The sequence below is a fragment of the Streptomyces sp. Q2 genome (genome assembly GCF_056820935.1).
Genome location: NZ_JBXEJE010000039.1, coordinates 1 through 55031 on the forward strand (window position 1 = coordinate 1; position 55031 = coordinate 55031).

At 71.4% G+C, this 55031-nt stretch carries 54 protein-coding genes and 3 pseudogenes; 18 read left to right on the plus strand and 39 right to left on the minus strand.

Annotation, left to right across the window (positions count from 1 at the left end; genetic code table 11):
- The coding region (locus ACWBNA_RS35480; RefSeq protein WP_482708623.1) for a hypothetical protein at positions 1-348 on the minus strand (348 nt) is incomplete at its 3' end.
- Positions 349-655: 307 nt separating this feature from the next.
- Between ACWBNA_RS35480 and ACWBNA_RS35485 the strand changes: the two genes are divergently transcribed.
- A complete protein-coding gene (locus ACWBNA_RS35485) occupies positions 656-1696 on the plus strand; it encodes a chitinase (RefSeq protein WP_482708624.1) in 1041 nt (346 codons plus the stop codon).
- Positions 1697-1743: 47 nt separating this feature from the next.
- Here ACWBNA_RS35485 and ACWBNA_RS35490 read toward each other — a convergent pair whose 3' ends face one another.
- From ACWBNA_RS35490 to ACWBNA_RS35510, 5 genes are all read right to left on the minus strand, one after another.
- Positions 1744-2400, minus strand: a complete 657-nt coding sequence (locus ACWBNA_RS35490) for an imidazolonepropionase-like domain-containing protein (RefSeq protein ID WP_482708625.1) — start codon at positions 2398-2400, stop codon at positions 1744-1746.
- Between the two features lie 7 nt (positions 2401-2407).
- Positions 2408-3607, minus strand: coding sequence for a cyclic dehypoxanthinyl futalosine synthase (mqnC, locus tag ACWBNA_RS35495; RefSeq protein WP_482708626.1), 1200 nt, complete (start codon positions 3605-3607; stop codon positions 2408-2410).
- A 72-nt stretch (positions 3608-3679) separates the two neighbouring features.
- Complete coding sequence (locus ACWBNA_RS35500) at positions 3680-4495, minus strand: prepilin peptidase (RefSeq protein WP_482708713.1); 816 nt, start codon at positions 4493-4495, stop codon at positions 3680-3682.
- A gap of 5 nt (positions 4496-4500) precedes the next feature.
- Positions 4501-6237 carry a serine/threonine-protein kinase gene (locus ACWBNA_RS35505; protein ID WP_482708627.1) on the minus strand — a complete coding sequence of 579 codons (1737 nt, stop codon included), beginning with the start codon at positions 6235-6237 and terminating at the stop codon, positions 4501-4503.
- A gap of 63 nt (positions 6238-6300) precedes the next feature.
- A complete protein-coding gene (locus ACWBNA_RS35510) occupies positions 6301-7149 on the minus strand; it encodes a menaquinone biosynthetic enzyme MqnA/MqnD family protein (RefSeq protein ID WP_482708628.1) in 849 nt (282 codons plus the stop codon).
- Positions 7150-7448: 299 nt separating this feature from the next.
- Between ACWBNA_RS35510 and ACWBNA_RS35515 the strand changes: the two genes are divergently transcribed.
- Positions 7449-7652 (plus strand): cold-shock protein, encoded by a 204-nt coding sequence (locus ACWBNA_RS35515; RefSeq protein ID WP_003992177.1) that lies wholly within the window; start codon positions 7449-7451, stop codon positions 7650-7652.
- Positions 7653-7748: 96 nt separating this feature from the next.
- On the opposite strand, the gene ACWBNA_RS35520 is transcribed toward ACWBNA_RS35515, so the two are convergent.
- Positions 7749-8321, minus strand: a complete 573-nt coding sequence (locus tag ACWBNA_RS35520; protein WP_482708629.1) for a helix-turn-helix domain-containing protein — start codon at positions 8319-8321, stop codon at positions 7749-7751.
- Between the two features lie 67 nt (positions 8322-8388).
- Between ACWBNA_RS35520 and ACWBNA_RS35525 the strand changes: the two genes are divergently transcribed.
- From ACWBNA_RS35525 to ACWBNA_RS35535, 3 genes are read left to right on the plus strand one after another with little or no spacing between them, the layout of a single operon-like run.
- Positions 8389-9081, plus strand: a complete 693-nt coding sequence (locus tag ACWBNA_RS35525; protein WP_482708630.1) for an AzlC family ABC transporter permease — start codon at positions 8389-8391, stop codon at positions 9079-9081.
- The gene (locus tag ACWBNA_RS35530; RefSeq protein ID WP_482708631.1) at positions 9078-9392 is read left to right on the plus strand and encodes an AzlD domain-containing protein; all 315 of its coding nucleotides are present in this window, start codon (positions 9078-9080) and stop codon (positions 9390-9392) included. Before ACWBNA_RS35525 ends, ACWBNA_RS35530 begins: the two co-directional genes overlap by 4 nt.
- A 47-nt stretch (positions 9393-9439) precedes the next feature.
- On the plus strand, positions 9440-10105 hold the full coding sequence (locus ACWBNA_RS35535; RefSeq protein ID WP_482708632.1) for a class I SAM-dependent methyltransferase: 666 nt from the start codon (positions 9440-9442) through the stop codon (positions 10103-10105).
- On the opposite strand, the gene kstD is transcribed toward ACWBNA_RS35535, so the two are convergent.
- From kstD to ACWBNA_RS35550, 3 genes are all read right to left on the minus strand, one after another.
- Complete coding sequence (gene kstD / locus ACWBNA_RS35540; protein WP_482708633.1) at positions 10102-11895, minus strand: 3-oxosteroid 1-dehydrogenase; 1794 nt, start codon at positions 11893-11895, stop codon at positions 10102-10104. The genes ACWBNA_RS35535 and kstD overlap by 4 nt on opposite strands.
- 154 nt (positions 11896-12049) lie before the next feature.
- A complete protein-coding gene (locus ACWBNA_RS35545; RefSeq protein ID WP_482708634.1) occupies positions 12050-13963 on the minus strand; it encodes an AMP-dependent synthetase/ligase in 1914 nt (637 codons plus the stop codon).
- Between the two features lie 208 nt (positions 13964-14171).
- Positions 14172-15467 (minus strand): acetyl-CoA C-acetyltransferase, encoded by a 1296-nt coding sequence (locus ACWBNA_RS35550; protein ID WP_482708635.1) that lies wholly within the window; start codon positions 15465-15467, stop codon positions 14172-14174.
- A gap of 85 nt (positions 15468-15552) precedes the next feature.
- On the opposite strand from ACWBNA_RS35550, the gene ACWBNA_RS35555 reads away from it, so the two are divergent.
- Positions 15553-16848 carry a 3-oxoacyl-ACP reductase gene (locus ACWBNA_RS35555; RefSeq protein ID WP_482708636.1) on the plus strand — a complete coding sequence of 432 codons (1296 nt, stop codon included), beginning with the start codon at positions 15553-15555 and terminating at the stop codon, positions 16846-16848.
- A complete protein-coding gene (locus ACWBNA_RS35560) occupies positions 16848-17687 on the plus strand; it encodes a MaoC family dehydratase (RefSeq protein WP_482708637.1) in 840 nt (279 codons plus the stop codon). Before ACWBNA_RS35555 ends, ACWBNA_RS35560 begins: the two co-directional genes overlap by 1 nt.
- On the opposite strand, the gene ACWBNA_RS35565 is transcribed toward ACWBNA_RS35560, so the two are convergent.
- The 4 genes and pseudogenes from ACWBNA_RS35565 to ACWBNA_RS35580 form a co-directional block, all read right to left on the minus strand.
- Positions 17669-18331 (minus strand): TetR/AcrR family transcriptional regulator, encoded by a 663-nt coding sequence (locus ACWBNA_RS35565; protein WP_482708638.1) that lies wholly within the window; start codon positions 18329-18331, stop codon positions 17669-17671. The genes ACWBNA_RS35560 and ACWBNA_RS35565 overlap by 19 nt on opposite strands.
- A 39-nt stretch (positions 18332-18370) precedes the next feature.
- Positions 18371-18679: a DUF4229 domain-containing protein gene (locus ACWBNA_RS35570; protein WP_482708639.1), complete on the minus strand. Its 309-nt coding sequence runs from the start codon at positions 18677-18679 to the stop codon at positions 18371-18373.
- A 120-nt stretch (positions 18680-18799) separates the two neighbouring features.
- Positions 18800-19333, minus strand: a complete 534-nt coding sequence (locus tag ACWBNA_RS35575) for a GNAT family N-acetyltransferase (RefSeq protein WP_482708640.1) — start codon at positions 19331-19333, stop codon at positions 18800-18802.
- Between the two features lie 61 nt (positions 19334-19394).
- Positions 19395-19487 (minus strand): annotated as a pseudogene (locus tag ACWBNA_RS35580) (UdgX family uracil-DNA binding protein); the annotation flags it as partial.
- Positions 19488-19701: 214 nt separating this feature from the next.
- Between ACWBNA_RS35580 and ACWBNA_RS35585 the strand changes: the two are divergent.
- Positions 19702-20241: pseudogene (locus tag ACWBNA_RS35585) on the plus strand (IS200/IS605 family accessory protein TnpB-related protein); the annotation flags it as partial.
- Between the two features lie 35 nt (positions 20242-20276).
- Here ACWBNA_RS35585 and ACWBNA_RS35590 read toward each other — a convergent pair.
- The 7 genes from ACWBNA_RS35590 to ACWBNA_RS35620 form a co-directional block, all read right to left on the minus strand.
- Positions 20277-20849 carry a UdgX family uracil-DNA binding protein gene (locus tag ACWBNA_RS35590; RefSeq protein ID WP_482708641.1) on the minus strand — a complete coding sequence of 191 codons (573 nt, stop codon included), beginning with the start codon at positions 20847-20849 and terminating at the stop codon, positions 20277-20279.
- Between the two features lie 28 nt (positions 20850-20877).
- Positions 20878-22041: an aminofutalosine synthase MqnE gene (gene mqnE, locus ACWBNA_RS35595; protein WP_482708642.1), complete on the minus strand. Its 1164-nt coding sequence runs from the start codon at positions 22039-22041 to the stop codon at positions 20878-20880.
- 50 nt (positions 22042-22091) lie between these two features.
- Positions 22092-22547, minus strand: a complete 456-nt coding sequence (locus ACWBNA_RS35600) for an Lrp/AsnC family transcriptional regulator (protein WP_482708643.1) — start codon at positions 22545-22547, stop codon at positions 22092-22094.
- An 85-nt stretch (positions 22548-22632) separates the two neighbouring features.
- Positions 22633-23310 (minus strand): UbiX family flavin prenyltransferase, encoded by a 678-nt coding sequence (locus tag ACWBNA_RS35605; RefSeq protein WP_482708644.1) that lies wholly within the window; start codon positions 23308-23310, stop codon positions 22633-22635.
- Positions 23311-23341: 31 nt separating this feature from the next.
- Complete coding sequence (locus tag ACWBNA_RS35610) at positions 23342-23914, minus strand: Uma2 family endonuclease (protein WP_482708645.1); 573 nt, start codon at positions 23912-23914, stop codon at positions 23342-23344.
- Between the two features lie 46 nt (positions 23915-23960).
- Positions 23961-24866: a menaquinone biosynthesis prenyltransferase MqnP gene (gene mqnP, locus ACWBNA_RS35615; protein WP_482708646.1), complete on the minus strand. Its 906-nt coding sequence runs from the start codon at positions 24864-24866 to the stop codon at positions 23961-23963.
- The gene (locus tag ACWBNA_RS35620; protein WP_482708647.1) at positions 24863-26320 is read right to left on the minus strand and encodes a menaquinone biosynthesis decarboxylase; all 1458 of its coding nucleotides are present in this window, start codon (positions 26318-26320) and stop codon (positions 24863-24865) included. Before ACWBNA_RS35620 ends, mqnP begins: the two co-directional genes overlap by 4 nt.
- Before the next feature lie 89 nt (positions 26321-26409).
- On the opposite strand from ACWBNA_RS35620, the gene ACWBNA_RS35625 reads away from it, so the two are divergent.
- Both ACWBNA_RS35625 and ACWBNA_RS35630 read left to right on the plus strand, forming a co-directional pair.
- Complete coding sequence (locus ACWBNA_RS35625; protein ID WP_482708648.1) at positions 26410-26775, plus strand: PLD nuclease N-terminal domain-containing protein; 366 nt, start codon at positions 26410-26412, stop codon at positions 26773-26775.
- 146 nt (positions 26776-26921) lie between these two features.
- Positions 26922-28310, plus strand: a complete 1389-nt coding sequence (locus ACWBNA_RS35630; protein WP_482708649.1) for a purine-cytosine permease family protein — start codon at positions 26922-26924, stop codon at positions 28308-28310.
- A 555-nt stretch (positions 28311-28865) separates the two neighbouring features.
- On the opposite strand, the gene ACWBNA_RS35635 is transcribed toward ACWBNA_RS35630, so the two are convergent.
- Positions 28866-29213 carry a hypothetical protein gene (locus tag ACWBNA_RS35635; RefSeq protein ID WP_482708650.1) on the minus strand — a complete coding sequence of 116 codons (348 nt, stop codon included), beginning with the start codon at positions 29211-29213 and terminating at the stop codon, positions 28866-28868.
- Between the two features lie 64 nt (positions 29214-29277).
- Positions 29278-30045 carry a CDP-alcohol phosphatidyltransferase family protein gene (locus ACWBNA_RS35640; protein ID WP_482708651.1) on the minus strand — a complete coding sequence of 256 codons (768 nt, stop codon included), beginning with the start codon at positions 30043-30045 and terminating at the stop codon, positions 29278-29280.
- Between the two features lie 109 nt (positions 30046-30154).
- On the opposite strand from ACWBNA_RS35640, the gene ACWBNA_RS35645 reads away from it, so the two are divergent.
- Complete coding sequence (locus tag ACWBNA_RS35645; protein ID WP_482708652.1) at positions 30155-31075, plus strand: transglutaminase-like domain-containing protein; 921 nt, start codon at positions 30155-30157, stop codon at positions 31073-31075.
- Between the two features lie 9 nt (positions 31076-31084).
- Here the strand turns inward: ACWBNA_RS35645 and ACWBNA_RS35650 are convergent, their stop codons facing one another.
- A complete protein-coding gene (locus ACWBNA_RS35650; RefSeq protein WP_482708653.1) occupies positions 31085-32344 on the minus strand; it encodes a PucR family transcriptional regulator in 1260 nt (419 codons plus the stop codon).
- Positions 32345-32443: 99 nt separating this feature from the next.
- Here ACWBNA_RS35650 and ACWBNA_RS35655 point away from each other — a divergent pair, with 99 nt between their 5' ends.
- The 4 genes from ACWBNA_RS35655 to ACWBNA_RS35670 all read left to right on the plus strand — a co-directional run bounded on the left by ACWBNA_RS35655 (position 32444) and on the right by ACWBNA_RS35670 (position 37652).
- Positions 32444-32902 carry a nucleoside deaminase gene (locus ACWBNA_RS35655; RefSeq protein ID WP_482708654.1) on the plus strand — a complete coding sequence of 153 codons (459 nt, stop codon included), beginning with the start codon at positions 32444-32446 and terminating at the stop codon, positions 32900-32902.
- The gene (locus tag ACWBNA_RS35660) at positions 32895-33869 is read left to right on the plus strand and encodes an isopenicillin N synthase family dioxygenase (RefSeq protein WP_482708655.1); all 975 of its coding nucleotides are present in this window, start codon (positions 32895-32897) and stop codon (positions 33867-33869) included. Before ACWBNA_RS35655 ends, ACWBNA_RS35660 begins: the two co-directional genes overlap by 8 nt.
- A 100-nt stretch (positions 33870-33969) precedes the next feature.
- A complete protein-coding gene (locus ACWBNA_RS35665; RefSeq protein ID WP_482708656.1) occupies positions 33970-36081 on the plus strand; it encodes a hypothetical protein in 2112 nt (703 codons plus the stop codon).
- Positions 36081-37652 carry a hypothetical protein gene (locus ACWBNA_RS35670; protein WP_482708657.1) on the plus strand — a complete coding sequence of 524 codons (1572 nt, stop codon included), beginning with the start codon at positions 36081-36083 and terminating at the stop codon, positions 37650-37652. The genes ACWBNA_RS35665 and ACWBNA_RS35670 overlap by 1 nt, the downstream gene beginning before the upstream one ends.
- A 67-nt stretch (positions 37653-37719) precedes the next feature.
- Here ACWBNA_RS35670 and ccsB read toward each other — a convergent pair whose 3' ends face one another.
- From ccsB to hemL, 7 genes are all read right to left on the minus strand, one after another.
- Positions 37720-38832 carry a c-type cytochrome biogenesis protein CcsB gene (gene ccsB / locus ACWBNA_RS35675; protein ID WP_482708658.1) on the minus strand — a complete coding sequence of 371 codons (1113 nt, stop codon included), beginning with the start codon at positions 38830-38832 and terminating at the stop codon, positions 37720-37722.
- Entirely contained in the window at positions 38829-40550 is a 1722-nt protein-coding gene (gene resB, locus ACWBNA_RS35680; protein WP_482708659.1) for a cytochrome c biogenesis protein ResB, read from the minus strand. Before resB ends, ccsB begins: the two co-directional genes overlap by 4 nt.
- Positions 40551-40553: 3 nt before the next feature.
- Positions 40554-41327, minus strand: a complete 774-nt coding sequence (locus tag ACWBNA_RS35685; RefSeq protein WP_482708660.1) for a cytochrome c biogenesis CcdA family protein — start codon at positions 41325-41327, stop codon at positions 40554-40556.
- A 1-nt stretch (position 41328) separates the two neighbouring features.
- Positions 41329-41937: a TlpA family protein disulfide reductase gene (locus ACWBNA_RS35690; RefSeq protein WP_482708661.1), complete on the minus strand. Its 609-nt coding sequence runs from the start codon at positions 41935-41937 to the stop codon at positions 41329-41331.
- 66 nt (positions 41938-42003) lie between these two features.
- A complete protein-coding gene (locus ACWBNA_RS35695; protein ID WP_482708662.1) occupies positions 42004-43296 on the minus strand; it encodes a polysaccharide deacetylase family protein in 1293 nt (430 codons plus the stop codon).
- Positions 43297-43406: 110 nt separating this feature from the next.
- Positions 43407-44096 (minus strand): histidine phosphatase family protein, encoded by a 690-nt coding sequence (locus tag ACWBNA_RS35700; protein ID WP_482708663.1) that lies wholly within the window; start codon positions 44094-44096, stop codon positions 43407-43409.
- A complete protein-coding gene (gene hemL / locus ACWBNA_RS35705) occupies positions 44093-45412 on the minus strand; it encodes a glutamate-1-semialdehyde 2,1-aminomutase (RefSeq protein WP_482708664.1) in 1320 nt (439 codons plus the stop codon). Before hemL ends, ACWBNA_RS35700 begins: the two co-directional genes overlap by 4 nt.
- Before the next feature lie 639 nt (positions 45413-46051).
- Between hemL and ACWBNA_RS35710 the strand changes: the two genes are divergently transcribed.
- Positions 46052-46489: a hypothetical protein gene (locus tag ACWBNA_RS35710; protein ID WP_003974483.1), complete on the plus strand. Its 438-nt coding sequence runs from the start codon at positions 46052-46054 to the stop codon at positions 46487-46489.
- An 83-nt stretch (positions 46490-46572) separates the two neighbouring features.
- Here the strand turns inward: ACWBNA_RS35710 and ACWBNA_RS35715 are convergent, their stop codons facing one another.
- Positions 46573-47562, minus strand: coding sequence for a M20/M25/M40 family metallo-hydrolase (locus tag ACWBNA_RS35715; RefSeq protein WP_482708665.1), 990 nt, complete (start codon positions 47560-47562; stop codon positions 46573-46575).
- Here ACWBNA_RS35715 and ACWBNA_RS35720 point away from each other — a divergent pair.
- Both ACWBNA_RS35720 and ACWBNA_RS35725 read left to right on the plus strand, forming a co-directional pair.
- Positions 47561-48498, plus strand: a pseudogene (locus ACWBNA_RS35720) (Lrp/AsnC family transcriptional regulator); the annotation flags it as partial. The gene ACWBNA_RS35715 and the pseudogene ACWBNA_RS35720 overlap by 2 nt on opposite strands.
- Before the next feature lie 28 nt (positions 48499-48526).
- On the plus strand, positions 48527-48895 hold the full coding sequence (locus tag ACWBNA_RS35725) for an ArsR/SmtB family transcription factor (RefSeq protein ID WP_482708666.1): 369 nt from the start codon (positions 48527-48529) through the stop codon (positions 48893-48895).
- Positions 48896-48958: 63 nt separating this feature from the next.
- Here ACWBNA_RS35725 and ACWBNA_RS35730 read toward each other — a convergent pair whose 3' ends face one another.
- The 7 genes from ACWBNA_RS35730 to ACWBNA_RS35760 all read right to left on the minus strand — a co-directional run bounded on the left by ACWBNA_RS35730 (position 48959) and on the right by ACWBNA_RS35760 (position 54970).
- Positions 48959-49615, minus strand: coding sequence for a hypothetical protein (locus tag ACWBNA_RS35730; RefSeq protein WP_482708667.1), 657 nt, complete (start codon positions 49613-49615; stop codon positions 48959-48961).
- 146 nt (positions 49616-49761) lie between these two features.
- Positions 49762-49977, minus strand: a complete 216-nt coding sequence (locus ACWBNA_RS35735; protein ID WP_482708668.1) for a hypothetical protein — start codon at positions 49975-49977, stop codon at positions 49762-49764.
- Positions 49978-49982: 5 nt separating this feature from the next.
- Positions 49983-50474, minus strand: coding sequence for a DUF5994 family protein (locus ACWBNA_RS35740; RefSeq protein WP_482708669.1), 492 nt, complete (start codon positions 50472-50474; stop codon positions 49983-49985).
- A gap of 561 nt (positions 50475-51035) precedes the next feature.
- A complete protein-coding gene (locus ACWBNA_RS35745) occupies positions 51036-52448 on the minus strand; it encodes a HAMP domain-containing sensor histidine kinase (protein ID WP_482708670.1) in 1413 nt (470 codons plus the stop codon).
- A gap of 3 nt (positions 52449-52451) precedes the next feature.
- A complete protein-coding gene (locus ACWBNA_RS35750) occupies positions 52452-53162 on the minus strand; it encodes a response regulator transcription factor (protein WP_482708715.1) in 711 nt (236 codons plus the stop codon).
- A gap of 129 nt (positions 53163-53291) precedes the next feature.
- Entirely contained in the window at positions 53292-53882 is a 591-nt protein-coding gene (locus tag ACWBNA_RS35755) for an FMN reductase (RefSeq protein WP_482708671.1), read from the minus strand.
- A complete protein-coding gene (locus tag ACWBNA_RS35760; protein ID WP_482708672.1) occupies positions 53879-54970 on the minus strand; it encodes an LLM class flavin-dependent oxidoreductase in 1092 nt (363 codons plus the stop codon). Before ACWBNA_RS35760 ends, ACWBNA_RS35755 begins: the two co-directional genes overlap by 4 nt.
- Between the last annotated feature and the right edge of the window lie 61 nt (positions 54971-55031).

Genomic DNA, 55031 nt, shown 5'->3' on the forward strand with positions numbered 1-55031 from the left:
GCCGGCCCCGTTGCCGAGGCCGCCCTGCGGGGCGTAGCCGGCGGGGCCGTTGCCGCCCTGGCCACCCGGCCCGGCCCCGCTGCCGCCGCCCGCGCCGAACGGCACCAGCGAGGACGGGTTGATCGAGGTGCCGATGCCCATGAAGGCCATGCCCAGCACGACGGCGTACCCGAAGCAGACGACACCGACCAGGAGGCCGATCCGGCGCAGCAGCCTGGACCGGCGTCCGGAGTTGTCAACGAACACGGGACCCTCTTCGGACCCGTTGCCGCGTTTGCGGCGGCGACCGCGCACAGCGGCGGCAGGTGCGACAGCGGCGCGGTCATCGATGGCTGGCTCGGAATGCATTCCCCGGACATTAGGGAACCTTTATGTGTCCTAAACGCGGACTTGCTTGTGAGAGAACCATGAGAAAGCTGGAAACCTGTCCTTTCCTTGAGAGATTCCCGGAAAGGCTGCGCAACTCAGAGCAGAAAGAATGGAGTTGAATGCCCGAATTACGCGCCCGTCAAGCACCTTTTGACCATCTCTGCCCGCGAAGCGCCTGTGTGGCTCCTGTCCGCCCGAAGCTCAGCTCCGTGTGAGACATTTCCACTCCGGAAACGCGCTTTGTTTCCGTCCTGAGACAGAAGTCACGAGAGCGGGAGCCTACTCAATGCGGAGTTTCCTGAAGCCGGCGGCCGGGCTCACCTGCCTGTTTGCCCTGGCCACCGCGGGGTGCTCCGCGGGGTCCGACGACACCTCGGACGCGGCTCCCGCCGCACCGCGACAGTCGGGCGCGTCCCCCATCGCTTCCCCCACCGAGGAGGCCAAGTCGAGCACGGCGTACGCCCCTTACGTGAGCGCCACGAGCGCGTCCGGCAACGACTCGGCGGGCTCCCCGACGACGTACAACCTGGCCTTCGTGATCTCCGGCGGCGATGACTGCACGCCGAAGTGGAACGGGACGGACGCCATCGGCGACTCGGCGGTGACGTCCCGGATCACCCGGCTCAAGGAGGACGGCGCGACGGTCCGCGTCTCCTTCGGCGGCGCCTCCGGCGAGGAACTGGCGGCGACCTGCGACAGCGCGTCCGAACTGGCCGAGGCTTACGGCAAGGCACTGGACGCGGCCGGCTCGGCCCAGGCCGACTTCGACATCGAGGGCGACGAACTCACCGACGCCGACTCGGTCGCCCTGCGCTCCGAGGCGATCGCGGCGTTGCAGGAGGAACGCACCGACCTCCAGGTCACCTTCACGCTCCCGGTCATGCCCTCCGGCCTCGACGACGACAGCCTCGCTCTCCTGCGGTCGGCCAACGAGCACGACGTACAGGTCTCCACCGTCAACCTCATGACGATGAACTACGGCGAGTCGTACGGCGGTGACATGGGCGACTACGCGCTCACCTCCGCGAGGGCCGCCCATGGCCAGCTCAAGGACGTGTTCGGTCTCGCGGACGCGGCCGCCTGGCAGGGCATGGCGCTGACCTCGATGATCGGCGTCAACGACGTGGCCAACGAGACGTTCACGCTCTCCGACGCAGCCCAGGTGCGGTCGTTCGCGCGGGAGAAGGGGATCGCCTGGGTGTCGATGTGGTCGACGTTCCGGGACCAGAGCTGCGAGGACGACAACGCCTCGCGCAACGACGCGTTGACCGACTGCAGTGGGGTGGAGCAGAGTTCGGGGGCGTTCGCCGAGGCGTTCGCGGGCTGAGGAGGCAGAGGACGGACGCCGAGAGGGCTGGGCTGCTGAGCGGGGCGCTATCGGCGCCGGTGCACCAGGCGTCCGCCGAGGACCGTCGCCACGCATGTGAGGGCTCCGCGTTCGGTGAGCGCGGCCTCGTCCGGGACGTCGAAGACGGCGAAGGTCGCGTCCGCCCCGGCGAGCGGTGACAGCGGCGCGAGGATCGCCTCCGTGAGTTTCCGCCCGGCCATCGGGTCGAGCGACGGCGGGCCCGAAGGTGGCGTGAAGCGCCGCTCGACGCTCAACCCGGCCCGGTGCACGGCGTCGACCACCGCGGGCCGCCGCAGGTCCCCCGCCACCGCGACGGTCCCGTGCGCGAGCATGCGCTGCACCCCGCGCCGCGCGCTCCCGCCCCGGCGGGCGTCGGTCAGGGCGCCGGTCTCGACGAGCGCCGCGAGCGCGTCCCCGGTCAGCGGCTCGGTGCCCAGCTCGCCGGCCTCGCGCGGATCGGGATGATAGGCCAGCTCCAGGAGTTCGGGCCCGTACGGATTCAGCAGTCCCGGCGTGAGCAGTCCCGGCCAGTGCCGCACCCGGGCGGTCGGACGAGCCGCCGCCAGTTCCTCGTACGGGCCGACGGCCGCGATCACCCGGCCGTCCACCAGGACCGCGCCGCCGGGCACGGAGGGCCGCCGGTCCCCGAAGACCAGGAGATCGGCGGCATGAATCGTCAGCACGGCGAGGTCAGTTGGAGGCGAGCAGCTTCAGCTCCGGATGAGCCGTGCCGCCCGCGATCGCCGTGGAGGAGATGTGGGACATCACGCGCTCGTCGACCGGGTCGTTCGCCGGGTCGTCGTGGACGACGAGGTGCTCGTACGTCGTCGCCCGCTGGGCCGGGACCCGCCCGGCCTTGCGGATCAGGTCGATGATCTCCATGCGGTTGGAGCGGTGCTTGGCGCCGGCGGAGGAGACGACGTTCTCCTCCAGCATGATCGAGCCGAGGTCGTCCGCACCGTAGTGCAGCGACAGTTGGCCGACCTCCTTGCCGGTGGTCAGCCACGAGCCCTGGATGTGGGCGATGTTGTCCATGAACAGCCGCGCGATGGCGATCATCCGCAGGTACTCGAAGAGCGTGGCCTGCGTGCGGCCCTTCAGGTGGTTGTTCTCGGGCTGGTAGGTGTACGGGATGAAGGCGCGGAAGCCGCCCGTCCGATCCTGTACGTCACGGATCATCCGCAGGTGCTCGATGCGCTCGGCGTTGGTCTCGCCGGTTCCCATGAGCATGGTGGAGGTGGACTCGACGCCCAGCCGGTGAGCCGTCTCCATGATCTCCAGCCAGCGCTCGCCGGACTCCTTCAGCGGGGCGATGGCCTTGCGGGGACGGGCGGGCAGCAGCTCGGCGCCGGCACCGGCGAAGGAGTCGAGACCGGCCGCGTGGATCCGCGTGATGGCCTCCTCCACACTCACCTTGGAGATCCGGGCCATGTGCTCGACCTCGCTCGCCCCCAGGCTGTGGATGACCAGCTGCGGGAAGGCCTGCTTGATGGCGGAGAAGTGCTTCTCGTAGTACTCGACGCCGTAGTCGGGGTGGTGACCGCCCTGGAACATGATCTGCGTCCCGCCGAGCTCCACGGTCTCCGCGCACCGCCGCAGGATGTCGTCCAGGTCGCGGGTCCAGCCCTTGGCCTCGTCCTTGGGAGCCGCGTAGAACGCGCAGAACTTGCACGCCGTGACGCACACGTTCGTGTAGTTGATGTTGCGCTCGATGATGTACGTCGCGATGTGCTCGGTCCCCGCGTACCTGCGCCGCCGTACGGTGTCGGCGGCGGCGCCCAGCGCGTGCAGCGGGGCGTCGCGGTAAAGGAGGAGCGCCTCCTCGGGGGTGATGCGCCCACCTTCGGCGGCACGGTCGAGGACGGACTGAAGGTCGGCCTTCTCGGTCACCGGGGGCGTCCCTTTCGTAAGGGGTGAGGACGGTCCGAACCAGCCTACGCCAGCCCATTTCCGCCGCGGACTTCAGGCCGCGTACGCACCCATCAGCAGCCCGAGGTACGCGCCCGCGATCAGGAACGGCCCGAACGGGATCGTCGTGCGGCGCCCGGCCCGCCGCGCCACCACGAGCGCACCGCCGTACAGCGCCCCCGACAGGAAACCCGCGAGGGTGCCGAGCAGCACGGTCCCCCAGCCGTACCACCCGAGCACGGCCCCCGCCCCGAGCGCGAGCTTCACGTCGCCGAAGCCCATGCCGCCGGGGTTGACCAGCCACAGCACGAGGTATCCGGCGCCGAGCGCGAGCGCGCCCAGTGCGGCGGACGGCCAGTCACCGGCGTGCTCGGGCACCAGCGCGACCAGCCCGAGCAGCACCAGCGCCGCGCCGGCGATCGGCAGTGTCAGCACGTCGGGCAGCCGCTGCACCCGGAAGTCGACGACGGCCAACAGCACCCCCACGGGCGCGAGCAGCAGCCAGACGGCAAGCTCGGGCCGGGTGTCGGTGGCGGCGGCGAGGCCGGCACACAGGAGGGCGGTGACGAGAGCGAGGACGGGGGTGCGGGGGCCGTACCTCGCCTGCGCGGACACCTTCGTCACGACCGTCCCGTCGCCCGCCGCCACCACGGCCCCGCCCGCGCACTCCCGGCACCGCGCCCGCCCGAGCCACCCCCGGATCGCATGCCCCCCGGGACACCGCTCCCGCCAGGACTCCTCCGGGGGCACCGAGAACCGGTAGGCGGCGCGCGGCACCAGCGCCCCCGTCACCGCGCCCCACACCGCGGCGACACCGATCAACAGGCCGGACAGGACAGGCGTACCAGACAGACCGGTCAGGCCAGGCATACCGGTCATCCCTGCTCGACCTTCGACAGCCGCGCCTGGGGCCGCCCCGACTCCTCGCTGTCCGAGTCGTACCGCAGGTCGTCGCCGACCGGCGAGATCCGGACCGTGTGGGCGGCCTGGCTGCACACGCCCCGGTTCGACTCGGCACCGACGGCGCTCGCCACGATCTGCCGGTTCGTCACCCTCTTCAGCGTCAGGACGTCGTCGCAGACACCGCCGAGCACATCGGTGTGCCGCAGTGTGCCCAACTTCTCGCCCACCTCGGCCTTTTCGACGGTCAGCCGGAAGGTCCCCATGGGCAGCGTGCCGTTGAGTGCGGCGGCCTGCCCCTCCCAGGTACCGACGTAACGGGCCGGCACGGCGGCCGCGTCGCCGTCGGCGCTCGCGCTCGGCGCCGAGGAGTGGGAGCCGCTGTCGGAGTCCCCCGCGGCACTGGGGCCGTTGTTGTCCGGCAACAAGTCGAACACCAGCACGGAACCGACGGTCACCGCCGCCAGCGCCCCCGCGACAGCGAGGGCCACCGTGCAACTGAGTCGGCGCCCTCGGCCGGCGGTCGTGGGGGCCGCCGTGGCGGACAGGGAGACGGAGAGCTTGCCGGGGCCGCGGTCGGAGGGTGCCGCGTCCTGCGGCTGAGGCTCGCGCGAGTCCCGGGGACCGGGAACGGACTCGGGCGCCCTCACCCCAGCCGGAGCCGCGTCCGGATCCGCGGCCAGAGCCGGAGTCGGAGTCACGGCCGGCGTCGGAGCCGCAGCCGGAGCCATGACCGGCGGCGGCCCGAACTCCCCGAGCGCCGGCGCCGCCTGCGAGGTTCTGCTGAACTCCACCGGCCCGGACGCCACCTCCTGTGCCGTCTCCAGGTTCAGCAGCCGTACGGCCCCCCGGCTGACCTGCTCCACCAGCGCCCCCGGCAGCCACCCGCCCGCGACCAGGCGCGCAGCGCCCTCGGGCGCCAGCTTCCGGGCCACTTCCGCGGGGGTCGGCCGCTCCTGCGGATCCTTGGCCAGGCAGGCTTCCACCAGCGGCCGCAAGTCGTCGTCGAGGGAGCCCAGTTCCGGCGGCTCGTGGACCACCCGGTAGAGCAGGGCCGCCGAGGAGTCGCCACGGAAGGGTGCCTCCCCGGTCGCCGCGTACGCCAGCACCGCGCCCAGCGAGAAGACGTCCGCCGCCCCGGTCGCCCCGTTGCCCAGGATCTGCTCGGGCGACATGTATCCGGGCGAGCCGATGGAGACGCCGCTGGAGGTCAGGGAGGCGGTACCGTCCGTGGCCCGCGCGATGCCGAAGTCGATCAGCAGCGGCCCGTCCAGCGTGAGCAGCACGTTCGACGGCTTCACGTCCCGGTGCACCAGCCCCAGTTCGTGCACCGCCGTGAGCGCTTCCGCGAGCCCCGCTCCCAGCACGCGTACCGAATGCGCGGGCAGCGCGCCCCCGTCCGCGACCGCCGCCGACAGGGACGGCCCCGCCGCGTACGCGGTCGCCACCCACGGCACCGCGGCCTGTGGGTCCGCGTCCAGGACCGGCGCGGTCCAGGCGCCGCCGACCCGGCGCGCCGCGTCGACCTCGCGGCGGAAGCGGGCGCGGAACTCCTCGTCCAGCGCGAAGTGCGGGTGCACGATCTTCACCGCGACCGTGCGGCCGCCGGCGCTGCGGCCGAGGTAGACCCGGCCCATGCCGCCGGAGCCGAGCCGGCCGAGCAGCCGGTAGGGCCCCACGACCGTGGGTTCGTCGACTCCGAGCGGCTGCATGGCGTCATTCCTCCCCCGTACGCCTCACGTCCCGGGCAGCGTAGTCCTGAAGTCGCCCCCGCCTCATGGCTGGAGCAGATCGACCTTCACGTCCGCGGGGAAACCGGTCGTCGGCCCCACCCGGCGGGCGAACTCGGCGACCGCCGCGAGCTGCGGGACGCCGAAGCGGAAGTCGAGGGTCGTGAAGTAGCGCTCCAGGACCTGTTCGTCGAAGGCCTCCCAGCGGGCCGCCTGCTCGGCGACCTTGCCGACCTCCTCCAGGGAGAGGTTGCGGGAGGCGAGGAAGGCCTCGTGCACCTTGCGGGTGATGGCCGGCTCGCGCTCCAGGTAGTCCCGGCGGGCCGCCCACACCGCGAAGACGAACGGCAGCCCCGTCCACTCCTTCCACAGCGCACCGAGGTCGTGCACTTCGAGCCCGTACCTGGGCCCGTCGAGCAGGTTCGCCCGCAGTGCCGCGTCTCCGATGAGGACGGCCGCCTCGGCCTCCTGCATCATCAGGCTGAGGTCGGGCGGGCAGGTGTAGTAGTCGGGCCGCACGCCGTAACGGTCCGACAGGAGGAGCTGGGCCAGGCGCACGGAGGTGCGCGAGGTCGAGCCGAGGGCGACCCGGGCGCCGTCGAGCTCGTCGAGCGGGACCTTCGAGACGATCACGCAGGACATCACCGGCCCGTCGCAGCCCACCGCGATGTCCGGGAAGGCGACCAGGTCGTCCGCGTTCTTCAGGAACTCGACCAGGGTGATGGGCCCTATGTCGAGGTCTCCGCGCACCAGCTGCTCGCTGAGCTTCTCCGGGGTGTCCTTGGTCAGCTCGAAGTCGAGGAGCGTGCCGGTTCTCGCGAGCCCCCAGTACAGGGGCAGGCAGTTGAGGAACTGGATGTGGCCGACGCGCGGCCGGGTGCGAGAAATGTCCACATCGCGAGACTAGACCCCATGGGGTAGCGTGCAGGGCCCAGGGTGCGGCTCGAATCTGTCAACCCCGAGAGGGCCCCTTCAAACGTCCGGGTGACGTGATCTTGACCTCTATTGCATTCGGCTGCCCACATGCTAGGCTCGCCGCAAGTTGCAGTTTGGTTTCCCTTGCAGTACAGAGCCTGCGGAGCATGTGACCGCGGGCTCTAGTCGTTTTCAGACGTATGCAGTTGTGCGGCATTCTTGTTTTCACACTTGCAGGGTTCTGGAGCAGGGCAACCCTTTGGGCCCAAGGAGGGCTTATGGCTACCGGAACCGTGAAGTGGTTCAACGCCGAAAAGGGCTTTGGCTTCATCGCCCAAGAAGGCGGCGGCCCCGACGTCTTCGTCCACTACTCCGCGATCAACGCGAGCGGCTTCCGCTCGCTGGAGGAGAACCAGCAGGTTTCCTTCGACGTGACCCAGGGCCCGAAGGGCCCGCAGGCGGAGAACGTCACCCCTGTCTGAGTTCATGAGCCCAAAGCTCTGATCCGGAATCGACCGTAGTACCCAAGGAGCCCCGCGCCGCAAGGTGACGGGGCTCCTGCCTTTGCCCACCGCCGCTCACACGTGCTGCATCACGAGGACGAACGTCGACGCCGCCGCGAGCGCCTCGTACGAGTGGGGCACGTCCCCGCGGTACGTCATGTAGTCACCGGGCTCCAGCTCCACCTCCTCGCCCCTCGGACCCGCCTTCACCCGCCCCGTGCTCACGACCAGATGCTCCACCGTGCCCGGAATGTGCGGCTCCGACTCGCGCGCCGTGCCCGGCTCGGCCCGCAGGTGGTAGATGTCCCGCCGCGCCCCGGGCGGACTGGCGGACAACAGGGTGGCCACGAAGTTGGCCCGTTCGGACGCGACCGCCGGCCCCTGCCCCGCACGGATCACCTGCACCGAGGGCGCCGGTGGCTCCACCAGCGTGCTGAACGGCACCCCGAGCGCCACCCCCAGCGCCCACAGCGTCTCCACGCTCGGATTGCCGCTCCCCGCCTCCAGCTGCGACAGCGTGGACTTCGCGATACCGGCCCGCTTGGCCAGCTCGGACAGCGACACCCCCGCGCGGGTGCGTTCGCGGCGCAGGGAGGCGGCGATCCAGTCGAGGGGCAGGCGGGACGGGGGTGTCACACGGTCGGCCATTCCGTTCGCTCCATCGGTATTTTGTTCGCCTTGACGAACGCGAGCTCTTCTGTCCATTGTAGAGAACATGCGTACGGCAGAGCGAACACCCCGCCTCACGCGTTACCCGGACCTGCTCCGGGACGCGTCCCTCGTCTGGATCGCCGGCGGCATCGTCGGCGTCTCCTTCGGCGCGATCGCCGTCACCGGCGGACTCCCGGTGTGGGTGCCGGTGGTGATGTCGCTCGTGGTGTACGCGGGCTCCGCCCAGTTCAGCGCGGTCGGCGTGCTGCTCGCCGGGGGCGGCCCGGTCGCCGCCGCGGCCACCGGGCTCCTCCTCAACACCCGCACGGCCGCCTTCAGCCTCGCCGTCGCCGACACCCTCGGTCCCGGCCGCCTCACCCGCCTGCTCGGCGCCCACCTCGTCTGCGAGGAGGCGGTGGCCTTCGCCCTCGCCCAGCCCGACCCGGCCCGGCGCCGGGCCGCCTTCTGGATCTCGGGGCTCGGTCTGTTCGCCGTGTGGAACGCGGCCGTCCTGGCCGGCGCCCTCGCGGGCGGCGCCCTGGGCGACACCGGTACGTACGGCCTGGACGCCGCCTTCCCCGCCGTGCTCGCCGCACTGGTACTGCCCGCTCTGCGCGACGACCCGGCCGTACGACGGTCCGCGCTGCTCGGCGCCGGGCTCGCCCTGGCGGTGACCCCGGCCGTGCCGGCGGGCCTGCCGGTGCTGGTGGCGCTCGCCGGGCTCGCCGTGTACGGCCGTAAGGGGTCGGCGACATGAGTGCCACGGTTGCCATGATCGTGGCGCTCGCGGTCGGGACGTACGCCTTCCGGCTGGTGGGGCCGGTGCTCCACGGGCGGGTGGAACTCCCGGCCCGGGCGCGGGAGCTGCTCTCGGCGGGGGCGGTGGTCCTGCTGGTGTCCCTGCTGGCCACGGGTGCGCTGACCGAGGGCGGCGGTTTCGCGGGATGGGCCCGGCCGGCCGGGGTGCTGGTGGCCGGGGTACTGGCGTGGCGGCGGGCGCCGTTCGTGGTGGTCGTGCTCGGCGCGGCGGCGGTGACGGCCGGGCTGCGGGCCATGGGGGTGGCCTGACCGGCTGTCGAGTCGGCTGTCAGTGGCTGCCGCTAGGGTCCCCGCCCATGACCGACGCCGATTTCCTGACCGCCACCCGCACCTTCTACGACACCGTGGCCGAGGACTACGCCGCCCAGTTCCGGGACGCGCTCGCGAAGAGGCCGCTGGACCGGGCCGTGCTCGCCGGGTTCGCCGAACTCGTCACAGCGGGTGGAGCCGGTGGCGAGGTGGCGGACCTGGGCTGCGGACCCGGGGAGGTGACCGCGTACCTCGCCTCGCGCGGCCTGTCCGTGTCCGGGCTCGACCTGTCGGAGTCGATGCTGGCGATCGCCCGCCGGGAGAACCCCGGTCTGCGCTTCGAGCAGGGCTCGATGCTGGAGCTGGACCTCGCCGACGGGGCGCTCGCGGGGGTCGTGTCCTGGTACTCGTCCATCCACACCCCGGTGGACCGGCTGCCCGGTCTCTTCGCCGAGTTCCACCGCGTGCTGGCACCCGGCGGCCACCTGCTCGTCGCCTTCCAGGTCGGCGACGAGCCCCGCTACCACGACCGCCCCTTCGGCCACCGGGTGTCGCTGGGCTTCCAGCGCCGGAGGCCGGAGGCCGTCGCCGAGCTGCTGTCGGCGGCCGGCTTCGCCCTCGTCTCGCGGACGGTGCGCGAGCCGGACGACACACTCGGGGAGCCGACCCCACAGGCGGCCCTGATCGCCCGGAAGCCGCCGCGGGCCGGCTAGAGCGCGCCCGCGAGGTCCAGTGCGGCGATGTACCCGAAGGTCATCGCCGGGCCGATCGTCGAGCCCGCGCCCGCGTAGCTGTGGCCCATCACGGCGGCGCTGGCGTTCCCGGCGGCGTACAGGCCGGGGATGACCGAGCCGTCGGGGCGCAGGACGCGGGCGCGGGCGTCGGTGCGCAGGCCGCCCTTGGTGCCGAGGTCGCCGGGGACGATCCGGAAGGCGTGGTACGGGGGCAGCCACAGGGGCGCGAGGCAGGAGTCGGGGAGGACGGCGGGGTCCGTGTAGTAGTGGTCGTAGGCGCTGTCGCCGCGCCCGAAGTCGGTGTCGTCGCCCTTCAGGGCGAGGGAGTTGAAGCGGTCGACGGTGGCGCGGAGGGCGGCCGCGGGGACGCCGATGGCGGTGGCCAGGGCGTCCAGGGTCCAGGCCTTGTGGGCCGCGCCGGAGGTGTACCAGTCGTCCGGGAACGGGAAGGCCGGCGCCACGTCCTTGAAGAGGTAGCGGTTGCGGTAGTTCTGGTCGGTGATCAGCCAGGCCGGGATGTCGGGGTCGGTCGGGTTCCGCTCGTACATGGTGTGGACGACGTCGCTGTAGGGCGCGGCCTCGTTGACGAACCGGCGCCCCGCCGCGTTGACCATCAGGCCGCCGGGGAGGGTGCGTTCGGCGAGGCAGAAGTACGGCTGGCCGGGGAGCGGGATGGCGGGCCCCCACCAGGCGTCGTCCATGAGGGCGAGGTCGGCGCCTATGTGGTGGCCCGCCCGGATTCCGTCGCCGGTGTTCTCCTTGGCGCCGACGGTCCAGTCCGTGCCGATCGGCTGCCGCTGGTACCGCGCCCGCATGGCCGCGTTGTGCTCGAACCCGCCGGAGCCGACGACGACCCCGCGCCGGGCGCGGAGCAGCCCGGGGGTGCCGCCCTGCGTGACCACGGCGCCGGTCACCTTCCCGCCCTCGACGAAGAGCTCGGTGAGCGGGGTGCCGAGCCGGACCGGCACTCCCGCGCTCCGGAGTCCGAGGCGCAGCCCCGCCGCCAGCGACTGCCCCATGGTGAGCGGCTTCTGCCCCAGTGCGGCGGCCTTCGTGCCCCGGGCCAGGCACTCGGCGGCGACGGCGACGCCCTTCGCGTTCACCGCGGTCAGGGCGAGCCACTTGTAGTCGGCGCTGAAGACCACCAGGCCGGCCGGGACCTGGAGGTAGGGCGGGTTGAGGCGGGCGAGTTCGGCGCCGAGGAGGTTGCCGTCGAGCTGGTCGGGTTCGATGGAGCGGCCGTTGGTGAGGCCGCCGGGGAGTTCGGGGTAGTAGTCGCTGTACCCCTCCATCCAGCGGAACCGCAGCGGGCTGTTGGCCATGACGAAGGAGATCATGGCGGGCCCGTGAGCGAGGAAGGCGCGCTGCCGCTCGGCGGGGACGTCGGCCCCGACGACGGCGGCCAGGTAGGCGGCGGCCTTGGCGGGGGTGTCGGGGACGCCGGCGGCGAGGATCACCGGGTTGTTGGGGATCCAGATCCCGGCACCGGAGCGGGCGGCCGACCCTCCGAAGGTGTCCGCCTTCTCGACCACGACACAGCTCAGCCCCCGCTTGGCGGCGGTGAGCGCGGCGGTCATCCCGGCGGCGCCGGACCCGATGACGACGACGTCGTACGTACCGAGGAGAGGCAGGTCGGCGGCACGGGCGCCCTGCTGAACCCCGGCGGCGACGGCGAGGCCGGCCCCGGCGGCGCCCGCGAGCAGGTGTCTTCGGGAAGGGCGTCCGGTCGGTCCGGTGCGTCGTCTCTCGGAGTCCGCGCTCGTGGTCATGGCTACTCCAGCCCGCCGGGAACGAAGGAGGTGAGGAGACGGGAATGTCGCGCGCGGGGCCTGGGAAGTCAAGGGCCGTGCGGCTACAGCAACTCCCTTGACGTGAAGTCGACTTGGGGCGCGACGCACCCTCACCGCTCGTACAGCCCCGCCCTCACCGCTCGTACAGTCCCTCCACCTCCTGCGCGAAGTCCTTCATGACCGCTTCCCTGCGCAGCTTCATCGACGGGGTCAGATGGCCGGCCTGTTCCGAGAAGTCCACCGGCAGGATCGTGAAGCGGCGGATCGACTCGGGCCGGGAAACCATCTTGTTGGCGTCGTCGACCGCGCGCTGGAGGACCGCCCGCAGCTCGTCGTCGTTCACGAGGAGTTCCGGCGGGACGGAGTGCTTGCCGTTCATCCGGCGCCAGTGGCTGACGCCGTCCATGTCGAGGGTGATGAGGGCGGAGATGTAGGGGCGGGTGTCGCCGAGGACCATGCACTGGGAGATCAGGGGGTGGGAGCGGAGCCAGTTCTCGAGGGGCGCCGGGGCCACGTTCTTTCCCCCCGCCGTGATCAGGATCTCCTTCTTCCGGCCGGTGATCGTCAGGTAGCCCTCGTCGTCGAGGCGGCCGATGTCGCCCGTCGGGAACCAGCCGTCGCTGGACGAGGGGATCAGGCCGTTGCCGTGCGGGTCCCAGTAGCCGCGGAAGACCTGGCCGCCGCTGAGGAGGATCTCGCCGTCCGCGGCGATGCGGACCTTGGTGCCGGGCAGGGGCCAGCCGACGGTGCCGAGACGGGGTCTGAGGGGCGGGGTGACGGTGGCGGCGCCGGTCGACTCGGTGAGGCCGTAGCCCTCGTAGATCTCCATGCCCGCGCCCGCGAAGAAGGCCGCGATGGGGCGGCCGAGGGGGGAGCCGCCGGAGATGATGTGGCGGATCCGGCCGCCCATGGCGTTGCGGATGCGGCGGTAGACGAGGGGGTCGTAGAAGGCGCGGGCCGCTTTGAGGGCAGGTCCGGGGCCGCTGCCGGTGCCGGCCTTGCGGGCCTCGACCGCCTCGGCGTAGCGGCCGGCCACGCTGGTCGCGCGGTCGAACAGCGCGACCCGGCCGCCGCTCTCCGCCTTGGCGCGCGCGTTGTTGAAGACCTTCTCCAGCATGTACGGGATGACCAGCAGGAACGTCGGTTGGAAGCTGCCGAGGTCGGCGAGCAGGTCCTCCGCCTTCAGGCTGGGCGCGTGGCCGAGGCGGACCCGGGCGCGGATGCAGGCGACGGCCACCATGCGGCCGAAGACGTGCGACATGGGCAGGAAGAGGAGCGTGGAGAGTTCACCGGCCGTCTTCGACTTGAAGACGGGGTGCAGGAGTTCGATCGCGTTGTCGACCTCGGCCAGGAAGTTGCCGTGCGTGAGGGCGCAGCCCTTGGGGCGGCCGGTGGTGCCCGAGGTGTAGACGACGGTGGCGAGCGTGTCGGGGCCCAGCACCCCGCGCCGTACGGCGATCTCCTGGTCGGGTACCTGTTGCCCGAGCTCGGCCAGGCGCTCCAGGTGGTTCTTCTCCAGGATCCACATGTGGCGCAGGTCGGGGAGGTGGCTGAGTTCGGGGCCCAGTGCCGAGGCCTGTGCGGCCGTCTCCGTCACCAGGGCCACCGCGCCCGAGTCCTGGAGGATCCAGCGGGTCTGGAAGACGGAGGAGGTCGGGTAGATCGGGACGGTGACGAGGCCGGCGGCCCAGGCGGCGAAGTCGAGGAGCGTCCACTCGTACGTCGTGCGCGCCATGATCGCGACCCGGTCGCCCGGCACGAGCCCTTCGGCGATCATCCCCTTGGCGAGGGCGAGCACCTCCCCGGCGAACCCGGCCGCCGTCAGGTCCGCCCAGCCGCCTTCCTCCGTACGGCGGCTGAGCACCGGGTCCTGCGGAACCGCGTCCGCGTTGTCGAAGGGCAGGTCGGCGAGCGAGCCGTAGGTGACCGGCGGGACGATCGGCGGGACGGAAACCTCCCGGACCTCTCCGTCCAGCCGCCGGATCTCCGGTTCCACGAGCACGGGCGCACCGTCGTAGTCGTGACCGGACGTGTAGGCGAGGGACATGGGGCAGCTCCAGGGGCGTGCAACAGCGTTCCGCTCTGTTGCATGTGGTACGTACGGGACGTACCGGGGCGTTCACCAGCGGTGCGCGGCTGACGGGTTACCGCGGGTTAGGACGGTGATCGTACGGCGCCCTCGTGGAAGGTTCGTGCGGGTTCGGGGGTGGTCCGGAGCCGGGGATGTGCAACCTCGGAGGTTAGATGAGTGACCCTCAGGTACGCTCCAGCACCGCCGTCACTCCCTGCCCGCCCGCCGCGCACACGGAGATCAGACCCCGCCCCGAACCACCCTTCCCACCCCGCTCGGCCAGCAGTTTCGCCAGCGTCGCCACGATCCGCGCGCCCGTCGCCGCGAAGGGATGCCCGGTCGCGAGCGACGATCCGGCGACGTTCAGCCGGGCGCGGTCGACCGGGGCCAGGCCGCGCTTCTCCCACGCGGCCAGGGTCGCCAGCACCTGGGAGGCGAACGCCTCGTGGACTTCGAGGAGTTCGAAGTCCTCCAGTCCGAGGCCGGCCCGCTCCAGCATGCGCGGGACGGCGTGGGCGGGGGCCATCAGCAGGCCGTCCTCGCCGCCCGCCACGTCCCCTGCGACGAAGTCCACGGCCGCCGTCTCGTATGCGGTCAGATACGCCAGCGGTCGCAGGCCCCGCACCTCGGCCCACTCCTCGCTCGCCAGGAGCACGACGGCCGCGCCGTCCGTCAGGGGTGTCGAGTTGCCCGCCGTCATCGTCGGGCCGGGGGCGTCGAGGCCGAACACCGGCTTCAGCGAGGCCAGTTTCTCCACCGTGGAGCCGGGGCGCAGGTTCTGGTCGCGGGCCAGGCCCCGGAAGGGGACGACGAGGCCCTCGAAGAAGCCGCGTTCGTAGGCCGCCGCCAGCCGCTGGTGGCTCGTCGCCGCCAGTTCGTCCTGGGCCTCGCGCCCGATGCCCCAGGCGCGGGCGGTGACGGCGGCGTGCTCGCCCATCGACAGGCCGGTGCGGGGCTCGGCGTTGCGCGGGATGTCGGGGACCAGGTGGCCGGGGCGCAGCCGCGCGAGCGCCTTCGCCCGGGCCCCGAGCGACGTCGCCCGCCGCGCCTGAAGCAGCAGTCGCCGCAGGTCGTCGTTGACGCCCAGCGGTGCGTCGCTCGCCGTGTCCGCGCCGCCCGCGATCGCCGACTCCGTCTGGCCGAGGGCGATCTTGTTGGCGGCGGCGATGACGGCCTGCAGGCCGGTGCCGCAGGCCTGCTGGATGTCGTACGCCGGTGTCCGCGCGTCCAGTTGCGAGCCGAGGACGGTCTCGCGGGCGAGGTTGAAGTCGCGGCTGTGCTTGAGGACGGCCCCGGCGACGAACTCGCCCACCGCGCCCGGCGCCTCCAGCCCGTGCCGCTCGACCAGAGCGTCGAGCGCCGCCGTCAGCATCTCCTGGTTGGAGGCGGTGGCGTACGGCCCGTCGGAGCGGGCGAAGGGAACGCGGGCGCCGGCGACGACCGCCACACGGCGGGCCACCAGCGGCTTCAGGGGGCTCATCTCGACCAGCTCCTCACCCGTGACGTAGGCTTACCTACGGTAACCTTACTCCAGAGTAAGCAGAGACTCGCGTGGGGAGACGGCCATGGCCGACCGCTACCTGAGCTTCACCGGCACCGCGCCCGGCCGTTTCCTGACCCGTCGGCTGGGGCTGCCGCAACCGGCCGCACTCCGCCGCTGGACCCCCGCGCACCCCCCTCTCGAAGGGGACCTGCTCCACCTCACGGCCGCCACGTCGGACCTCGACCTCGCCGGTACGGGACTCCCCCTGACCCATGCGTCGGACCGGCCCGCCGCCGTCCTCCTCGACGCCACCGGCGTGCGCGACGTCGCCGGGCTCGGTGACGTGCACGCCGCCCTGCACCCCGTCGTGCGGTCGGTCGCCGCGAGCGGACGCGTCCTCGTGCTCGGCGCCCCGCTCGACCCCGCCGACCACCACCAGGCCGCCGCCCAGCAGGCGTTGGAGGGCCTCACCCGCTCACTCGGCAAGGAGATCGGCCGGGGCAGGACCGTCAACCTCGTACGGCTGACCGACGCGGCCGCCGCCGAGTCGACCCTGCGCTTCCTGCTCTCGCCCAGGTCGGCGTACGTCAGCGGCCAGGTGATCGAGGTCAACGCCTGGCCGGTCACCGCGACCGAAGACGCGGACCACCCCCTCGCCGGCCGTACCGCGCTGGTCACCGGCGGCGCGCGCGGGATCGGCGAGGCGGTCGCCGAGACGCTGGCCAGAGACGGGGCGCGGGTCGTCGTACTCGACACACCGGCCGCGGAGGAAGAGGCGCACAAGGTCGCCGAACGGCTCGGCGGCACCGCCCTCCCTCTCGACATCACGGCCGCCGACGCGGGCGAGCGGATCGCGGCAGCGCTGCCCGGCGGGCTGGACGTGCTCATCCACAACGCGGGCATCACGCGCGACCGGCGGCTGGTCAACATGCCCGCGGAACGCTGGAATCCGGTGCTGGAGGTCAATCTGGCGAGCGTGCTGCGGACGACGGACGCGCTGCTGTCGGCGGGGACCCTGAAGCCGGGCGGCCGGATCGTGGCGACGGCCTCGATCGCCGGTATCGCGGGCAACGCCGGGCAGACGAACTACGGCGCGAGCAAGGCGGGCGTCGTCGGGCTCGTCCGGTCGCTCGCGCCGCGCGCGCTCGCCGAGCACGGGGTGACGGTCAACGCGGTCGCGCCCGGGTTCATCGAGACGAAGATGACCGCGGCCGTCCCCCTGTTCATCCGCGAGGCGGGCCGCCGTATGAACTCCCTCGCCCAGGGCGGACTGCCCGCCGACGTCGCCGAGACCACCGCCTGGCTCGCCCACCCGGCCTCCGGCGCGGTCAACGGGCAGGTCGTGCGGGTCTGCGGCCAGAGCCTGCTGGGGGCCTGATGTCCCTCGTCCTCACCCGGTCCCCCGCCCTCGCGCCCCTCCTCGCCCGCGGCGCCCTGCTCTCCCCCTTCAAACGCCCCCGCCCGGACGCGGACTTCCCCCGCACCCGGCTGGTGCTGCCCGGCCTGCGCGTCGACCTCGCGCGGCTGGCGGCGTACGAGCGGGTCTGCGGCTTCGCCACCGGGGACGACGCGCTGCCGGTGACGTATCCGCACGTGCTGGGCTTTCCGCTCGCGATGCGGCTGATGAGCGGGCGCGACTTCCCGCTGCCGCTGCTCGGGCTCGTCCACACGTCGATCGGGATCACCCAGCACAAGGCGCTCCCGGCCACCGGAGCATACGAACTCACCGTGGGCGTCGAGGGGCTGGCGCCGCACCGGCGCGGTACGGAGGCCGTCGTCGTCACCGAGGTGCGGGCGGACGGGAGCGTCCTGTGGGAGTCGAGGAGCACGTATCTCGCCCGGCACCGCACGGACGGCCACGTGGCGGAAACCAGCGGGCGGGCACGCGAACCGCTTCCCGCTGTCGCCGAGTGGCGGCTGGCCGCGGACATCGGACGCCGGTACGGCGCCGCGTCCGGCGACCGCAACCCCATCCACCTCCACCCGCTCACCGCCCGTCTCTTCGGCTTCCCCCGGGCCATCGCGCACGGCATGTGGACGGTGGCCCGCTGCCTCGCCGCGCACGGCGCCACGCAAGCCGCCCAGATTCGGGCGGAGTTCAAGGCACCGGTGCTGCTGCCGGGCACGGTGACGTACGCCGCCGACGGCGAGCGGTTCGAGCTGCGCGGCGGCGACCGGGTGCATGTGAGCGGCGGGGTCTACCCGATCGCCTCGTGAACCGGCTCCGCCGGTGACCAGGGCTGCCCGGTCATCAGGTTCCCCAGCCCCGCCCACGCGAAGTTCATCAGGGTCGCCGCCGCCTGTCTGGCGCTGACGCCGGGCGTGGCGTTGGCCCAGGCGGCGAGTGACTCGGCCGCTCCGACCAGGGCCTCGGCGAGGCCGGCGACCTCGCGCTCGGGGAGGTCGGGGTCGCGGTGGGCCTCCCGGGCGGCGACGACGATCAGCTGGGTCACGAAGGCGACGATCTCCTCGCGCATCGCGGCGACCTCGGCGGCGAACCGCTCCCCGTGGGTCCGGGCCTGCAGATGCAGGATCGACCAGGCGTCCGGGTGCTGCGCGGTGTGGGTGAAGAACGCCCGCAGCCCGTCCCAGAGTTGGCGGTCGGCGGGCAGCTCGGGATCGACGCCGGCCCGGACGGCCGCGGTGAGGGCCTGGGACTCGCGGCGGATGCACGCGGCGAAGAGGTCTTCCTTCGAGTTCAGGTACAGGTAGACCAACGGCTTGGACACGCCCGCGAGTTCGGCGATCTCGTCCATCGACGCGGTCATGTACCCGCGCTGCCCGAAGGTCCGCACGGCGGCGTCCAGCATCTGCTGTTCACGGACGGCACGCGGCATCCGCTTGTTCTTCACGGCACCCATGCCCGAAAGACTAATTGGGTGCGGCCGTGAGAAACCCCTTTACGACGCCTGGGAGGCCTTGCCCTGCGTGCGCGCGGTGTCGTCGGCGACGTCCTCCTGGCTGCGGTTCGCCTCCAGGTTGGACTTCATCCGGTCCACCTTCTGGACGACCTGGAGCGAGGCCCGGTCCCGCTCCTTGCGCAGCACGACGAAGCTGATCGGGGCGGAGAGCAGGAGGGAGAGCAGGACGATCCACATGCCGTTGGAGTCGCCGAGGCCGCGCGGGACAAGACCGGAGTAGACCAGGCCCCAGACGACCACGAGGCAGCCCACCAGGATCCCGAGGCGCATCAGTGTGTAGCGGAGCATCTCAATCCACTCTTCCGTTCCGACTGGGGGTCCCCCTCCGGGGGCGTTTCCCGAAGGCACCATCCAGTGAAGCACGCCCAGGGCGCGATCTTGCAGGGGGTCGGTGACGACGGGACGGCGTCAGTTCAGGACCCGCCACATCATGATGTCGTCCCGGTAGTCGTCCGCCGCGACCCGCAACCCTCCCGGCACCCGGCCCACCTCCTTGTAGCCGACGGAGGTGTAGAAGCCCTCCAGGCCCATGCCGCCCCGGCAGGTCAGCTTGAGCGCCTCCAGACCGAGGGCGCGGGCGTGCTCCTCGGCCGCCGAGAGCAGGGCGCGGCCGTGACCGCCGCGCTGGAGGGAGGGGTCGACCATGACGGTCGTCAGCCAGGCGTAGTGGCCCTGGAGGCGGTGCGTGTTCAGGCCGAGGAAGGCGGTGGCCCGCAGCCGTCCGTCGGGGTCGAGCCCGGCGATCAGGCGGTGGCGTCCGGCCGCGAGCGACTGCGCGTACCGGTCGACTTCTGGACGTATCTCCTCGTAGGTCGTCTCGCCGACGAAGCCGACCGCTCCGCCCGCGTTGTTGACGGCCGTCCACAGCCGGGTCAGCTCGTCGAGGAACGCGGGGGTCAGGCCGGGATCGAGCCGGAAGGTGAGGTGCAGGGTCTCGCGCATGGTCAACGAGCTTAGATTCGGCCGATCGCGCACCCGCCTCCGGGTCGCGGGCCTTCTTCGCTCACCCGAGGGCGTGGGCCGCCACCCGCAGGTCGGAGAGCAGTCCGCGATAGGCGGCCTCCCGGTCGTCCGCCCGCAGCACCGACGAGGGGTTTGGAGCTGCTGCCGCTGGAGTGTGTTCAAGAGCGAGAGCGTTCTGGTGAGCGGGAGTGAGTGCTGCTGGGCTGTGTCGTGTCGCGCGCCTCGGTCGTGGGGGTGGGTTTCGGTGGGGAACTGACGTTCTTTCATCGAATGCGTGACCTTCGCGGGTGGTGCTCGTTTCTTATGACGACGGGATCTTCGGTCGGCATCGGGTGGGGGTGACAGGGGTGGGTGAGCTGCGGAGTGGGGCGGCGTCGTTCCTCGCGTCCGGTCCCAGTGGTGTGGCCGTGCGGACCCGTCTCAAGGACCTGACGCCGGATGATGAGGAGGTGCTGCGTCTGGTGGGTGCGCATCTGGGGTCGCTGGCTTCGAGGGATCTCAAGGCGCGTTGCCGGGACGGCCTGGAGCATTCCGGTGAGAGGTGGGCGGTGCGTAAGCGGGAGCTGACGCCGCTGTCGTCGTCGCGGTGGGCGGGAAGTATCACCAAGGCCACGCATGACCAGTGGGCGCTGGCCCGCCGTGGCCAGTCGGCGCACCTGCAGAACCTGGAAGCCGGTATCCGCACCATCGAGCACCGGCTGTCCCTGCCCGTCGGGCAGAAGGGGACGAAGAAGGCGGCCGGGGGTTACCGGTCGGCGCGGGAGTGGCATGCGAAGTCGAGGCGGCTGCGGGGACTGGAGGACCGGCTGGCTGCCGCGCGCGCCGATCGTGAGGCCGGCATCGTGCGCGTCGCGCGCGGCGGCAAGCGCCAACGTTCGGCCGAGCATGGGTTCTGGCAACAGAACTCACTCCCGCTCAGTCCCTAGGGACGGTGCACGGTCGGCACCAGCCGCTCGGCGTGCCCGTGGATCTCCTCCTCCAGGACCGTCCCGCGCACCTGCGTGACCCGGAACGACGAGCCGAGCAGCGCCTTGCCCGCGGTGGCCCCGAGCACCACGATCAGCTCGGGTTCCACGACCGCGAGTTCGGCGGCCAGCCACGGCCCGCACGCGGTCATCTCCCGCAGGGACGGGGCCTTGTGGATCCGGCGCTTACGGGGCTCCGCCTGGGTGAACTTGAAGTGCTTCACGGCGTTGGTGACGTACGCCTCGCCGGGGTCGATACCCGCCTCCGCGAGCGCCCGGTCCAGGAGCTTCCCGGCCGGCCCGACGAAGGGCTTGCCCTGCCGGTCCTCCTGGTCCCCGGGCTGCTCCCCCACGAGCATCACGCGCGCGTCGGCCGCCCCCGCCCCGAACACGGTCTGCGTGGCGTCCCGGTGCAGGGGGCAGCCCCGGCACTCGCCGGCGGCGCGGCGCAGGGCCGTGAGGCCGCCGCGGTCCGGAACGAAGGGTTCGGCGGTGTACGCGTCTTCGGGCGCGGCCGTACGCGGACTCATGCCCGCCGGGTACCGCGCCCGCGGCGCCTCACACGCGCATCGGCTGCGGCGACTCGCGACGCGCCGGGTCGGGGCCGTCGTACTCGCGGATGATCTCGTACCGGGTGTTGCGCTCGACGGGCCGGAAACCGGCGTCGCGGATGAGGTCCAGCAGGTCCTCGCGGGTCAGCTTGTTCGGCGTGCCGTAGTTGTCCGCGTCGTGCGTGATCTTGTACTCGACGACCGAGCCGTCCATGTCGTCGGCGCCGTGCTGGAGCGCGAGCTGCGCGGTCTGGACGCCGTGCATGACCCAGAAGACCTTGACGTGCGGAACGTTGTCGAAGAGCAGCCGGGAGACAGCGAAGGTCTTCAGCGCCTCCGCACCGGTCGCCATCTGCGTACGCGCCTGGAGGCGGTTACGGACCTTGCCGTCCTTCATGTCCACGAAGTCGTGCTGGTAGCGCAGCGGGATGAAGACCTGGAAGCCGCCGGTCTCGTCCTGCAGCTCACGCAGCCGCAGCACGTGGTCGACGCGGTGCCGGGGCTCCTCGATGTGGCCGTACAGCATGGTGGCCGGGGTCTTGAGACCCTTCTCGTGCGCGAGCCGGTGGATCCGCGACCAGTCTTCCCAGTGCGTGCGGTGGTCCACGATGTGCTGCCGGACCTCCCAGTCGAAGATCTCGGCGCCGCCGCCGGTGAGGGACTCCAGTCCGGCGTCGATGAGCTCGTCGAGGATCTCGGAGGCGGTCAGGCCCGAGATGGTCTCGAAGTGGTGGATCTCGGTGGCGGTGAAGGCCTTCAGCGACACGTGCGGAAGGGCGGCCTTCAACTCGCGCAGGGAGCGCGGGTAGTAGCGCCACGGGAGGTTCGGGTGCAGGCCGTTGACGATGTGCAGCTCGGTGAGGTTGTCGCTCTCCATCGCCTTGGCGAGCTTGACGGCCTCCTCGATGCGCATCGTGTACGCGTCCTTCTCGCCCGGCTTGCGCTGGAAGGAGCAGTAGGCGCAGGACGCCGTGCACACGTTGGTCATGTTGAGGTGACGGTTGACGTTGAAGTGGACGACGTCGCCGTTCTTCCGCGTCCGCACCTCGTGCGCGAGACCGCCCAGCCAGGCCAGGTCGTCCGACTCGTAGAGCGCGACGCCGTCCTCGCGGGTCAGCCGCTCACCGGCCCGGACCTTGTCCTCCAGCTCGCGCTTGAGCCCGACGTCCATGCTTGTGCCTCTCCTCGGTGACAAACCGTCTCAACCGTACGCCTAGCTCGTCACTCCTCTTCTGGCAGCTCACCCACCCGGTTCTCCCACTTGGTGGAGAGCACGATGGTGGTACGGGTCCGGGACACGCCCCTGGTTCCGCTGAGCCGCCGGATGATCTTCTCCAGCCCGTCGACGTCGGTCGCCCGCACCTTGAGCATGAACGAGTCGTCGCCCGCGATGAACCAGCAGTCCTCGATCTCGGACAGGTCCTTCAGCCTGCGGGCCACGTCCTCGTGGTCGGCGGCGTCGGAGAGCGAGATGCCGATCAGGGCGATGACGCCGAGGCCGAGCGAGGCGGCGTCCACGGTGGCCCGGTAGCCGGTGATGACGCCGGCCGCCTCCAGCCGGTTGATGCGGTCGGTGACGCTGGGTCCCGACAGACCGACGAGGCGTCCCAGCTCCGCGTAGGAGGCCCGGCCGTTCTCCCTCAGGGCCTGGATGAGCTGCCTGTCCACCGCGTCCATGCGATTGAAGCCTTCCGATGAAGAGACTGAAGAGGTCTGGATCCGAGAGTTCTGGGGTGTTCCTGAGGTGGGCGGTGCTTGGTGCTCAGGCAGGGGGCCGGGAGCCGCCACCGATCTCCCCCGCCCACCGGCGGTAGAGCGTGTGCCGGACGCCCGCCGAGTCCAGGACCCGTCCGGCGACGAAGTCCACCAGGTCCTGGATGTGGGTCGCGCCCGCGTAGAAGGCGGGCGAGGCCGGTACGACGCTCGCGCCCGCGTCGTCCAGTGCGACCAGGTGCCGCAGGGTCTGCCCGTTCAACGGGGTCTCGCGCACGGCCACGACCAGCGTCCGCCGCTCTTTCAGCGTGACGCTCGCGGCCCGTTGCAGCAGGTCCTTGGACAGGCCCAGCGCGACTCCGGCGACACACGCGGTGGAGGCCGGCACGATCAGCATCCCCTTCGAGGGGTACGACCCCGAGGACGGCCCCGCCGCCAGGTCCCCGGCGCTCCAGTGCCGTACGCCCTCGATGTCCACCTCGAAGGTCCCCGGCTTCCCGTCAGCGCCCCTGGACAGCCATTCCCGCAGGTCGGCCTGCCAGTGCGCGTCCCGGAACGCGATCCCGGTCTCGTCGAGGAGGGTCAGCCGCGAGGCCCGGGACACCACCAGGTCGACGCTCTCACCGGCGGCGAGCAGCGCGCGCAACACGGCGGCGGCGTACGGCGTCCCGGATGCTCCGGACACCCCCACGATCCAAGGCGTGCGCTGCGTTTCTCCTGCGTTCACACCCTGAGCCTACCGGCGGGTCACGGCACACTCAGGACTGGTCGCGGACTTTCGGGTCGACCGGAAGGCCCGCGGTGGCGACCGTGAGCTTGCCGAGGGAGGAGTCGACGGTCAGGTCGGTGCCGTAAGGGATGATGTCGCGTCCGCGGTAGCCGTCGGGGCCGGGGTTCCACATCGTGACGCAGTGGCCCTTGAGGGGATCGAGGATCAGGTAGTTGGCGATGCCCCGGGAGGCGTACCAGTGGGGCTTCACCTCGTAGTCACGGCGGATGCTGCTGGGCGACACGACTTCGGCGACGAACTCGATCAGGTCGGGCGAGTACTCGCTGCGGTTCTCGGCCTCGGCCTCGACCGGAATGACCGCGAGGTCCGGGCAGAACTCGTTGGCGTCGTCGAACGGGAAGGCCACGTCGCTCACCAAGGCCCAACCCGTCGGGAGCTGGGCCTCCACGATCGACCACAGACGCTGGATGCTCTTCCCGTGGACCGGCCTGACCGGGTTCATCACGATGCTGCCCTCGACAATCTCCGTCAGATAGCCGGGGAACATGTCCTCCAGCCTGCTGAGCTGCGAGTGCAGGCGGTCAAGGTCCGAGACGGTCACGGTGGCCTCCTGGGGGTCCTGCCCTCGATGGTAGGCGGCACCGTACTTAGACGGTCAGACCCCGAACCAGCAGATCCATCAGCGCGCACACGAACAGGGCAATCCCGATGAACCCGTTGACGCTGAAGAACGCCCTGTTCAGGCGGGACAGGTCGTGCGGGCGCACGATCGAGTGCTCGTAGACGAAGGCGCTCGCGACGATCATCAGGCCGAACCAGAAGAAGGTCCCCGCGTCGGTCGCGACGGCGTACCAGACGAACAACGCCGTCGTGACCGCGTGGCAGACCCGCGCGCCCCACACCGCCGCCGGGATGCCGAAGCGGGCCGGGACCGACATGACGCCGATCTCGCGGTCGGTGTCGACGTCCTGGCAGGCGTAGATCAGGTCGAAGCCGCCGATCCAGATGCCGACGGCGAGACCGAGGATCACCGCGTCCCAGGACCACTCGCCGCTGATCGCCAGCCAGCCGCCGACCGGGCCCATCGCCTGGGCGAGACCGAGGATGGCCTGCGGGAAGTTCGTGAAGCGCTTGCCGTAGGGGTAGACCACCATCGGGATCACCGCGATGGGGGCCAGCGCCAGGCACAGGGGGTTCAGCAGGGCCGCCGAGCCGAGGAAGACCACCAGCGCGACCAGCGCGCCCGTCCAGGCGTGCTTCACCGACATCGCGCCCGTGACCAGCTCACGGTGAGCGGTCCGGGGGTTCCGGGCGTCGATCTCCCGGTCGATGATCCGGTTGACGGCCATCGCGAAGGTCCGCAGCCCCACCATGCAGATGGTGACGAGGAGGAGGCGGCCCCAGTGGATGTTCTTGTCCCACTGGAACATCGCGGTGAGCGCGGCGATGTAGGCGAAGGGCAGCGCGAACACGGAGTGCTCGATCATGACGAGGCGCAGGAAGGCTTTCGTCCGCCCCGGCTGCTGCGGAAGCGCCGCGGAAGCTGAACTCACAGTCCGTACTCCTTCCAGCGGCGGTCGACCGTCGCCGCCGTCTCGGGGTCGGACAGCACCATCTCGGGCCAGCCGCCGTCCCGCGTGTAGCCCTCCTCGGGCCACTTCCTCGTCGCGTCGATGCCCGCCTTGCCGCCCCAGAACTGCTGGTAGGAGGCGTGGTCGAGATGGTCGACGGGACCTTCGACGATCGAGAGGTCACGGGCGTAGTCCGTGTTGCCGAGGGCCCGCCACGCGACCTCGTGCAGATCGTGGACGTCGCAGTCGGAGTCGACGACCACGATCAGTTTGGTCAGGGACATCATGTGTGCCCCCCACACCGCGTGCATCACCTTCTGCGCGTGCTTCGGGTACTTCTTGTCGATCGACACGATCGCGCAGTTGTGGAAGCCGCCCGCCTCGGGCAGGTGGTAGTCCACGATGTCCGGCACGATGATCTTCAGCAGCGGGAGGAAGAACCGCTCCGTCGCACGGCCCAGGGGTCCGTCCTCCGTCGGAGGCCGGCCTACGACGATCGACTGCAACAGCGGACGCTTCCGCATCGTCACGCAGTCGATCGTCAGGGCGGGGAACGGCTCCTGCGGGGTGTAGAAGCCGGTGTGGTCGCCGAACGGACCCTCCGGCAGCATCTCGCCGGGCTCCAGCCAGCCCTCGATCACGACCTCCGCCTGCGCCGGCACCTGCAGCGGCACCGTCTTGCAGTCGACCATCTCGATCCGCTTGCCCGCGATGAACCCGGCGAACAGGTACTCGTCGATGTCACCGGGGAGGGGCGCGGTGGAGGCGTACGTCACGGCGGGCGGACACCCGAAGGCGATCGCGACCGGCAGCCGCTCGCCCCGCCGCGCCGCGACCTGGTAGTGGTTGCGGCTGTCCTTGTGGATCTGCCAGTGCATGCCGATGGTGCGCTTGTCGTGGCGCTGCAGGCGGTACAGGCCCAGGTTCCGGATCCCGCTCTCCGGGTCCCTGGTGTGGGTGAGCCCCAGGTTGAAGAAGGAGCCGCCGTCCTGCGGCCAGGTGAAGAGGGCGGGCAGCTGGTCGAGGTCGACGTCGTCACCCTGGAGCACGACCTCCTGTACGGGCGCGTCCCCCGACTTCACCTTCTTCGGCGGTACGTGCGTCATCGCGCCGAGTTTCCCGAACGCCTCCCGCACGCCCACGAAGCCGTGCGGCAGCTCGGGCCGCAGCAGCCCGCCGATCTTGTCGGAGATCTCGCCGTACGACTTCAGCCCGAGGGCCTTCAGCAGCCGCCGGTCGGTTCCGAAGACGTTCATCGCGAGGGGCATCGCGGAGCCCTTCACGTTCTCGAAGAGCAGCGCCGGGCCGCCGGACTTCTGCACCCGGTCGACGATCTCCCCTACCTCCAGATACGGGTCCACCTCGACCTTGACGCGCTTGAGGTCGCCCTCGCGCTCCAGGGCCCTGAGCAGGGAACGAAGATCGTCGTAAGCCATGCGGTCAAGTATCCCCGAGCGGCTACCCTGGCCCGGTACCTGGGGTCCCGTGCTCGTGGCCCCGACGACTGTCCCACTGGAAGGCCCCCATGCTCCGGGTACTGATGTTCCTCGTGCCACTGGCGCTGAGCGTGTACGCGTTCATCGACTGCATCAGCACGAAGGACCAGGACGTCCGCTACATGCCCAAGCCGCTCTGGGCCATCCTCGTCCTGGTGTTCCCGCTCGCCGGCTCCATCTCCTGGCTCATCGCGGGCAAGAACCGGAACCCGGCGGGCGCGGCAGGCGCCGCGGGCTCCGCCGGTTCGCCGTGGAGCCGGGGCGGCAGGCAGCAGTGGGTGGCGCCCGACGACAATCCCGAGTTCCTCAAGTCCCTCAAGGACGAGAAGTCCCCCGACGACGAGGACAAGAAGGACCGGGACAAGAAGGACGGCGGCGAGGACCCCACCGCCTGACGCCACCGAGCGACGCCACCGCGTGACGCCACTGCCTGACCCCACCGCCTGACGCCGGTACCTGACAGGGTGTAAGCCGGTGAGCCGCCCGAAGCGGACAATGCGCCCCTGGGCGGCGGCGGGCGGGAGCCGGACACTTACCTCGCATGACGACTGCTCCCGCCGACTCCACCGGCACCACGCTCACCCCCGAATACGGTGACAAGGTCATCGCCGTCGAGACGGCGGGCTCGGAACCGATCCCCGACGCCGAACGGCACGGCAGTCCGCTGCAGTTGCTGTGGACGTGGGCGTCCCCGAACATCGAGTTCGCGACGGTGTACATCGGCGTGATCTCGGTGTTGTTCTTCGGCCTGAACTTCTGGCAGGCCACGGCGGCGCTGCTGCTGGGCACCGCGCTGGGGTCGCTGACCCACGGGATCCTGTCCCTGGACGGCCCGCGCTTCGGCGTCCCGCAGATGGCGATCGGCCGCTTCTCCTTCGGTTTCCGCGGCAATCTGCTGCCGGCGGGTGTGAACGCACTGGTCGCGGGTGTCGGCTGGTTCGCGGTGAACAGTGTGAGCGCCGCTTTCGCGCTGAACACGCTGACCGGCCTGCGACCCCTCCCCTCTCTCCTGCTGGTGGTGGTCGCCGAGGTGGTGATCGGCTTCATCGGGCACAACTTCGTCCACGCCTTCGAGAAGTACGCCTTCCCGGCACTGGCGGTGGTGTTCCTGCTCGCCGGCGTCTGGACCTTCAAGGAGGCCGACCTGGGCGGGGCGGGCGCCGGCGGCGGCATCGGCGGCTTCCTCCTCGCCTTCAGCGCGGCCTGGGGCTACACGGCCGGCTGGAACCCGGGAGCCTCCGACTACTCCCGCTACCTCCCGCGTACGGCGAACCGCTTCAAGACCGCCCTCTACCCGGCCGTCGGCCTGTTCGTCTCGGTCGCGGTGGTGTCGGTGATCGGCGCGGCGTCGGCGACGATCGTCGCCCCCGAGGGCGCCTCCCCCACGGCTGCCTTCACGGGCCACCTCCCAGGCCGGCTCGGCGACCTCGTCCTGCTCGCCATCATCCTCGGCGCGGTCTCCGCGAACGCCCTGAACGTCTACTCCTCCGCCATGTCCATCACCTCCCTGGGCCTCAGGCTCCCCCCGTGGCTCGGCCGCAGCGCCATCGTCGTCCTGTGCGGTGTCGCCGGTACGGCGGCCGCGTGGGCGTCGCTGGCGGACGCGGGGCACGCCTACGAGGCGTTCCTGCTGGTGATCGCGTACTGGGTGGGGCCGTGGCTCGGGGTCGTGCTGGTGGAGCGGTGGCTGCAGGCGCGGACGCCGGTGGAGCGGCTGTCGGCCCGGCTCGGTGACCGGATGTTCGCCAACTGGCCGGGGATCACCGCCCTGTTGGCCGGCATCGCGGTGTCGGTGCCGGTCTTCTCCAACCAGGAGAAGTACGTGGGCTGGGTGCCGGAGAGGTGGCCGTCCTTCGGTGACATCACATGCCTGGTCGGGTTCGCGGTGAGCGCGGGACTGTACGCGGTGCTGCGGCGGGCGCCGCGCTAGCCGGCACCCGTCGCCCTTGTCCGGCGGGTCAGCCGGTGAGCAGGTGAGCCTGTTCCGCGTGCTCGACCGTGAGGTACCGCCCGGCGAAACACCCGCTCGTCCACGCTGACTTCGCGCAGGGCGAAGGTGTCGTCCCAGCGGTTCGTGTCCGCGCTGATCCGCTCGGCGCCGGATGGATCTGGCGCGGCATGAACTACCGGCTCTGACGACCGGACCGCCGGTCAGCGCAGAGCGGACGTGAAGGCAACCAGGCGGCGTGGCGTGCGGCGGGGACCCGGCGGGGCGCCGGCTCTTCCTCCGGTGCGTGCCCTACACGATCGTGCAGGACGCGTCGGCGCAGCCGGAGTACGAGGCGCACTGCGAGGCGCACTGCGTCTCGGGCGACGAGACCGACTGCGGCGCGACGTCCGGGCCTCGTCAGGACCCGGCGAGGTCGAGGAGTGGCAACGCGGGCACACCCAGGAGTCCGGGCACCTCCGCTACCGTCGCAGCTTCGCGGACTACGCGGTGTTCGAACGCCCGTGAGCCGGGTCGGCGGACCGTCCCGCCCTCCTCCTACCCCGCCTCGTCCTCGTCCCCGGCCTCGTCGTCGTCCTCGTCGCCCGCCCCCGGCTCCGTCTCCAGCCAGGTGAGCATCATGTCGTCCAGGAGCGACTCCAAAGACCGCCCCGACTCCTGGGCGTTGACCTCCAGTTGGACGGCCGCCCAGCCGGCGAGGCTCATGACGAGGAGACGGAGGCCGTCGGTGCCGTACTGGTCGAAGACCTCGTCGGCGTACTCCAGGGCCTCTTTGGCGAGGCGTTCCGCGGGATAGGTGCCGGCCGCCCTGCGCAGGAGGTCGATGGAGAGGCGGGAGATCTCCGGGGTGATGGCGGCCAGGCGCTCGTCCTCTTCTGCGTCCATGCCGTTCACCGTAGGGCGCGAAGACCTGCGCGTACCGGTTCCCGCGGAAATCCCTACGGCTGCCTCAGCGCAGCCGCGACGACGACAGGATCGACAACAGGTGGGCCGGAACCATCACCCACGTGATCACGGCGAGCGCGGCCAGCGCCCAGCGGGTCGGCTCGATGCCGCCGGTCATCTCGTCGGCGACGGCCGCGACCAGTAGGACCAGGGAGGCCTCGATGCCGTTCGTCACGCGGTGGATCTTGAAGGCGGCGGCGAGGCGGCGCACCGTCGCCACGCCCTGCGAGCGCGGACGGGTCGACTCGTCGTCGACGACACCCAGCCCGCGCCGGGCCCGCGCCACGTCCACGAGGTCGGTGGAGGCCTTCAGCAGCACCACGCCCAGGGCGGTGGCGATGCCGATCGACAGCCAGCCGCCGACACCGGACTCGGCGGCCCGGTAGCCCGCGCCCGCCAGCAGCGCCGCGTCGGCCAGGTAGGCGCCGAGCCGGTCGACGTAGATGCCGGACGCGCTGTTCTGGCCCTTCCAGCGGGCGACTTCGCCGTCCACGCAGTCGAAGAGCAGGAACAACTGCATGAGGACGACGGCCAGGACGGCACCCGTCAGGCCCGGGATCATCAGCGCGGCGCCGGACGCGACCCCGCAGACCACCATCGTCCAGGTCAGCTGGTCGGGGGTGACCGGCGTGCGCACCAACTGGCGGGTGAAGCGCAGTGAGAGGCGCCGCATGTACAGCCGGCCCGCCCAGTGCTCGCCGTTGCGGCTCGCCAGCTTGGCCTGCGGCTGGCAGACCTCCCGCAGCTCCTCCAGAACCGGAGCAGCAACCATGAACGTTCCTCCAAGCGGGCCCAACTGCCGCAGACACGGCGGTGATCGGCACAGGCTACCTGCCCGGACTCCTGGACATTTCGCCGGGAATTTTGACACGGTTCCGGCTATGCCCGAGACCCCGGACACCCTCGCCTTCTACGCCGCCCAGAGTGCCTTCTCCGACCCCGGCGCCCTCGCTCACCACTACGCCGCCCTGCCGGATGACCCCGCCGAACTGGCCCGCGTGGCAAGGGACTTGATGATCCACCGCGTCGAGGGTGCGGCCTTCGGGTACGTCATCCCCCAGGACCGTCTCCACAACGACGCCGAGACGCGCTACGTCGACGACATCCTGCGCATCGTCGTCGCACGCGACGACGCCCCGCTCGCCCAGTGGCGCCCGCCCCGCGACCGGTTCGTCGGCGTCTGCCGCGACTTCGCTCTGCTGCACTGCTCGTTCCTGCGCCACCGGGGCGTCCCGGCCCGCCTGCGGTCGGGGTTCGCCGACTACTTCGGTTCCGACGGCTTCCACGGCGACCACGTCGTCACCGAGTACTGGGACGAGAAGCACGGCACGTGGCTCCTCGCCGACGCGCAGCTCGCCGATCCCGCGCTCCTCGACGGCCTGAACGTCGACTTCGACCCGATGGACGTACCGCGCGAGCGCTTCCTGATCGCGGGCGAGGCGTGGCGGGCCATCCGCGAGCGCGGGGCCGACCCGGACACCTTCGGGCTGCACCCGCCGCAGGAGGGCCCGCTCCACGGGGAGCGGTTCGTGGCCGGCAACATCCGGCTCGACCTCGCGGCCCTGAACAAGGTGGAGACACTGCTGTGGGACGTCTGGGGAGAGGACGAGGACGGGCAGCCGGGCCGGCCCCTGTCGGAAACCTCCCGCGCCCTGTACGACCGCGTCTCCCTGGTCACCTGCGACGACGTGCCCTTCGACACGGCACGGCGGCTGTTCACGCGGGACGACATCCTGCGCACCCCGAAGACGGTGCTGTGCATGGCGCCGTACAACGGAACGAGCGAAGTCACCCTGCGCTAGCGACGGAACCTAGGCCACCGTCCGCAGTCCGCCCGCCACCGTCGGAGCCATCCCCCGCACGACCCGGTGCGCGCAGGCCGCCGTCAGCAGCTCCCCCAGCAGGTCAGGGTCGCCGATCTCCAGGCCGAGGAGAGACTCGATCCGCTCCAGCCGCTGGTAGAGGGACTGCCGGCCGATGTGGAGCAGCGCGGCCGTACGCGTCGGCGAGCAGCCGTGCCGCAGGTGGACCTCCAGGGTGCGGACGAGGTCGCTGGGGTGGGCCGCCTCCCAGGCCAGCAGCGGGCCCAGGGCGTGCTGGACCAGCCCGGCGAGCCGCTCCCGGTTTGCGTCCACGCCACCCCGGGTGAGCTCCCGTTCCAGGGCGAGGGCGCGCGAGGACGTGACCAGCGGGCCGTCCGGTACGCCCGGTTCGGCGGCCGGCACGGTCAGCGCCAGCTCCAGCGTCGTACGGGCGGCACGCAGCGTGTCGCTCCAGCGCAGCCAGCCTCCACCGGCGGCGACGGCGTGCCCGACCGCGACGGTCAGGCCGGGCTCGGCGGCCGTACGGAAGGCGTCCTGGACGGCCCGTACGGGGTCGCCGACGCGCGAACCGGGCAGCGACAGCAGCGCCAGCACGTCCCCCGGGAACGCCGCCCGCAGCACCCCCGCCCCGCCGAGCAGCCGTACCGCACGGTCCACGGTGCTCACGTCCCGCGTGCCGTGCAGGGACACCCCCAGCAGGCGGGCGCCGGGGCCCGGGTGGAACCCCGCCAGCGCCGCCCGCGCCTCCACCTCGGGCTGGTTCAGGGCCGCCCGGTCCGCCAGATCCGCCAGCAGTGCCGCCGTGTGGTCGTCGCCCCACGGCCGGACGACCGACCGCCCGGACAGGCCCCGGGCCACGATCGCCCGGTTGGCGGCCTCCGTGATCCGTACGAAGGGCACGACCCGGTGCAGGGCCAGCAGCGGCAGCCCCACGCGGCGGGCCTCGTCGGTCACCTCGGCCGGCATCGACGGCAGCGACCGCCCCACCTCCACCGCGAGCCCGGTCGCGTCCCGGGCCGCCAGCTCGCGCACGTACCGCCGCCGGACCTCCTCGTCCGCGTCCGTCAGCCCGAAGCCGTTCGTCAGCAGCAGCTCCCCGCCGTCCAGGAAGTTCGCGCCCTCGTACACCTCGCTGGAGTGCACCCAGCGCACCGGGCGGTCCAGGGCGCCCTGACCGGCCAGCAGCTCGGGCTCGGCGGCGCGGACGGGGTCCAGTTCCAGGACTTCACGGAGGGTGAGTGCGGGCACGGGAACCTCCAGGGCACTGACAGTTCGTCCGGCTGCGGGATGCCCGGAGAGTACTTTCCGCACGTTGCCCTCGTGTTTCCGCCACAGCAGAGTGAAGCCATGGACCCTATGGATCAGGCGACGGCCCGCACCTGGCTCGCCACCGCCGTCGCGGAGGCCCGCGCCGGGCTCGCCGAGGGCGGCATCCCGATCGGCGCCGCCCTCTACGGCACCGACGGCACCCTCCTCGGCCGCGGCCACAACCGCCGCGTCCAGGACGACGACCCCTCGACGCACGCGGAGACGGCCGCCTTCCGGGCGGCGGGACGGCAGCGGTCGTACCGCGGTACGACGATGGTGACCACCCTCTCCCCGTGCTGGTACTGCTCCGGCCTGGTCCGCCAGTTCGGCATCTCGCGGGTCGTCGTCGGCGAGGCGGCCACCTTCCACGGCGGCCACGACTGGCTGGCGGAGCACGGCGTGGAGATCGTGCTCCTGGACGACCCCGAGTGCGTCGCGATGATGCGCGACTTCATCAAGAACAACCCGGCACTGTGGAACGAGGACATCGGTGAGTGACACCCCGGCCCCGCGCATCCCCACGATCGACCTGGCGCCCTGGGTCGACGGCACCCCCGACACCCGCGCCGAGATCGCCCGCACCGTCGACGAGGCGCTCCAGACCGCCGGATTCCTGCTGGTCACCGGGCATGGAGTGGAGCCTGCCCTGCGGTCCGGGATCCGGGAGGCCGCGCGGGCGTTCTTCAAGATGCCCGTCGGCGTGAAGCGGCCGTACGAGGCGAAGGTCGGCGGGCGCGGCTGGCTCGGGCCGGGCGCGGAGGCCAACGGCTATTCGGAGGGTACGCAGACCCCGCCGGATCTGAAGGAGTCGCTGACGTTCGCGACGCACGAGCACTTCGAGGATCCGGTGGTCGACGCGGAGTGGGCGGCACCGAACGTCTGGCCCGCCGAGGTGCCGGAACTGCGGGGACTCTGCGAGGAGTACCTGGCGCGGATGGCCGAGCTGGAGAAGGAACTGCTGTCCCTGCTCGGCGAGGCGCTCGGGCTCGACGCCGACTTCTTCTCGAAGCACATGGACCATCCGACCTACGGCTTCAACATCAACTGGTATCCGGGGACGGAGGTCGTCGGGGAGCCGCAGCCGGGCCAGTTCCGCATCGGCCCGCACACCGACTTCGGGACGGTGACGATCCTCGACCGGCAGGCCGGCAAGGGGGGACTGCAGGTGTACACGGACGAGGGCGGCTGGGAGGACGCGCCCTTCGACCCGGAGGCGTTCACCATCAACGTCGGTGACTTGCTGGCCCGTTGGACCGGCGACCGCTGGCGTTCGGGACGGCACCGCGTGCTGCCCCCGCCGGCCGACGTGCCCGCCGAGGAGCTGATGTCCCTCGTCTACTTCGGGGAGTGCACGCCGGGGACGCTGGTGGAGTCGCTGCCCGCGCCGGTGGGGCGGGTGGCGTACGAGCCGGTGGACTCGCACACGTACCTGCGGGCGAAGCTGGACTCGATCACCGTGGACTGACCGGTCGAGAGTTTCGTAACACAACGGACATCACGGGGTCTGGCCCGCACCAACTCCCTCTCCTTACCCTGAGGTTGGAGTCTCTGGGGGGAGAGATGCGGTGGGCAGACCGTTGCACGGGCGCGGGGCGCTGTTCGACACCGATCCGGCAGGTCTCGCTCCGCGGCTCGTGGGTCTGCGTCCGCATCAGCACCGGGCCACTCCCGTCGAGCATCCGAAGGAACTGCCCTTCGTGCTGCTGACCGGCGGGCGCGGGCTCGGCAAGAGCGCGGTGCTCGGCGAGTTGCGGGACGCGTACAAGGGGCACACGCCGGTCGCGTCGATCGACTGCGAGGACGTCCAGTTCGCGAGGCCGGTCGGCGGGCGGCCCCTGGAGGCCTGGTCGCCGGTGTCGCAGGCGCTGCTGGTCGTCGCCGAGCAGTTGGCCGAGCCGGTGACCGGGGCCGGGCGGATCACGTTCCCGCGGCTGATGTCGGGTCTGGTCGCGGTCGCGGCGGGCGGCTGGGACGACGCCGACTCCGAGCGGATCCGGCGCGAGGTGGAGCGGATCCTGCTGCTGAACGAGGGCGGGTCGTGGATCGCCGGGTTCGCGGGGCGGATGGCCGGCCGGGTCACCGCCAACGTCGTCGCCGCGGTGAGCGGCACCGGGCCGCTCGTGGCGTCGGCGATCGAGGCGACCCTGGAGTCCTTCTCCGACAGTTTCGTCAACCGCCGCCAGCAGCGGGCCTCCGCCTGGTGGCGCGACTACCCGAACGCGGGCCGCGACGCCCGGCGCGGGCTGATCCTGCTGTCCGGGCACTTCCGGGCCGGCGGCACCTCCCGGGAGCACGCCGAGCGGTATCTCGTCCGGGCTCTGCTCGCCGACCTGACCGACGCGTACGCGGGAGTGCTGCCGCGGATGCAGCGGCTGGGACGGCCGGTCGTGCTCATCGACAACGCGCACCGAGCCCCCGGGCCCGGGCTGGTCGACGCCATACTGCGCGACCGCGCCGAGGGGATCGCCGACCAGGTCGTGTTCGTCGGCGGCCTGCGCGGCACCGGCCGCCCGGTCCTGCGCAACGCCGTACGGCGGACCCTGGCGGAGGTCGCGCGGCGCAGCGACTGGACGCCGGACCCGGCGTCCCCGTCCTCCCGGGCCCTGCTGGTGGCACTGCCGCCGCTCGGCCCGGACGACACCCTGCACCTGGTGGGCGCCGCCTGCGCACAGGTCCCGGTGCCGCCCCGGCTGCCGTACGCCACCCACCGGCTGACCGGCGGCAACCCGCTGGGGATCGTCCGGCTCGCCGGCTCCGCCGCGCAGAACCTGCCGGGTGCCGCCTCCCTCGGGGAGCTGCTGACGGCGGACGTACGACTGGACGACGACCGTGACGGGCGGCCCACCTACCTCGAGCTCCTCGACCACCTGGTGCCCGCCGCCCGGCTGGACGAGCTGACCGTGCTGGCCGCCGCCCACGACCACGCCTCGGCCTGCGCGCTCGCCGAGGCGCTCCTGCCGGACGACTTCGGCCCCGCCGACGTACGGGCGTTGGAGACCCGGCTCGCGGCGGAGGGGCTGCCTCAGGTGCCGGGCCGGTTCGTCGGGGACTCCTTCGTACGGACCCTGCTGCTCCTGAGGCTGCACCACCGGGACCCGGACCACGGGCAGTGGCGGCAGGCGCACGAGACGCTGATCCGCTGCTACGCGCACGCGGCCGACGACGACGATCCGGCCCGCGCCCGCTACCGGCTGCACCACGAACTCGCCCTGGGCGGCGCGGACTCGGCGGTGGCGTATCTGCGGGACACCTTCCTCACCCTGGACATCCGCGTCTGGCTGCGGTCCCTCAGGTTCATCGCCTCGGCGCCCTACTTCCACGCCCACGACGCCGAGGGCCACGACTTCGCCGGAGCCGGACGGGAGGACCGGCGGACGGCGGTCGCGCTCGGGCGCACCGACGCCGCGCAGGTCGTGCCGGAGGGCGCGGACGCCGTACTGCATCTGCGCATACGGCGGCTGCTGCACGCCGTGTGGCAGCTGACCGACCCGCTCGCGCTGCCCGACGCGAAGGTGTGCGACCGGCTGCGGTTCGAGCTGGAGCAGCTGTCCAACCTGCGCCCCGCGGGCAACGCGCTGCTGTGGCGGGCCTCGCGGGACTGGCCGGAGGACGCGCTCGCCGGGCGGGCGCTGCGCGTCCCGGACGACGACGAGGACGAAGCGGACGGGGAGGCGTGATGGCCGGGAGCGGTGCGGGCGGGGGTCCGGGCAGAGGCTTCGGCACCCGGTTGCGTGAGGGCGTGTGGGAGATCCCCCTGCGCCGCTACCTCGCCCTGCTGGTCGCCGCCGCGGTGGTGGCCGGGCTTGTCCTCGGCGTCCGGGTGCTCGCGCACGACGACCGGTCCTGCGCCGCCGGGGTGGTACGACCCGAGGGCAGCGACGAGTGCGTGGGCGTGTCCGCGACGGACTACTACTTCGGCCGGACCCGACTTCGGGAGACGGTCAGGGCGATCGACCGGGAGAACAGGTCGCTCAAGGCGGACAGCTATGTCACCGTCGCTCTGCTCGAACCCTTCACCGCGACCGACGCCGACAACCTCGGGGACGTGCTGCACGAGCTGCAGGGCGCCTATCTGGCCCAGTACCAGGCCAACCACAAGTCGGCCGGGCAGACCCCGGCGATCCGGCTGGTGCTCGCCAACCCCGGGGCGACCGGCGCCCACTGGGAGCACACGGTCGACCAGCTGGAGGGCATGACCGAGGGACCGGACCGGCTGCGGGCGGTGACCGGGGTCGGGCTGAGCACCGAGAACAACAAGAAGGCCGTCGCCGAGCTGACCCGGCGTGGGATCCCGGTGATCGGCTCGTCCATCACCGCCGACGACCTCGCCAACGGCCAGGACGGCACCGACCCCTTCCCGGGGCTGGCCCGGGTCTCCCCCACCAACACCGACGAGGCCCGCGCGCTCGCCTCGTTCGCCAAGGTGACGGCGGGCAACGCGCTGCTGGTGTACGACAAGCCGGGCGACCCGTACACGACGACGCTGCAGAAGTCCTTCGCCGACCTCATCGAGGGCTCGCCCTACGAGCCGCAGCCCTTCACCCCGCCTGAGGACCGCAGCAAGGAGGGCACCACCGCCAACACGTTCCGGCAGATCACCCACCTGGTGTGCGACACGGCGCCGGACACCGACACCATCCTGTTCGCCGGACGCCACACCCAGCTGCGGCAGTTCATCAACGCGCTCGGCGGACGCGGCTGCCAGGACCGCAGGTTCACGCTGCTGACCGGCGACGAGGGCTCCTACCTCACCGGCGACAAGGACCTCGACCGCAGCGCCCTCACCCACAACCTCTCCGTGCGCTACACCGCCCTCGCCCACCCGGACGCCTGGACGAAGGACCCGGCGAAGACGGGCGGCTCGGCGCAGGGCGCGAGCGTCCTGAACGGTCTGCTCGCGAGCGGCAAACGCGGGCCGGTCGGCCCGATCGGCCCGATCACCCTGTCGGACGGCCAGTTGATCATCGCCTACGACGCCATGCAGCTGGCCGTCAAAGGCATCCGCGAGGCCACCCCCGACGGGAAGGTGGTCCCGCCGCTCGCCGACGTCGGTCTGCAGTGGCCGCAGGTCAAGGGCTCCCTGAAGGTGAGCGGGGCGAGCGGCTGGATCTGCCTGGACGTGCACGGCAACCCGTACGACAAGGCCGTACCGGTGGTGGAGGTGACCCCGCGGGGCACCAACCGCTTCGTCAAGATCGCCTGGCCGGAGGGGAAGCCACCGGCGAAGGAGTGCCTGCCGCCGTCGTAGAACCGGCGAAGGCCGGTTCTCCGTGACTCAGGTCACAGGGAACCGGCCTTCGCCGTGAGGGAGTCGGTCACACGCCCGCGTAGGAGTGCTTTCCGGTCACGAAGATGTTGACGCCGTAGTAGTTGAACAGCCAGCAGCCGAACGCGATCAGCGCCAGGTAGGCGGCCTTGCGGCCCTTCCAGCCGGCCGTGGCGCGGGCGTGCAGGTAACAGGCGTAGGCGACCCAGGTGATGAAGGACCAGGTCTCCTTGGGGTCCCAGCCCCAGTAACGGCCCCAGGCGTCGCCCGCCCAGATGGCGCCCGCGATGATCGTGAACGTCCACAGCGGGAAGACGGCGGCGTTGACGCGGTAGGAGAACTTGTCGAGGGAGGCCGAGGAGGGCAGGCGCTCCATGACGGAGGTCGCGAAGCGGCCGGGCGTGCCGCCGGTGACGAGCTTGTTCTCGTACGAGTCCTTGAAGAGGTACATCAGCGTGGCGACGGCGCCGACGTAGAAGACCGCACCGCAGAAGATCGCCGTGGAGACGTGGATGTACAGCCAGTACGAATGCAGCGCGGGAACCAACTGGTCACTCGCGGTGTACAAGACAGTGACGGCGAGACCGAGGTCGAGGAGGACCGTGGTGATCAGGAACAGCCCGAGCCAGCGCACGTTCTTCTTCAGCGCCAGCAGCGCGAGGTACACACCGACGGCCACCGTCGAGAAGGTGATGTTGAACTCGTACATGTTGCCCCACGGCGCCCGCTGCACCGAGAGCGCGCGGGCGAGCACACCGCCGAACTCGATGAGGAAGGCGAGCACCGTGAGGGAGATGGCGATACGACCGTAGAGGTCGCCCTGCTCGTCCCCGCCGTGCGCCCCGGGCCCGTCCGGCACGTCACGCGCACCGGCCGCGGACCGCACGACCACCTTCGGCCGCTCGAGTACGGCGGTCCCGCCGGCCGTGTTCACGGTGACGGCGGGGGCGGCCGCCTTCTTGCTCGCGGTCAGCGCGGCCGCCGTACGGCCGATCTTGCTGCGGCCCCCGAAGATCCATTCGGTGATGTACGCGAAGAAGGCGAGGGTGTAGACGGCCATCGACGAGTAGATCAGCGTGTTGCTGAGGTTCGCGAGGTTTTCGTTGGTGGCGGCGGCGAGATTCGTCACGGCGGCTAGATCGGTTGCGGCGGCGAGAGTCACTTCTCAGGCCTTTCGGCAGGTACGACTTGGGGGTCGGGGGTGGGGGTGTCGTCGGAGGAGGCTTCTGCTTCGGGTGCCCCCGGTGCCTGGTCGTACAGGACCCCGGCGAGGTCGCCGAGTTCCTCGGGCACCTTGGCGGACTCGCTGCGGCCGAGGCCGGCCATCTCGACGACGGTGACACCGTCGTCGCCCTTGACGGCCCGCACCCACACGCGACGGCGCTGGATGAACAGGGAGGCGGCCAGACCGAAGATCGCGGTGATCGCGCCACCGAGCGCCCAGCCGCTGCCGGGCTGCCGGGTGATCTGGAAGTTGGCCCACTCCTTGGTGCCCTCGTAGGTGACCGAGCCGGCGCCGCCCGGGAGCTGCATGGTCTCGCCGGGCTTGAGGTTCTCCCTGAGCTGCTCGCCCTTGGAGTTCTTGAACTCCTTCAGGTGGCTCTTGTCGAGCTGGTACACGCTCTGCGGGATGCCCGCGTCGACACCGAGGTCGCCGTGGTAGGCCTCCAGGTTGAGCACCGGGTTGGTGAGCGCCGGGAACTGCGAGGCCACCTCGTTGCCCGGCACGTAGGACGGCAGGAAGAAGGCCTGGAAGCCGAGCTGTTCCCGCTCCCCCTTGGCGTTGCGGTAGCCGTCCATGACCTTGATGGCACCGGAGGAGGTGACGTTGGAGTCGAGCGGCAGGAGCGGGACGGCCTGGTTGTAGACGACGTTGCCCTTGGCGTCGCGGACGGTGATGACGGGCGCGTAGCCGTGGGCGGTGAGGTAGACCTTCGAGTCGCCGATCTCCAGCGGCTCGTTGACCTTGACGGTGGTCTTCTCGTCCTTGCCGTAGGCGCCGACGCTGTAGTCGAGGCGCGCCTGGTAGGTGCGCGGGGTGCCCTTGTTCGGGCCGCTCGTCTCGTAGGTGCCGGTGAAGTCGTCCAGGGTGAAGCTGAACGGGTCCAGGTCGTCCTGGCTGAAGAGGTTGCCGGACTTGAAGTCGTCGTACTGCGTGATGGTGTTGGAGAACCCGTCACCCTCCACGACCAGCTTGTTGCCCTCCATCTTGAACAGCTGCCCCCAGGCGAAGGCCGTGAGCAGCACGATGAGGGCGATGTGGAAGGCGAGGTTGCCCACCTCGCGCAGATAGCCCTTCTCGGCGGCGACGGCGTCGCCCGCGAGGTGGGCGCGGAAGCGGCGCTTCTTCAGCAGGGCGAGCGCGGCCTCGCGGACCTGCTCGGGCTCGGCCGCGGTGCGCCAGGTGGTGTAGGCGGGCAGCCGGGTCATGCGTCGGGGGGCGCCCGGCGGGCGGCCGCGGAGCTGGCCCACGAACTGCCAGGTGCGCGGGACGATGCAGCCGATGAGGGAGACGAACAGCAGGATGTAGATCGCGGAGAACCACACCGAGCTGTAGACGTGGAAGAGGCCGAGCTTGTCGTAGACGTCACCGAGGGCGGGGTGGGCGTCGCGGAAGTCGGCGACCTTCGTCTCGTCGGTGCCGGACTGCGGGATCAGCGAGCCGGGGATGGCGCCGAGCGACAGCAGCAGGAGCAGCAGCAGCGCGACCCGCATGGAGGTGAGCTGCCGCCAGAACCAGCGGGCCCAGCCGATGACGCCCAGGGCGGGCAGGTTGGGCAGCTCCTCCTTGGGCGCGGTGGACAGCTGGGAGCCGGCGGTGCCGAGGTCCTGGTCGTCCGCGGTCGCGTCGGAGGGCGCGCCGGTGGTCGTCTTGCTCATCGATCAGATCCCCACAGTGAAGCCGTCGGACCAGGTCTGCATCTCGGAGACGATCTGGTCCCACGCGCCGGTCAGCAGCAGCAGACCGGTCACGATCATCATGGTGCCGCCCAGGCGCATCACCCAGACGTAGTGCCGCTTGATCCAGCCGAAGGCGCCGAGCGCCTTGCGGAAGGCGACCGCGGCGAGCACGAACGGTACGCCGAGGCCCACGCAGTACGCGACCGTCAGTATCGCCCCGCGGCCGGCGCTCGCCTGGTTGAAGGAGAGTGCCTGCACGGAGGCGAGGGTGGGTCCGATGCAGGGCGCCCAGCCGATGCCGAAGAGGGCGCCGAGGACGGGGGCGCCGACCAGTCCGGCGGTCGGTTTCTTGTGGAAGCGGAACTCGCGCTGGGTGAGCCAGGGCATCAGGCCCATGAAGAAGACGCCCATGAGGATCATGAGGACGCCGAGCACCTTGGACAGGATGCCCTTCTGCTCCTGCAGCGACTCGCCGAAGTACCCGAACAGGGCCCCGCCGGAGACGAACACGGCGGTGAAGCCGAGCACGAACAGCGAGGCGCCGACGACCATCCGCCCGCGCCGGGCCTCGGCCAGGTCGGTGCCGGTGACTCCGGTGACGTAGGAGAGGTAGCCGGGGACCAGGGGCAGGACGCACGGTGAGAAGAAGGAGACGAGTCCGCCGAGCAGGGCGATGGGCAGGGCGACCAGCAGGGCCCCGCTGAACACGGTCTCGTTGCGGCCCGTCGCCTCGGCGAGGGTCACCAGCGCGCTCACGTCACTTCTCCGCGAGGACGGGCTTGAGCATGCTGAGCAGATCCTCCTCGCCGAGGGCCTGCAGGGCCCGCGCGGCGACCTTGCCGTCCTTGTCGATGACGAGCGTGGAGGGGATCAGCTGCGGGTTGAGGGTGCCCTTCTTGAAGCGGAGCATCAGCTTGCCCGTGGGGTCGTACAGGCTCGGGTAGGTGATGCCGAAGTCCTTCTCGAAGGAGAGCGCGACGCCGGTGCTGGTGTCCCGGGTGTTGATGCCGACGAACTGGACGCCCTTGCCGGCGTACTCCTTGGAGATCTTGGAGAAGTACTTGGCCTCCGCGCGGCACGGGCCGCACCAGGAGCCCCAGACGTTCAGGACGACGACCTCGCCCTTGTAGTCGGCGACGTCGAGCTGCTTGCCGGCGATGGTGGCGCCGGAGAGGTCGGGGGCCGCGACCCGTTTGCCCTGCGCGACGGTGTCGATGCCGTTGTTGCCGGTGACGAAGTTGGTGTCGCCGCCTCCGCCGGACGTACCGCCCGAACCGCACGCGGAAAGGGTCAGCGCGGCTGCCGCGGTAACGGCGGTGAGAAGGACGGCACGACGACAGGTGCGACTACGGCTGGCGGCACTCATGTGAAAAGTTTCGCATGCCCGTTCCGGGGATCTTGCGCACCCCCCTTGCGGGCGGAAACCCGCATTTCAGGCAGCGTTCGAGGAGGTCGCCGAGGCGGTCGAGCCGGTGTCCTTCAGGAACTCGCTCCAGCCGCCGACCGGCTGCTGCCCGACGTCGAGCGTACGCAGCTTGGCGAGCACCTCCGGCTTCTGTACGTCCATCCAGTCGACGAACTGCCGGAAGGAGACCAGGCGTACGTCCTCGCCCTTCTCCTTCTCCCGCGCGATGTGCTTCAGGGCCTCTTCGACGGCGTCCATGTAGATGCCGCCGTTCCAGTGCTCGAAGTGGTTGCCGACGAAGAAGGGGGCCCGGTTCGTCTCGTATGCCCGCTTGAATCCCCCGATGTAGGCGCCGGCTGACTGCTCGCGCCAGGCCGGGTAGTTGTGGGAGGGCGCGTTGGTGGAGTTGATGGACTGGTTGGCGAGCATGTTGTAGTCCATCGACAGGACCTCGAACCGGCGGCCGGGGAAAGGTATCGCCTGCAGGGGCAGGTCCCACATCCCCTCCCGCTTCTGCGGCCAGACCTGACGGCCGCCGGGCGAGGAGGCGTCGTAGCGCCAGCCGAGTTCGCGGGCGGTGGGCAGCAGGTTGTCCTGGCCGAGCAGGCAGGGGGTGCGGCCGCCGACGAGTTCCTTGTCGTAGTCGAAGGGCAGCGCGGGCAGGTCGGTCCAGCCCGTGTTGGTGCGCCACTCCTTCACGAAGGACTTGGCCTGGTCGATCTCGCTGCGCCACTGCTGGGGCGTCCAGTTGCCGACGGTGCCGGTGCCGGCACAGAAGTGGCCGTTGAAGTGGGTTCCTATCTCGTGCCCTTCGAGCCAGGCCCGCCGGACGTTCGTCAGCGTCTCCCTGACGTGCTCGTCGGTGAGGTAGCCGATGTCGGAGGCGCCGCGCGGGTTGTTCGGCGGGTCGTAGAGGCGCTTCTTCGACTCGGGCAGGAGATACAGCCCCGAGAGGAAGAAGGTCATGCTCGCCTGGTGCTCCTTGGCGAGGTCCAGGAAGCGCGGGAAGAGACCGTTGCCGACTTCACCGGCCCCGTCCCAGGAGAAGACCACGAACTGGGGCGGGGTCTGCCCCGGCTCCAACGGCTCCGGCTTGGCGGGCTGGTGGGGCTGCTTGCCGGTGAAGGAGGTGGAGCCGTCACCGAGGGGGCGGGCGGTGGGCTTCGGACTGCCGGAACGACCGCCCTTGGAACCGGAACCGGAACCACCGGCATGGCTCGACCCGTCTGACGAGGTGAGCGTGCCGCACCCCGCCAGTCCTGCGGCGGCCGCGGCGCCCGCGCCGAGCCCGAGTGCTCCCCTGCGGGTGAGAGTGCGCATTGCATCCCCGTTCGTCACGTTCTCTGGTGGTCACCCAGTCAGAGGTGGCGACGAACGGGGAGGTTCCTCCGATACTTACGGATTTCGTAACGAAGGCAAACAGACGTGCCCTACGCCCCGAAGGCCTTGCCCTGCCCCTTCACCGGCCTGGCGCCGGCGAGGAGATGGGCCGGGACGAGGTCGCGGGCCGGCTCGGTGTAGCCGACGGACACGATCTTGTCGCCCCGGTAGGTGAAGGTCGTCAGGGACGCGAGCGTGCACTGCCGCTTGCGCGGGTCGTGCCACAGCCGCCGCTTCTCGACGTACGACCGCACGATCCAGATCGGCAGCTGGTGACTGACGAGCACGGCCTCGTGGCCCCGCGCCCGGTCCTTCGCCGCGTCCAGCGCGCCCATCATGCGGATGACCTGGTCGACGTACGGCTCACCCCAGGACGGCTTGAACGGGTTGACCAGGTGCTTCCAGTTCTCGGGCCTGCGCAGCGCCCCGTCCCCGACCCCGAAGGTCTTGCCCTGGAAGACGTTCTCGGCCTCGATGAGCCGCTCGTCCGTGGCGATGTCCAGCCCGTGCGCCTTGGCGATCGGCGTCGCCGTCTCCTGCGCCCGCTCCAGCGGGGAGGCCCCGACGTGCGTCACGTCACGGCCGGCGAGGTGCTCGGCGACCCGGTCGGCCATCTGCCGGCCGAGTTCGGAGAGGTGGTAGCCGCCGAGACGGCCGTACAGGACGCCGTCCGGGTTGGCGACCTCGCCGTGCCGCATCAGGTGGACGACGGTGATGTCCTTGTTGTCGTTGCCGCTCATGCTTGCGTGGCCTCCGCAGCCGCTCGGGCCGCCGCCGGAAGGGCGTCGGCGATCAGCTGGACGGCCCGCTCGTCGTGGGCCGTGGACACGAACCAGGACTCGAAGGACGACGGCGGCAGATAGACACCGTTTGCCAGCAGGGAGTGGAAGAAGGCGGTGAAGCGGTACGACTCCTGCGCCTTGGCGTCCTCGTAGTCGCGGACCGGGCGGTCCGTGAAGAAGACGGAGAACATGTTGGAGGCGTTCTGCACGGTGTGCGCCACGCCTTCCTTGGTGAGGGCCCCGGAGACCAGCGCCTGGATCTGCGCCGACACGTCGTTGACCTTGGCGTAGGCCGCGTCGTCGAGGAGCCGCAGCTGGGCGAGACCGGCGGCGGTGGCGACGGGGTTACCGGAGAGGGTGCCGGCCTGGTAGACGGGCCCGGCGGGCGCGAGGTGCCCCATGACATCGGCGCGGCCACCGAAGGCGGCGGCCGGGAACCCGCCCCCCATCACCTTGCCGAAGGTCATCAGGTCGGGCCGGACGCCGTCGATGCCGTACCAGCCGGCCTTGCTGGTCCGGAAGCCGGTCATCACCTCGTCGGAGATGTACAGCGCGCCGTTCTGCGCGCACGCGTCCTTCAGCCCCTGGTTGAAGCCGGGCATCGGCGGTACGACGCCCATGTTGCCCGGCGATGCCTCGGTGATCACGCAGGCGATCTCGCCGGGGTGGGCCTGGAACGCGGCGTGCACGGCGTCGAGGTCGTTGTAGGGCAGGACGATGGTGTCGCCGGCCTGGGCACCGGTGACGCCGGGGGTGTCGGGGAGGGCGAAGGTGGCGACCCCGGACCCGGCGGCGGCGAGCAGTGAGTCGACGTGACCGTGGTAACACCCGGCGAACTTGATCACCTTGGTGCGACGGGTGAACCCGCGGGCGAGGCGGATGGCCGACATGGTGGCCTCGGTCCCGCTGGACACCAGTCGCACCTGCTCCAGCGGCTCGATCCGGTCGACCATCTCCTCGGCGAGCGTGACCTCGCCCTCACCGGGCGTGCCGAAGGAGGTGCCGCGCGAGACGGCGTCCTGCACGGCGGCGATGACCTCGGGGTGGGAGTGCCCGAGGATCATGGGCCCCCAGGAGCAGACCAGGTCGACGTACTCGCGCCCGTCGGCGTCCTTGAGGTAAGGGCCGCTGCCGGACACCATGAACCGGGGCGTTCCGCCCACGGCACGGAAGGCGCGCACCGGGGAGTTCACGCCGCCGGGCGTGACGACGGCCGCGCGGTCGAACAGGGCCTGCGAGACAGGCGCATCGTATGAATAGGGCAGTTCGCTCATGTCCTGCGACTTCTCCGACCTTCTCCGACTGCTCGGACTCCGGTTTTGCCAGTGACCTCCTCAGGGTAGGCCAGGGGGCACCGACGGCAGCGGGGCCGCTGTCCAGGCGGGGCGGATGCGCGGCTGAAGCGGTGCGGATGCGCCGGTGGAGCTGGGGCGGATGCGCCGGTGATCGGGTGCGGACGCGCTGCTGAGAGGGCTACCGACCCGGCAACCAGTCCCGGCCCCCCGTCATCTGCGAGACTGGGGCCTGATACACACAGCTCACAGGGACGAAGTTGTGGTGAGCCCTGTTCAGGGGCTGCGAAGATCCTGCGGTCAGGTGTTTCAACGCACGTTTCGGCGGGCGGCCGTGGGGGAGGTCACTGACACGATGATCGGGTTGCGCGGCCGGGGCCACGCGTCCTAGAAAAGCAGTCGGGTGGAGATATGCATCGCGGTGGCGGACTGGGCGAGGGGACTGACGGCCTGGGTCCTCGACGTGCCCGGCGGGGAAAGCACCGGCGCGACGCGGAGGAATCGAACGAAGCCCGGCAGGGACACGTTGTACCAGGTGTACCCGGTGGATCGGGTGAGGAGCCGGAGCGGGCCGACCGACGGGTCGACCGGCTGAGGGCGGGGAGCAGGAATGGTGGTCGGGTGGGGGTGACGTACAAGTACTTCGGCGCGCCGGACGGCGCGACCGCAGCCCGCGTCCCGATCTCGATGCGCCCCGAGGAACTCGGCGGCGACGAGCTCGGCATGAACGGCATGTTCACCAAGATCAAGCCGGAGACCATGGCCGCGATGGTCCTCACCGGCATCGAGGGCGTCCCCCTGCACAAGGTCCCGCCCCTGGAACTCGTCGTCCTGCACCCCGACTACGCGGTCGTGAAGCTCCCGATGACAGTGGTCGACCCCCTCCGCGGCATAGGCGAGGAGGCTGTGGGCGCGGCCGCGTTCATCTGGTCGACCGTGCCGGACCGGGGCGGGCCCCGGGACGCGTTCAACGTCTACCAACTGCTCCACGAGTGGCAGGACTTCTCGCACCGGTTGCACGAGGCGGGGCATCAGCCGTACTGCCTGGTGTGGCCGTGAGCTGAGGTTTCGTAACCTTCGGGCGGGGTTTTCGGCCCCGCCCTCGTCATGTCCGGACGGGCCCGGCCGACGTCGTCGCTGGTTCAGCCGCGCGGCGGCCGCGTCAGTCGTGTGAGCAGCCCGGCGACCAGTGCCGTCTGGGCGGGAACCGTGTCGGGGTGGATGAACTCGCCCTGGGCGTGGGCGTGGGCGCCGTCGCCGACCGCGCCCATGCCGCACAGCACCGGCAACCCGAGCGCGGCGACGAAGTTGGCGTCGCCGGCACCGCCGACGGCGGCGTCGGGCAGTTCGCCTCGGCCCTGCTCGCGGGCGACCTCGCGGGCGACCTCGCGGGCGACCTCGCGGGCGAGGAGAGGGGCGGAGGCGGCGTTGAGGGTCACCGGCGGCCGGTTCCAGGCGTGTTCGATGTCGATGCGGACGCGGGGGTCGCTGACCTCGATGGCGTCCAGTGCGGCGTCGACCCGGTCCTGTTCGGCCTCGCTGCCGACCCGGATGTCGACGCTCGCGGTGGCCTGCCCGGCGACGACGTTGGTGGCGGAGCCGCCCTTGATGAGCCCGGTGTTGACCGTGGTGCCCTTGCCGGGGTCGGCGACGGCCGTGGCGGCGACCACGAACTCGTATAGCGCGGTGATCGCGCTCGCCCCGTCCTGGGGCGCGAGCCCGGCGTGCGCCTCGACGCCGGTGGCGGTGACCCGGAAGATCCCGGAGCCCTTGCGGGCGGTCTTGACCGCACCGTGAGCGGTCGGCTCCAGGACCAGCGTGACGTCGGCCTTCTGCGCGACCTCCTCGATCACCGGGCGTGAGGACAGTGAGCCGATCTCCTCGTCGCCGTCGAAGAGGAAGGTGACGGTGGGCACGGGTGCGCCGCTCTCCCTGGCCAGCTTCAGTGCCCAGATGCCTTGGGCCAGGCCGGTCTTCATGTCGAAGATGCCCGGTCCGCTGAGCTTCGCCCGGCCGTCCGTCGACGGCTGCTCCCAGTCGGCGAGCGTGCCGGTGGGCCACACGGTGTCGTAGTGGCCGACGAGCGCGACGTGCCCGGCGCCGGTGCCGGTGTACGTCAGCGTGAGGGGCATCGGCGCGATCCTGTCCGCCGACGCCGGCACGCTGAAGCGCCGTTACGACCGGCTGCACGAGGCCCGGATGGTCCGCGTGATCGGACAGACCGACTGGGGCATGCACTCCACGGCGATGCCGGTCCACGTATTCCTGGACATCACCGGCGGCACCCCGCTGGCCGTCCTCGACCGGCTCCGCGGACTGCCCCACCTGCAGCTCCTGGCACAGATCTCCGGTGACTACCCCCTCTACGCCGTCGTCCACGCCCCCTCGGAGGCGGCCCAGCGAGGCGATCGACCGGATGTTCTCCGTCCCCGGCGTCCGTCGCGTCAACGCCCTGCCCGCGCTCAGCACCCTGCGCCGGGGCATCACCTGGGACCCCCAGTTCCTGACCAATGCCGAGCGGGCCGAACTGCTGAAGCAGGCGGGCGCGCGGCCGGAAGGCACCGCGAAGGCGACGCCCCCCCGCCAAACCCCTCAGCGAGGCCGAGCGCACGGTCGTCACCCAGCTGTTCCAGGACGGCCGGGCCTCCGCCGCGAGCATCGCCCGGGCCTGCGACCTCGCCACCTCCACCGCCCACCGCGTCGTACGCCGCGTCCTGGACGAACGGTGGGTCCAGCCGCGCCTGGAGATCGTGTCGGAATGGCTGGGCTTCCAGACCCCTTTCATGCTCCGCCTGCGGGTCGCGCCCGGCGAGACCCGCAGGCGGAGCATCGACCGGCTCCCCCAGACCCGGCTCGTCGCCCACGTGGCCAGCGACATGTCCGTCCTCGCCACCGGCCTGGTCACCGACCGCTCCGCCCTGGCGCTCTTCATCGACGACGAACTCGCCAGGATCCCCGGCATCCTCACCGTCAGCGTCGACGTCATGCTCGCCGAACCGCGCCGCTACTGGCTGGACCGGGACCTGACCGGTGGCCTCGGGGAGCTCCACGCGCCGACACTGCTCTGAGTGGTTCGATGTATGTCAACATAGACGTATGTCGAACTTGAAGGTGTTGCCTCTGCTGGAACCCGGGATCCCGGAGGCCGCCGCACCGTGCTGCCCACCACTGACCGAACGGCCCCTGACCGCCGACGAGGCCGAGCGGACGGCACGGATGTTCAAGGCGCTCGGTGACCCGGTCCGGCTCCGGCTGTTCTCGCTCGTGGCCTCGCACGAGGGCGGCGAGGCATGCGTGTGCGACATCTCCGACGTCGGCGTCTCCCAGCCGACCGTCTCCCACCACCTGAAGAAGCTCAAGGAGGCCGGCCTCCTCACCTCCGAGCGACGCGGCACCTGGGTCTACTACCGGGTCGAGCCGTCGGTGGTCGCCGCGATGGCCCAGATGCTGAAGGTCGCCGGCTGAGCGACGCCGGGAAAGTCCGTACGGCTCCCGGCCGGGGAGATCCACCGCTCTCCCCGCGGACGGTCAGTCCGGCCGTGGGGTGCGGTTCTCGTGGGCGGGGGCGTGGCCGTCCTGGCCGGTGGTCGAGTGCGGGCGGAGGGGAAGGACCAGGGCGCGGAGTACCTCCGGGGCCGACGGGCGCGGGCTCGCAGGGTCCGAGGGGCGGCGGACATGACCGATGTCCTGCCACCCCCACGACAGGAACGCGTCGAAGGCCGTGGTGTCGGCCCGGTCGACCAGCGTCGCCCCGAGGGAGGCGTGGTGGTCGGCGAGCAGGCGTTCCTGGAGTCGGCGGGCGAGGTTCCGGTCCATCGTGTGGGGGTGGACGAGGGTCTCGGCGATCGCGAAGACGTGTCCGGACGCGGTGAGTTGTTCCACGCTCCGGGGAAGAGCTCCGACGAATCCCCGCCACCACGCCCCCTCGCGCCGTACGGGGAATCCGTAGGCGCACCCGACGAAGGCCGTGTCCTCTCCGACCAGCAGGGCGAACCCGGGCCGACGCATGTCACCGGTCAGCCGCCGCAGGAACCCCTCCCGGCCCTCGTACTCCCTGCCGGCCCGCGCCCGCGAGGCCTCCACGTACAGGTCGGCCAGGTCCTCCCGCAGGGTCTCGGCCTGCCCGCGGTTCAGCCGCCGCAGGCGTACCCCGTGCGCGGGTGACGGCGTGTTCGCGACCGTCACCGCGCACCACCGTCCAGGGTGAGCGCGGCACGGGTTTCGCGGCCGGGACGGGCGGTTCGGTCGTGCCGCCGCACCTTCGGGTCGTGCCGCCGCACCTTCGGTCGGGGAAGGGTCATGGCTCCTCTCCTGGGGCGTCCTCGTCGGGCCTACGACTGCTCGGGCGCGTCGGCCTCCCGCTGTCCCTTGCGGGCGCGGCGTGTCTTCCACGGGCGGGCCGGCACCGGTACCCGCAGAGCGGGGCGGGGCGAGCCGTAGTGGAAGGCGGCGATGCGCTCGTCGTGCTGCGCGTTGAGCCGTCGGATGAGGAGCACGCCCACGGCGGTCATCGCCAGGATCACGACCACGGCCACGATGACCTCCATGGCCATCACCTCCCTGTTGTCGGCTGATGCTGGGTCGGAAGCGGCGCCGGGTTCTCCTCCGCCATCAACCGGCTCGCGGTCGACGTGCGTCGTGGGTCGCTCGCGGCGGCCATCAGCCGGGCGGCAGCGGCGGGAGTCGTCTGCGGCGGGATCACCAACAGGTTCCAGCGGCCCACGCGGTAGGAGAGCAGCAGCAGTTCGTGCGGGTCCTGCTCGCCGTGGAACCAGCCCACCTTCACCAGGCGGCCGGCGACGGGCACCTTGCGCGGGACGATCGGCCAGTGGGTGGGATTGACGGTGACGCGGGTGATCCGGCCCCACAGCGGGTCGAGTACGGCTGTCAGGGAGGGAAGTTCGGCCGCGAGGTCCCGGGTGCGGGGCCACCAGGCACCGTCCAGGAGAGCCGGCGCGGAGCCGGCGGGAGCCAGGGAAAGGCGAAGTGAGGGGACCGAGGGCCGGTCTTCGAGTGTCGACGAGCGGGTGATGGTCGCAGCCATGGCGCAGGCCCTGCCCCAGGCCGATCGGGACCGGCCCGGCGTCTTCGATCACCGAAAACGACACAGGCGTGGAGGCCGGTGCGCGGAATATCCTCGGTCGTTCCAGCCTACTCCTGGGGCCGGCCGACCGGACCGGCGAAGGGGCCGGAAAGGGACCTGCGACCGGACCGACCGAACAGGCCGACCGAACCAGCCGACCGACCGAAGTCCGGCCCGCAGGCCACCCCGCGCACACCGGCCATCCCTCGCCGCATCACCCGTCGGTCACCCGCGCACAAGGACGTCGATCGACCTCCACCTCGCGAACGGCCGGCACGTCGGCCCGGCCTCCCGCGACACGTCCCGTACGAGGATCAGGGCGCCCCCGTCACCCGCCACGGCGATGCGGTCACGTCCGGAGCACCGGGGAGGGGCGGGCGAGAGCGACAGCCGTCCCGTGTCCGACGACGCGGACACCGGCCCGGTCCGACCGTCCGCGATGCCGTCCGCACGTCCCGCCGTTCCCGCGCACCCCGCACCCCGCACCCCGCACCAGACGCCCGTCATTGCCCGTCTCCCTCCTCAACCCCCGCCCACCGTGAACCCGATCACCGTGCCGCCCCCCTCCCGCCGCACGGCGAAGGGTGCTCCCCCGTGTGCGAGTGCCACCTCCCGCACGATGGACAGGCCGAGGCCGGACCCCGGCAGGGAACGCGCGTCGGCGGCGCGGTAGAAGCGGTCGAAGACGCGGACGAGGTCGCCGTCGGCGATGCCGGGCCCCCGGTCGAGGATCTCGACGCGGACCGTGCCGGGCCGGGCCGGACCGCTGACCTTGATCTCGATGGGCGCGGTGCCGTCGCGGTCGAACTTGGCCGCGTTCTCGACGAGGTTGGACAGCGCACGCTGGAGCATCCCCGGGCGCCCGTCTGTCGTGGTGTCACCGCTCGCGCGGACGACGACCTGCCGCCCGGTACGGCGGCGGGCGAGGCCGGCGACGTCCTCGGCGATGTCGGCGAGGTCGACCCGCTGCGGCGGCTCGGTGTCGGACTGTCCGGCCGCGAGGTCGACCAGCTCGTTGACCAGGTCGGTGAGTTCGCGAGCTTCCTGACCAAGGTCCGCCACCAGCTCGTCCCGGGTGCCGGGGGGCAGCTCGTCGATCCTGCGCAGCAGCGAGATGTTCGTGCGCAGGGAGGTCAGCGGCGTACGCAGCTCGTGTCCGGCGTCCTGGACGAGCCGGCGCTGGTCCTCCTCGGACTGGGCGAGCCGCCCGAGCATGCGGTCGAAGGCGCGGCCGAGGCGGCCGACCTCGTCGTAGCCGGCGACGGGCACCTGGATGCCGAGCCGGCGGGTGCGGGCGACGTCCTCGGCGGCGGAGGTGAGGATCACCAGCCGTCGGGTGATGCGGCGGGCCAGCCACCAGCCGAACAGCCCGGCCGCGGTGACGACCGCGAGCATGAGGATCAACGTCCGCTGTTGCAGGGCCCGCAGCAGGTCCTCGGTGTCGCTGAACTCCTGCGCGACCTGCACCGCGCCCCGCCCGTCGCCGAGCGCGACGGTCGCGACGCGGTAGACGTCGTTGCCGACGTCGACGTCCTTGTGCTCGACCATCGTCCCGGCCACCGGCCCGGCGGCGATCCGCCGGTCGCCGGCGACGACCGGCAGCCCCGGCCGGCCGGGGTCGACGACGCCGCCGTTCGGCCCGAGCACCTGCACGTCGGTGCGGGCGGGCCTGACGAGGTCGTGGCCCGGCTCGGAGGAGGAGAAGTCGTCGGGTGTCATCCGGTGCGTGCGCACCTCGTCCCGCAGGTCCTGCACGACCTGGTCGAAGACGGACTCCTGGTCGACCCGGACCAGCCGGGCGGCGGCGCTGTAGGACAGCACGCCGACCAGCAGGGTGACGGCGGCGGTCACGGCCGCGAAGGACACGGCGAAGGTGGTCCGCAGCGACAGGAGCCGGGGCCGCCGTCTCACCAGCAGCCGCCCGAAGCGGCCCATCCCTCAGTCCTCCCGCAGCACGTAACCCACGCCGCGGACCGTGTGGATCAGCAGCGGCGCCCCAGGCTCGTCGAGCTTGCGGCGCAGGTAGCCGACGTACACGGCGAGGTTCTTGGAGCCCGGTCCGAAGTCGTAGCCCCAGATCCGGTCGTAGATGGTGGAGTGGTCCAGGACGATGCCCGCGTTGCGGACCAGCAGCTCCAGCAGCTCGAACTCGGTGCGGGTCAGTTCCAGCTCCCGCCCTCCGCGCCAGGCCCGCCGCGCCTGGACGTCCATCCGCAGCCCGGCCGCCTCGACCCGGCCCTCGGGTGCCTCGGCCGTCTGCGGCGGCGTCGGCGCGCCGCTCAGCGCGCCGACCGGGCTGGTCCGGCGCAGCAGCGCGCGCAGCCGGGCGAAGACCTCCTCGACGTCGAAGGGCTTCACCACGTAGTCGTCGGCGCCCGCGTCCAGCCCGGCGATCCGGTCCTGGGTCTCCACGAGCGCCGTCAGCATCAGGATCGGTGTCCGGTCCCCTTCGGCGCGCAGTACCCGGCAGACCTGCAGCCCGTCGATCCCGGGCATCATCACGTCCAGCAGCAGGACGTCCGGCGGACTCTTGTGGGCCTGGGCGAGCGCCTCGACACCATCGGCGACCGCGGTGACCCGGTACCCCTCCAGGGTCAGGGCGCGCTCCAGCGCATGACGGATGGCGCGGTCGTCTTCGGCGAGCAGCACGGTTCGGGGCACGTCCTCAGTGTGCCAAGCCCGCACAGTCGTACGGCGTGATGAACGGCTCACCGAGTGCCCTTCTTACTGCCCTCTCACCGGTGGGGGCGCAACCCGGGGCGCGCCCCTACCGTCCTCTCACCCTGCCGTCCGCAGCGCCGCCAGATGCTCCTCGAACGGCACGACCGCGAAGTCGTCCTTGACCGGCCTGGCCGCCGACAGCCCCGTCATCAGGGCCGCCAGCTCCCCGGCCGCGCGCTCGATGCGCCCGTCCAGACCCTGCGCGCCCCAGTCCTCCGAGGCCGCGTAGACCCCGGTCGGGACGACGACAGCCCGCAGGTGGGCGAAGAGCGGCCGCAGCGCGTGCTCGAGGACGAGGGAGTGGCGGGCGGTGCCGCCGGTCGCGGCGATCAGCACCGGCGTCCCCGTCAGCGCGTCCTTGTCGATCACGTCGAAGAACGACTTGAACAGCCCGCTGTACGACGCGGAGAACACCGGCGTGACGACGATCAGTCCGTCGGCCCCGGTCACCGCGTCGATCGCGGCGGCCAGTTTCCGCCCGGGGAACCCGTTGGTGAGGTGGTGCGCGATCTCCACGGCGAGGTCGCGCAGCTCGACGACCTGGACCTCGGCCGGCAGGTCCCGGCCCACGGCCGCGGCCAGCCGGTCCCCCAGCAGGCGGGTGGAGGACGGGACACTCAGTCCGGCCGAGACGACGACGAGCTTCATCCGACGTTCACTTCCTTCGAGGCGGCGGCGAGCAGGGACTGGTGCGTGGGCGCCTCGGGCACCCCGGCCGGACGCCTGGCGGCGAACTCCTTGCGCAGCACCGGCACGACCTCCTCGCCGAGCATGTCGAGCTGTTCGAGCACGGTCTTCAGCGGCAGCCCGGCGTGGTCGACCAGGAACAGCTGGCGCTGGTAGTCGCCGGCGTACTCGCGGAAGGCCAGGGTCTTCTCGATGACCTGCTGCGGGGAGCCGACGGTCAGCGGGGTCTGGTCGGTGAAGTCCTCCAGCGACGGCCCGTGCCCGTAGACCGGGGCGACGTCGAAGTAGGGCCGGAACTCGCGCACCGCGTCCTGCGAGTTGCGCCGCATGAAGACGTGGCCGCCCAGGCCGACGATCGCCTGCTCGGGGGTGCCGTGCCCGTAGTGGGCGTACCGGCTCCGGTAGAGCTCGACCATCCGCTTGGTGTGGTCGGCCGGCCAGAAGATGTTGTTGTGGAAGAACCCGTCGCCGTAGTAGGCGGCCTGCTCGGCGATCTCGGGCGAGCGGATCGAGCCGTGCCAGACGAAGGGCGGTACGCCGTCCAGCGGGCGGGGTGTGGAGGTGAACCCCTGGAGCGGGGTGCGGAACTTCCCGTCCCAGTTCACGACGTCCTCGCGCCACAGCCGGTGCAGGAGGGCGTAGTTCTCGATGGCGAGGTTGATGCCCTCGCGGATGTCCTGGCCGAACCAGGGATACACCGGGCCGGTGTTGCCGCGCCCCATCATCAGGTCGACCCGGCCGTCCGCGAGGTGCTGGAGCATCGCGAAGTCCTCGGCGATCTTCACCGGGTCGTTGGTGGTGATGAGGGTGGTGGCGGTGGAGAGGATCAGCTTCTGCGTCCGCGCGGCGACGTACCCGAGCATGGTCGTCGGGGACGACGGCACGAACGGCGGGTTGTGGTGCTCGCCGGTCGCGAACACGTCGAGCCCGACCTCCTCGGCCTTCAGCGCGATGGCGACCATGGCCTTGATGCGCTCGCGCTCGGTCGGCGTACGGCCCGTGGTCGGGTCCGGCGTGACGTCGCCGACGCTGAAGATCCCGAACTGCATGGTCGCTCAACCTCCAAAGTTGTTGACCGTTGAACTATATCCTGAGAACGGTCGCCCCCGC

What these genes read in the sequence shown, in the direction of transcription:
- ACWBNA_RS35530 (WP_482708631.1), top strand. Translation starts at nt 9,078, where the DNA reads ATGAGTGCCACGGTTGCCATGATCGTGGCGCTCGCGGTCGGGACGTAC.
- ACWBNA_RS35735 (WP_482708668.1), bottom strand. Translation starts at nt 49,977, where the DNA reads ATGGAGGTCATCGTGGCCGTGGTCGTGATCCTGGCGATGACCGCCGTG.
- resB (WP_482708659.1), bottom strand. Translation starts at nt 40,550, where the DNA reads ATGAGCAAGACGACCACCGGCGCGCCCTCCGACGCGACCGCGGACGAC.
- ACWBNA_RS35745 (WP_482708670.1), bottom strand. Translation starts at nt 52,448, where the DNA reads ATGGGCCGCTTCGGGCGGCTGCTGGTGAGACGGCGGCCCCGGCTCCTG.
- ACWBNA_RS35700 (WP_482708663.1), bottom strand. Translation starts at nt 44,096, where the DNA reads ATGAGCGGCAACGACAACAAGGACATCACCGTCGTCCACCTGATGCGG.
- ACWBNA_RS35635 (WP_482708650.1), bottom strand. Translation starts at nt 29,213, where the DNA reads ATGGACGCAGAAGAGGACGAGCGCCTGGCCGCCATCACCCCGGAGATC.
- ACWBNA_RS35550 (WP_482708635.1), bottom strand. Translation starts at nt 15,467, where the DNA reads ATGAGCCCCCTGAAGCCGCTGGTGGCCCGCCGTGTGGCGGTCGTCGCC.
- ACWBNA_RS35570 (WP_482708639.1), bottom strand. Translation starts at nt 18,679, where the DNA reads ATGCTCCGCTACACACTGATGCGCCTCGGGATCCTGGTGGGCTGCCTC.
- hemL (WP_482708664.1), bottom strand. Translation starts at nt 45,412, where the DNA reads ATGAGCGAACTGCCCTATTCATACGATGCGCCTGTCTCGCAGGCCCTG.
- ACWBNA_RS35715 (WP_482708665.1), bottom strand. Translation starts at nt 47,562, where the DNA reads ATGCCCCTCACGCTGACGTACACCGGCACCGGCGCCGGGCACGTCGCG.
- ACWBNA_RS35575 (WP_482708640.1), bottom strand. Translation starts at nt 19,333, where the DNA reads ATGCGCGAGACCCTGCACCTCACCTTCCGGCTCGATCCCGGCCTGACC.
- kstD (WP_482708633.1), bottom strand. Translation starts at nt 11,895, where the DNA reads ATGACCACGAGCGCGGACTCCGAGAGACGACGCACCGGACCGACCGGA.
- ACWBNA_RS35545 (WP_482708634.1), bottom strand. Translation starts at nt 13,963, where the DNA reads ATGTCCCTCGCCTACACGTCCGGTCACGACTACGACGGTGCGCCCGTG.
- ACWBNA_RS35555 (WP_482708636.1), top strand. Translation starts at nt 15,553, where the DNA reads ATGGCCGACCGCTACCTGAGCTTCACCGGCACCGCGCCCGGCCGTTTC.
- ACWBNA_RS35520 (WP_482708629.1), bottom strand. Translation starts at nt 8,321, where the DNA reads ATGGCCGACCGTGTGACACCCCCGTCCCGCCTGCCCCTCGACTGGATC.
- ACWBNA_RS35725 (WP_482708666.1), top strand. Translation starts at nt 48,527, where the DNA reads ATGTCGAACTTGAAGGTGTTGCCTCTGCTGGAACCCGGGATCCCGGAG.
- ACWBNA_RS35525 (WP_482708630.1), top strand. Translation starts at nt 8,389, where the DNA reads ATGCGTACGGCAGAGCGAACACCCCGCCTCACGCGTTACCCGGACCTG.
- ACWBNA_RS35760 (WP_482708672.1), bottom strand. Translation starts at nt 54,970, where the DNA reads ATGCAGTTCGGGATCTTCAGCGTCGGCGACGTCACGCCGGACCCGACC.
- ACWBNA_RS35565 (WP_482708638.1), bottom strand. Translation starts at nt 18,331, where the DNA reads ATGGGTGCCGTGAAGAACAAGCGGATGCCGCGTGCCGTCCGTGAACAG.
- ACWBNA_RS35560 (WP_482708637.1), top strand. Translation starts at nt 16,848, where the DNA reads ATGTCCCTCGTCCTCACCCGGTCCCCCGCCCTCGCGCCCCTCCTCGCC.
- ACWBNA_RS35625 (WP_482708648.1), top strand. Translation starts at nt 26,410, where the DNA reads ATGCTCCGGGTACTGATGTTCCTCGTGCCACTGGCGCTGAGCGTGTAC.
- ACWBNA_RS35690 (WP_482708661.1), bottom strand. Translation starts at nt 41,937, where the DNA reads ATGAGTGCCGCCAGCCGTAGTCGCACCTGTCGTCGTGCCGTCCTTCTC.
- ACWBNA_RS35645 (WP_482708652.1), top strand. Translation starts at nt 30,155, where the DNA reads ATGCCCGAGACCCCGGACACCCTCGCCTTCTACGCCGCCCAGAGTGCC.
- ACWBNA_RS35590 (WP_482708641.1), bottom strand. Translation starts at nt 20,849, where the DNA reads ATGAGTCCGCGTACGGCCGCGCCCGAAGACGCGTACACCGCCGAACCC.
- ACWBNA_RS35515 (WP_003992177.1), top strand. Translation starts at nt 7,449, where the DNA reads ATGGCTACCGGAACCGTGAAGTGGTTCAACGCCGAAAAGGGCTTTGGC.
- ACWBNA_RS35630 (WP_482708649.1), top strand. Translation starts at nt 26,922, where the DNA reads ATGACGACTGCTCCCGCCGACTCCACCGGCACCACGCTCACCCCCGAA.
- ACWBNA_RS35500 (WP_482708713.1), bottom strand. Translation starts at nt 4,495, where the DNA reads ATGCCTGGCCTGACCGGTCTGTCTGGTACGCCTGTCCTGTCCGGCCTG.
- ACWBNA_RS35670 (WP_482708657.1), top strand. Translation starts at nt 36,081, where the DNA reads ATGGCCGGGAGCGGTGCGGGCGGGGGTCCGGGCAGAGGCTTCGGCACC.
- ACWBNA_RS35600 (WP_482708643.1), bottom strand. Translation starts at nt 22,547, where the DNA reads ATGGACGCGGTGGACAGGCAGCTCATCCAGGCCCTGAGGGAGAACGGC.
- mqnE (WP_482708642.1), bottom strand. Translation starts at nt 22,041, where the DNA reads ATGGACGTCGGGCTCAAGCGCGAGCTGGAGGACAAGGTCCGGGCCGGT.
- ACWBNA_RS35695 (WP_482708662.1), bottom strand. Translation starts at nt 43,296, where the DNA reads ATGCGCACTCTCACCCGCAGGGGAGCACTCGGGCTCGGCGCGGGCGCC.
- ACWBNA_RS35485 (WP_482708624.1), top strand. Translation starts at nt 656, where the DNA reads ATGCGGAGTTTCCTGAAGCCGGCGGCCGGGCTCACCTGCCTGTTTGCC.
- ACWBNA_RS35740 (WP_482708669.1), bottom strand. Translation starts at nt 50,474, where the DNA reads ATGGCTGCGACCATCACCCGCTCGTCGACACTCGAAGACCGGCCCTCG.
- ACWBNA_RS35620 (WP_482708647.1), bottom strand. Translation starts at nt 26,320, where the DNA reads ATGGCTTACGACGATCTTCGTTCCCTGCTCAGGGCCCTGGAGCGCGAG.
- ACWBNA_RS35640 (WP_482708651.1), bottom strand. Translation starts at nt 30,045, where the DNA reads ATGGTTGCTGCTCCGGTTCTGGAGGAGCTGCGGGAGGTCTGCCAGCCG.
- ACWBNA_RS35535 (WP_482708632.1), top strand. Translation starts at nt 9,440, where the DNA reads ATGACCGACGCCGATTTCCTGACCGCCACCCGCACCTTCTACGACACC.
- ACWBNA_RS35505 (WP_482708627.1), bottom strand. Translation starts at nt 6,237, where the DNA reads ATGCAGCCGCTCGGAGTCGACGAACCCACGGTCGTGGGGCCCTACCGG.
- ACWBNA_RS35655 (WP_482708654.1), top strand. Translation starts at nt 32,444, where the DNA reads ATGGACCCTATGGATCAGGCGACGGCCCGCACCTGGCTCGCCACCGCC.
- ACWBNA_RS35755 (WP_482708671.1), bottom strand. Translation starts at nt 53,882, where the DNA reads ATGAAGCTCGTCGTCGTCTCGGCCGGACTGAGTGTCCCGTCCTCCACC.